At 41.2% G+C, this 45,191-nt stretch carries 36 protein-coding genes; 21 read left to right on the forward strand and 15 right to left on the reverse strand.

Going from position 1 to position 45,191, the window contains the following annotated elements; translation table 11 throughout:
- The 8 genes from BM375_RS17260 to BM375_RS16440 all read left to right on the forward strand — a co-directional run.
- On the forward strand, positions 1-1,563 hold a 1,563-nt coding region (locus tag BM375_RS17260; protein ID WP_212611709.1), incomplete at its 5' end, for a hypothetical protein.
- A gap of 123 nt (positions 1,564-1,686) precedes the next feature.
- Entirely contained in the window at positions 1,687-5,958 is a 4,272-nt protein-coding gene (locus tag BM375_RS16410; protein WP_093367640.1) for a DUF7507 domain-containing protein, read from the forward strand.
- A 108-nt stretch (positions 5,959-6,066) separates the two neighbouring features.
- Positions 6,067-7,611, forward strand: a complete 1,545-nt coding sequence (locus BM375_RS16415) for a T9SS type B sorting domain-containing protein (RefSeq protein WP_093367641.1) — start codon at positions 6,067-6,069, stop codon at positions 7,609-7,611.
- Between the two features lie 81 nt (positions 7,612-7,692).
- Positions 7,693-8,079, forward strand: a complete 387-nt coding sequence (locus BM375_RS16420; RefSeq protein ID WP_093367643.1) for a hypothetical protein — start codon at positions 7,693-7,695, stop codon at positions 8,077-8,079.
- 188 nt (positions 8,080-8,267) lie between these two features.
- Positions 8,268-8,465, forward strand: a complete 198-nt coding sequence (locus BM375_RS16425; RefSeq protein ID WP_093367644.1) for a YwbE family protein — start codon at positions 8,268-8,270, stop codon at positions 8,463-8,465.
- Positions 8,466-8,768: 303 nt separating this feature from the next.
- A complete protein-coding gene (gene carA, locus BM375_RS16430; protein WP_093367646.1) occupies positions 8,769-9,869 on the forward strand; it encodes a glutamine-hydrolyzing carbamoyl-phosphate synthase small subunit in 1,101 nt (366 codons plus the stop codon).
- A gap of 216 nt (positions 9,870-10,085) precedes the next feature.
- Complete coding sequence (eno, locus tag BM375_RS16435) at positions 10,086-11,381, forward strand: phosphopyruvate hydratase (protein WP_093367647.1); 1,296 nt, start codon at positions 10,086-10,088, stop codon at positions 11,379-11,381.
- 368 nt (positions 11,382-11,749) lie between these two features.
- Positions 11,750-12,049, forward strand: a complete 300-nt coding sequence (locus tag BM375_RS16440) for an FtsB family cell division protein (protein ID WP_093367648.1) — start codon at positions 11,750-11,752, stop codon at positions 12,047-12,049.
- A 37-nt stretch (positions 12,050-12,086) separates the two neighbouring features.
- Here BM375_RS16440 and BM375_RS16445 read toward each other — a convergent pair whose 3' ends face one another.
- From BM375_RS16445 to BM375_RS16460, 4 genes are all read right to left on the reverse strand, one after another.
- On the reverse strand, positions 12,087-12,902 hold the full coding sequence (locus BM375_RS16445; RefSeq protein WP_093367650.1) for an AMP nucleosidase: 816 nt from the start codon (positions 12,900-12,902) through the stop codon (positions 12,087-12,089).
- A gap of 144 nt (positions 12,903-13,046) precedes the next feature.
- A complete protein-coding gene (gene clpX, locus BM375_RS16450; protein ID WP_093367651.1) occupies positions 13,047-14,297 on the reverse strand; it encodes an ATP-dependent Clp protease ATP-binding subunit ClpX in 1,251 nt (416 codons plus the stop codon).
- 4 nt (positions 14,298-14,301) lie between these two features.
- Complete coding sequence (locus BM375_RS16455; protein ID WP_093367653.1) at positions 14,302-15,000, reverse strand: ATP-dependent Clp protease proteolytic subunit; 699 nt, start codon at positions 14,998-15,000, stop codon at positions 14,302-14,304.
- 47 nt (positions 15,001-15,047) lie between these two features.
- Positions 15,048-15,509 (reverse strand): type I restriction enzyme HsdR N-terminal domain-containing protein, encoded by a 462-nt coding sequence (locus tag BM375_RS16460; RefSeq protein WP_093367654.1) that lies wholly within the window; start codon positions 15,507-15,509, stop codon positions 15,048-15,050.
- An 80-nt stretch (positions 15,510-15,589) separates the two neighbouring features.
- Between BM375_RS16460 and holA the strand changes: the two genes are divergently transcribed.
- Complete coding sequence (gene holA, locus BM375_RS16465) at positions 15,590-16,600, forward strand: DNA polymerase III subunit delta (RefSeq protein WP_093367655.1); 1,011 nt, start codon at positions 15,590-15,592, stop codon at positions 16,598-16,600.
- 241 nt (positions 16,601-16,841) lie between these two features.
- Here holA and BM375_RS16470 read toward each other — a convergent pair whose 3' ends face one another.
- From BM375_RS16470 to BM375_RS16480, 3 genes are all read right to left on the reverse strand, one after another.
- The gene (locus tag BM375_RS16470) at positions 16,842-18,080 is read right to left on the reverse strand and encodes an AI-2E family transporter (protein ID WP_093367656.1); all 1,239 of its coding nucleotides are present in this window, start codon (positions 18,078-18,080) and stop codon (positions 16,842-16,844) included.
- A 32-nt stretch (positions 18,081-18,112) separates the two neighbouring features.
- Positions 18,113-19,285: an MFS transporter gene (locus BM375_RS16475; RefSeq protein WP_093367657.1), complete on the reverse strand. Its 1,173-nt coding sequence runs from the start codon at positions 19,283-19,285 to the stop codon at positions 18,113-18,115.
- 332 nt (positions 19,286-19,617) lie between these two features.
- Complete coding sequence (locus BM375_RS16480; RefSeq protein WP_093367658.1) at positions 19,618-20,370, reverse strand: TrmH family RNA methyltransferase; 753 nt, start codon at positions 20,368-20,370, stop codon at positions 19,618-19,620.
- 6 nt (positions 20,371-20,376) lie between these two features.
- Here BM375_RS16480 and tamL point away from each other — a divergent pair, with 6 nt between their 5' ends.
- Positions 20,377-22,734: a translocation and assembly module lipoprotein TamL gene (gene tamL, locus BM375_RS16485; RefSeq protein ID WP_093367659.1), complete on the forward strand. Its 2,358-nt coding sequence runs from the start codon at positions 20,377-20,379 to the stop codon at positions 22,732-22,734.
- Positions 22,735-22,813: 79 nt separating this feature from the next.
- On the forward strand, positions 22,814-24,016 hold the full coding sequence (locus tag BM375_RS16490; RefSeq protein WP_093367660.1) for a purple acid phosphatase family protein: 1,203 nt from the start codon (positions 22,814-22,816) through the stop codon (positions 24,014-24,016).
- A 36-nt stretch (positions 24,017-24,052) separates the two neighbouring features.
- Here BM375_RS16490 and BM375_RS16495 read toward each other — a convergent pair whose 3' ends face one another.
- Positions 24,053-24,586, reverse strand: coding sequence for a hypothetical protein (locus BM375_RS16495; protein ID WP_244525938.1), 534 nt, complete (start codon positions 24,584-24,586; stop codon positions 24,053-24,055).
- Positions 24,587-24,687: 101 nt separating this feature from the next.
- On the opposite strand from BM375_RS16495, the gene BM375_RS16500 reads away from it, so the two are divergent.
- Positions 24,688-24,948, forward strand: coding sequence for a hypothetical protein (locus BM375_RS16500; protein ID WP_093367661.1), 261 nt, complete (start codon positions 24,688-24,690; stop codon positions 24,946-24,948).
- Positions 24,949-25,044: 96 nt separating this feature from the next.
- On the opposite strand, the gene BM375_RS16505 is transcribed toward BM375_RS16500, so the two are convergent.
- The 4 genes from BM375_RS16505 to BM375_RS16525 all read right to left on the reverse strand — a co-directional run bounded on the left by BM375_RS16505 (position 25,045) and on the right by BM375_RS16525 (position 29,277).
- Positions 25,045-25,458, reverse strand: coding sequence for a hypothetical protein (locus BM375_RS16505; RefSeq protein ID WP_093367662.1), 414 nt, complete (start codon positions 25,456-25,458; stop codon positions 25,045-25,047).
- Positions 25,459-25,675: 217 nt separating this feature from the next.
- Complete coding sequence (locus BM375_RS17675) at positions 25,676-25,939, reverse strand: four helix bundle protein (protein ID WP_093367664.1); 264 nt, start codon at positions 25,937-25,939, stop codon at positions 25,676-25,678.
- A gap of 125 nt (positions 25,940-26,064) precedes the next feature.
- Entirely contained in the window at positions 26,065-27,708 is a 1,644-nt protein-coding gene (locus tag BM375_RS16515; RefSeq protein WP_093367665.1) for a M28 family metallopeptidase, read from the reverse strand.
- A 960-nt stretch (positions 27,709-28,668) separates the two neighbouring features.
- Positions 28,669-29,277: a SprT-like domain-containing protein gene (locus BM375_RS16525; protein WP_093367668.1), complete on the reverse strand. Its 609-nt coding sequence runs from the start codon at positions 29,275-29,277 to the stop codon at positions 28,669-28,671.
- Positions 29,278-29,471: 194 nt separating this feature from the next.
- On the opposite strand from BM375_RS16525, the gene porD reads away from it, so the two are divergent.
- Together porD and recN are read left to right on the forward strand one after the other, a co-directional pair.
- The gene (porD, locus tag BM375_RS16530; RefSeq protein ID WP_093367670.1) at positions 29,472-30,362 is read left to right on the forward strand and encodes a type IX secretion system protein PorD; all 891 of its coding nucleotides are present in this window, start codon (positions 29,472-29,474) and stop codon (positions 30,360-30,362) included.
- A gap of 116 nt (positions 30,363-30,478) precedes the next feature.
- Positions 30,479-32,146, forward strand: a complete 1,668-nt coding sequence (gene recN / locus BM375_RS16535; protein ID WP_093367671.1) for a DNA repair protein RecN — start codon at positions 30,479-30,481, stop codon at positions 32,144-32,146.
- Between the two features lie 50 nt (positions 32,147-32,196).
- Here recN and BM375_RS16540 read toward each other — a convergent pair whose 3' ends face one another.
- Both BM375_RS16540 and BM375_RS16545 read right to left on the reverse strand, forming a co-directional pair.
- Complete coding sequence (locus tag BM375_RS16540) at positions 32,197-32,616, reverse strand: hypothetical protein (RefSeq protein ID WP_093367672.1); 420 nt, start codon at positions 32,614-32,616, stop codon at positions 32,197-32,199.
- A gap of 146 nt (positions 32,617-32,762) precedes the next feature.
- Entirely contained in the window at positions 32,763-35,282 is a 2,520-nt protein-coding gene (locus tag BM375_RS16545) for an ATP-dependent Clp protease ATP-binding subunit (protein ID WP_093367673.1), read from the reverse strand.
- Positions 35,283-35,866: 584 nt separating this feature from the next.
- Between BM375_RS16545 and ettA the strand changes: the two genes are divergently transcribed.
- The 7 genes from ettA to ccoS all read left to right on the forward strand — a co-directional run bounded on the left by ettA (position 35,867) and on the right by ccoS (position 44,747).
- The gene (ettA, locus tag BM375_RS16550) at positions 35,867-37,549 is read left to right on the forward strand and encodes an energy-dependent translational throttle protein EttA (RefSeq protein ID WP_093367674.1); all 1,683 of its coding nucleotides are present in this window, start codon (positions 35,867-35,869) and stop codon (positions 37,547-37,549) included.
- A 3-nt stretch (positions 37,550-37,552) separates the two neighbouring features.
- Entirely contained in the window at positions 37,553-38,743 is a 1,191-nt protein-coding gene (locus tag BM375_RS16555; protein WP_093367675.1) for a PAS domain-containing sensor histidine kinase, read from the forward strand.
- A 77-nt stretch (positions 38,744-38,820) separates the two neighbouring features.
- Positions 38,821-39,879 carry a response regulator gene (locus BM375_RS16560; RefSeq protein WP_093367676.1) on the forward strand — a complete coding sequence of 353 codons (1,059 nt, stop codon included), beginning with the start codon at positions 38,821-38,823 and terminating at the stop codon, positions 39,877-39,879.
- A 305-nt stretch (positions 39,880-40,184) separates the two neighbouring features.
- A complete protein-coding gene (locus BM375_RS16565) occupies positions 40,185-40,625 on the forward strand; it encodes a Rossmann-fold NAD(P)-binding domain-containing protein (RefSeq protein ID WP_093367678.1) in 441 nt (146 codons plus the stop codon).
- Complete coding sequence (gene hemN / locus BM375_RS16570) at positions 40,618-41,973, forward strand: oxygen-independent coproporphyrinogen III oxidase (protein WP_093367679.1); 1,356 nt, start codon at positions 40,618-40,620, stop codon at positions 41,971-41,973. The genes BM375_RS16565 and hemN overlap by 8 nt, the downstream gene beginning before the upstream one ends.
- A gap of 121 nt (positions 41,974-42,094) precedes the next feature.
- On the forward strand, positions 42,095-44,494 hold the full coding sequence (locus BM375_RS16575) for a heavy metal translocating P-type ATPase (RefSeq protein ID WP_093367681.1): 2,400 nt from the start codon (positions 42,095-42,097) through the stop codon (positions 44,492-44,494).
- 58 nt (positions 44,495-44,552) lie between these two features.
- Positions 44,553-44,747 (forward strand): cbb3-type cytochrome oxidase assembly protein CcoS, encoded by a 195-nt coding sequence (gene ccoS, locus BM375_RS16580; protein ID WP_093367682.1) that lies wholly within the window; start codon positions 44,553-44,555, stop codon positions 44,745-44,747.
- A gap of 209 nt (positions 44,748-44,956) precedes the next feature.
- Here ccoS and BM375_RS17265 read toward each other — a convergent pair.
- A partial coding sequence (locus BM375_RS17265) for a hypothetical protein (protein WP_170852697.1) occupies positions 44,957-45,191 on the reverse strand: 235 nt, incomplete at its 5' end.

The following is a 45,191-nucleotide window of genomic DNA, read 5'->3' on the forward strand; positions in this document are numbered from 1 at the left end:
GGTGCTGATAACTCCATGTTGATCACAGATGAAAATGGTGATGTAGTTTGGGTTTCTATCGAAGACATCGTTAAAGCAAACACTACCAACGAATTGACGTTAGATGACAACCAATTAACAAGTACCGTAAACGGAGTTTCTTCAAGTGTTACTTTGACCGATGCTAATATCACATCTGACAAAGGAATTACAAGTAATACGATTGATTTGACAGGACAAGCAGGAGCGACATTGAAAAATGTTACGATGGAAATCAAACCAGGAACCGATGGTCAGGTGATGATTACGGAAGGTGGTGTAGCTACTTGGGTTGATCAATCTGAAATCGTACCAACGACTATAAATGAATTGACGAAAAAAGAGGGAACAAATGGCAATACCATCGTCTCTAAGGTAAATGGTGTTGAAGCTGAAGAGGTATTGGTAGAAAGTGTAACCAATACACTTACCGGAACTAATTTGGTAACTTCGGTCAATGGTGTGCCATCCACTTCTGTGGACTTGAAAGACGCTATTCAGGCAGGTCAAAAAACTGTAGAAGTGGTCTCTGGGGTGAATACAACGGTAACAACAGGAGGTTCGGGAGACCACACCACATATGCAGTAAATGTTTCAGAAGATGCTATCCAAAACAACCAATTGGTTACTGAAGTAGCAGCAGGTACAGGTGTTATCGTAACAACAAGCAACCCATCTGCTAACACTACGGTGTACACGGTATCAGCCAACCCATCAGAAATTGCCTTAGGAGGAGATGTTACAGGTAATGCTAATGCAACAACGCTTTCTGCTATTCAGGGAACACCTGTGGTAGCCAACGGTACAAAAGAAGAAGGTCAAGCTTTGGTATTCGATGGAACAAGTTGGATTCCGGGTAAACCAAAAGTAGATGCAAGTGATATTACTGATGCGAAAGACTTAACAGCCGCTGATGGTAATGAAGCAACTATTGAAATTGTTGAAGGAGGAGAGAAAGCTGTGTTGGTTGAAACAAGTCTGCGTGTTAAGGATGGGTCTATTAAAACAGTTAAACTTGCAGATAAAGCTGTTACAGCACCAAAGATGAGCTCACAAATAGGAACTGAAGATGGAGGAGCATCTATTAATGCACCTGTAGGAGCAGTGCCGACAGCTGATGGCAATGGAGGGGTGGAATATAAGCAAGTACCACGTTTCTTCTATATGCCAGCAGTCATCTTTAATACCACTGTAACTGGCAATAACTTGGAACGTAACCTTCATCTGGATTATGTGAATCAATTTACAGGAGGTGCAGTAGGTAGTGCAAACCAACCTTATGCTATCTCTCATGGAGCACCAACTGCATCCGTATTGACTTATTCGGGAGGTTTGATTGCTAGTGAAGGTGCACCAACACCAGATATTGTAACATATAAAGCAGATGAACTAGCGTACTACATCACTTATTATGATCAAACTGTATTTGCGGGGCCTGATGGAACAGGTACACCAAGAATTACAAGTGATGGTAAGCTTCAGTACAGTATCATCGGCAATGCAACGCCGGCATCTTATATGAATATTGTATTTGTGATCAAATAAGAAACGAGGGTCATTAGAAAGTCTGAGATAAGTTCGCCACAGGATCCCATAAGGGCGATGTGGCGAACTTCATAGCCTCTACTCGGTAGAGCATTAGCTTCAAACGCTGAACAAAGAATAATCATGACGATAAAGAAATATAAAAACGGGATTTTTGCACAAGGACTACGGCTTGCTCTCCTCTTCGTGTTGCTTGCTTTTGGGCAGCAGGCGTGGGCAGATGGATCTAAGGATCTACATCCAAGTAGTGTAACTACGGGAAACCGGGCACAGTTGATACATTTTAGTTCAGGTAGGGATGAAGCCATTCCGTTTCCCTACAGAGGAGCACACTATGTCTATGCCAAAGCTGGCGAAACCATTACCCTGGCTTCTTCTGTACAATCATATAATAATACCAACAGCAATAAGATTGCCTTATACGATCCGAATGGGAACCAGGTGCCATTGACGATTCGAGAAGGATCACGATGGAACTGGACATATTTTGGAAATATCCCAAATCGTACAGCAGAGTTAGCTGGTCCATTAAGGCCGGGAGAGAATGCAAATAATAACAAATACCGCCCTATTTATTATACTGTACCTGCAGGAGGAGAAGGTATTTATAGAGTAGAGTTTGAATCTAGAGATCCTGAAAGTACAAGTAATGGAAATTGGCAAGGAATTTCAAACTGGTCTCAAGGTAATGACATCACTATACTTGCTTGGGATATTTCGGTTGTTAGTGGTAATAATTTTATCCCGGGACGGGTTTATGCGACGAACTTAAACCTTACGATGGGGAATCCCTCAAGTGGATCTACAGGTTATAATACTGTCGAATTTAGGGGAAGTGTATATACCCGGACCCACGATGGTTATACTTATCGAGTAACGCATAAGGGGAGCAATGGTATTGTATTTGCTTTTTTTGTAAATAACCGAGGATTTTATGAAATTGAAGATGGAGAGATCAAATTACTGTACAAAAGTATAGATGGAGAAGCCAGCACAGCACGAAATCGGGTGCACAATCCAAATACCCGCGATGTGAATGGAAACATTACCCATAAGATGTTCTATACATATCCGGCAACGGATATGCCCGCGGTAGCCAATGCTTCTATCGGTATATCCAATGGTTCCGGAATAGAAGCTCCTACTACAGTAGAAACTTGGTTGAATACCATGCCAATTATTCCGGATGTGCAGAATGTAAAAGTATTTGGAGTAGAGGGAACGGAAGGGAGATTAGGCCACAAAGGAGGCCGGATTGAATTTGATGCACCTGTTGCTGGACAATACCGTATTGTGATGGAAAGTCTACATGCTTCTTTTACTACAAGAGTATTTACCGGTGAAGCACAGGAAGGACATAATGTAGTTTTCTGGGATGGTAAAGACGGTGCAGGGAATGCAACTCCGGGAGGAGAGATTCCGATGTCTGTAAAGGTCATCTTACAAGGTGCAGAGGTTCATTTTCCGTTTTTCGATGTGGAGTACAATATTGGAGGTATCGCTATTGAATTATTAAATATTAATAATTCGAATAATGTGTTGACAGACAGGGTGTTTTGGGATGATACTGATTTAACACACTCCAGCGCACTTGTTGGAAATGCTGTTAACCCTGTTGTTAATAGTCATTTGACTCAAATTAACGGTGTATTTAATGAGGGACAGCCAAGCAGTAGCAATGGGCATAACTACGGTGGTGGAAATCATAATGGAGAAGCTCAAAATACTTGGGGAGATAAAAAATCCATTGATACCTGGACATTTGTGCAGGGACAAGAAGTCAATGTCACTTCAGAAGTAGCCATTGCCGAAGCTGATTTGTATACGGATATTAGTTATTCAATCGGCGGTACGTCAAACAAAGCCGTAGCTGAGCCTGGAGAAACAGTTATCTTTACCGTAACAGCCGGGAATAATGGTCCCTCGGACGTGATTGCAGATCCAAGTAAAAATATAAAAGGAGCTCCTTTTACCTTTTCCGTACCGGGAGGGATTGATATTGATGAGAATAATGTCCAGGTACAGGTAAACTGTGGGGATAATAGGGCTGGACAAACAATACCTATTATTTACGATGAACAAACACGGATGTTCCGCTCGGAGTTAAGTCTTCCAGACGGATGTTCCATTACATATACCTTTACTGGGACACTGAACGGAGGGGCAGGTTCGATGGTGCCGGAGTCGACCATTATGCGTCCTGCCGACGTGACGGATCCAGATGCGACCAATGGTGATCCTGATACACCGCCGACCAATCCTCATTTTGAGTGTTATAATGCAGATGGGACTGTAGGCGGAGCGCCTGGACAGATTGGCTGTAATAATATCACCGAAGTTTCCTTTATGGTGGTGCCGGACTGTCTGGACGAAATGATCTATTTCGAAGATTTCAACAGAGGATTTTGGGCTACCAACAATGGGCGTACCGACTGGGCGGAAAGACCATCGGTCAGCATAACAGCAAATGGAGAGATCTTAACCGATATTAATGGAACAGTGCTTCGTGGTGGGTGTCGAGGTGGAGCGACCAGTACTTATTTGTTCGCGCCGGGTAAAGATGATATACGTCACGCAGCTGCGGCAAATATACAACCCCTTGTATCACGTATATTACCGGGCTATTACGCTGTATTGCCTCCGGGCTATGTAAAAATGGGTATTCCAGATACAGATCCTTGGCATGATCCTCTACAAGAGTGGGATCCGAATGCCGCCAATCTTAACCCTTACGACATCAATGCAAACTACGATTGGCGACCGTCTTGGGATAGACCAGATGCGACTCGGGATATGTCGGGCGCCGTGAATGGAGGAGCTTTTCACGTACGTGGTATCGGTACTGCTGCACAAAGTGTCAAGCCATTTTATCAGATTGATGCGGGAACGATTCAAGCTGACAAGACCTATACTCTATTCCTGTATTCGTATGTGACTTACCACGATAAAGACTATATGTTGATGGATGTAGTGGATAAAGAGTCAGGTTTTGTCTATACTTCAGTACCACTGAAGTATCAACAAGGCGGTACGCCTCCGGGAAGTTCGCCGGGGGGAGGATTTAGTCTTGGCTGGATACCATTGGAAGCAAGTTTCAAGTTTTCTTCAGAGCATTGTGACTATGATATAGCAGATAGAGAAGTGTATATCGCGATTCGTGGACATAGAGATCCAGAGTTAGCTGTAGGGCAAGGATTCGGTCACACCTTTATTGACAATATCACCTTTGCAAGCCGACGTGATGATGCTAATTGTGAAATCGTAACTACAGAAATTGAATGTGTTGACGAATGTTATCTGGAAGTACAAGGTGCAGGATTTGGATGGAGTGCACCGAGTGGAACGCCTTCTCCTGTAACGAGAAGCTTTACGCAACCTGGTACGAACCGTGGGTTTGTTTTGGATATCTACGAATTGGATAACTCTTTCAATATGTTGATCAATGGCGTGCCCTTGTATGACGAGGAATTGGAGTTTCAAGGAAGTAACCAAAACGTACGTTTTGCAGTAGATGAAGCGAGATGGGAGAATAATGGAATTCCTGATATTTGGAAAATTAATCAAGGTATGAGCCTTGATAAGGATGACCGTTTTAACAACCCAATACCAGCAGTACGTGTGGTGATTGATCAAAATGGTAATGTGACATTGTATGGACAACGAGCATCGTACGATGGTAATGGTACAGGTGCTGCGAATGTGGTTCCTGGTCAATTAGAACTGTTGGAGGTATTTGGTACGGTTCCCACGCTCAATACCGTGGCCTGGAACGAAACAAACGATAATAACATCGAAGTAAGCCAAAATGTCATCGGTATAACAGCGATGAAAGGATTTGGCTACGGTTTGAATGCCAAAGATTGTGAAACTTGTAAGATATTAAAAGATGGTGAATTCAACGGCAGCGAATGGGCAGAAGTAGGTCAGACCATTACGTATACCTTCCAGGTTATCAATATGGGAGATATGGATATCCTGGATGTGGAGATAGTTGATCCATTGTTTGGGTTTAATATTACCTTGGACGAGGATACCCATGAGGTAAATCAGCCAGAGGGAGTCACCATCGGTTTCATTGGAGATGAGAACAACAATGGTATACTAAATCGTAATGAAACCTGGACCTTTATGGTCGATTATACAATTACGAGCGAAGATATCTATACCAACCAAGGAGTATACAATCGTGCGACGGTCAATGGGATAGGACGCATCAACGAGACTTCCACATCGACACGCCAGGTACAAGAGCTTTCGACCGACCCAACCCCTTATGACAACACGTGGGAACGTTGGGATCCGGAAAGACCATTCCATACTTTTGTTCCGTTGAAAGGAAATGGCCTATTGATTACCAATCCGATGATTTATCAACGGATTAAGGATATACAATAAAATTGTTTAAAGGAAAGAGTTAAAAGAGGTTATGATTAACATAGTCTGTCGTTTAACACAAAGTTATGCAGTACTGCTTTAACCAGCCTTTAATTTAAAAATTGAATAATGAAAAACTACATCATCATATTGCTGTTATTGCTTGGAACTGGACGTATCTTCGCCCAGACTGGTGCCGGTAGCTTTGAAACGAGCAACGGACTAGAGCAGCTCAGTGCCGATACGTACAAATTTGTCTACTCCGAGAGTTTGTATCTTGGTCCGAATGCCAATTGGCAGATTGAAGGAGAGGTCCATGTGTATAGCCGTAATATCTGGATTTCGCCGACAGCCAAAATAAGTGGTAGCGGTACGTTGTATATCCACAGCCCCTCGACAAATCCTTTTCACGAAGGCTGGGCAACGTCGGCTACGCGTATCGATGGTAATGATGGGCAATTTATCGATGTCAACATCGTGTTGACGAATCCGGATGGTATACAATTGACGGATATGGAGGTTGGGGATTATGCCGGCACCTCCGGACAGGGTGCTCGTTCAGCAGCCTTGAAGATTGGTAAGTCTGTCGATTTGCGTGTAGATGGTGCAAGTATCTATTTGAATGGTTATGATTTGGAACTTTCGGCTTCTGGTCAGTTATTGAACTATAATCGCTTACGTATGGTGGTAACAGGCGATGAACTGACCGGTCATATGATTAAGAACTACGTAGGCGTAGATGCCTTTTTCTTCCCGGTAGGAGTAGAGCAAGGAGATTATACGCCAGCAAAGCTGACTCCGCAAACAGCGTCATCTCGTTTACATGTTTCAGTAAATACGTATACTGCTGTGCCAGATTTGAATATCACGGATGAAACCATCGGCATGGATCGTGTGTGGAATATCTTTGCGGACAGAGCCATGCAGATGGATTATACGCTGACCCATAATATGCAGACAAATGGTATGGCTTATGTCGATGCGGATGCGCGTATTATGCAGAATGCTGATGGCGGTAATTGGATTGGCGATGTGACGACTTTAGAGAGTGAAGGCGTGCATACGCGTGAGGATATCGAAAGCAGAGCGACAAACACGCTTTCAGGTACTTGGTTTACCAAATTTGGACAGAGCGGACCGAGGGCGGTAGATGACCAAAGAACCATGGAATATGGGCATGATATCACGATCAATGTCTTGGAAAATGATGAAAATGGTTCGTCGGCTATCGTCCCGGGATCGGTTCGTATCATCTCTCAACCATTGAATGGTCGGGTAACGGTCAATGTGGATGGAAGTGTAACTTATACTCCAAATGAAGGCTTTTTGGGCGATGATGTTTTTGAATATGAAATTACGGATGAAAACGGCTTGACATCACGGGCGAAGGTAATGGTTACGGTCATGCCTCGGGATTTGTTCATTCCAAATGTCATCACACCGAATGGAGACGGTAAAAATGACCGATTTGTTATCGTGGGACGTGAAGCTTATGACCGTATTGAGGTAACAATCATGAACCGTTGGGGTAACGAAGTGTATCGCAATGATGATTATAAAGACGAATGGGATGGTCGTGGATTAAATGAAGGAACATACTTCCCGATTATTAGAGCTATCAAAGGTAACCAATCTCGTGTATTTAAGTCACACGTATTGATTAAGCGGAATTGATGTTTAAGGTTTGAAGTTCAAGGTTTAAGTATTAAACCTTGAACCTTGAACAAAATAAACTTTAAACAAAAAAATGAGAAAATGAAAAGATTTTCTAAGGAAGCCAAATTAGAAATCGTCAAGCAAGTGGTTTCTGGTGAACTTATGCCTACTGACGCCATTGCTAAATACGAAATTAAGTCCATGCGTACTTTAGTTCATTGGGTAAAAGAATTTCACATTGTTGCCAGGAAATTGGTAAATGAAGAACAGGAACAGCTGACGCAACAAATGGAGATGCAGAGAAAGTCTAAAGAGATCTTAGAATGGGAAGCTACAAATCCCTTGGTCCAGAACAGCCAGTTGATGTGGGAACGCATACAATATCTGGAGAATCAGAATAGGACGTTGGTAGAGGATTATTCTAGTTTAAAAAATCAAATAGCACTTTTGCAGCGACAATTCCAAGGATTGGAGATTGAAGATTAGGAAGGGAGAGAAATCAGTGGTAAGTTGTAAGTGATGAGTGTTTGAGTTGTTTGATGTTTAAAGATTAAAGTTTCGTCATTTAAACAATTAAACACTTAACCAATTAAACTCTCTAAACAATTAACCACTTTGTCTGCACACTTAAAATAAAAAAAAACACTTACTTTGTATCGCAAAAAAACAGTTTTATGGACGGAAAAACAAGAGCAGATATTAAACCCGGTATGTTGGTGAATATCGTTTTGAAGAAAGATCAGCGTACAGGTATTTTGACGGAAGGAATTGTCAAAGATTTATTGACATCAGCAGCCTACCATCATCGAGGTATCAAAGTACGCTTGACAGATGGTCAAATCGGTCGTGTACAGGAAATTATAGAGGAGTGAGGTTAAGAGTTTAAAGTGTTTAAGGTTTAGTCGTTTAAACAATTAACCTTTAACCAATTAATCCCTAATCAATTAAACAATTAATCGGTTAACCAATTAACCTCTAATTATTTTTTATTTTTCACTTTTTTTATCCTAACTTTGTCCCTCGTGGAAAATGAGGTCACATATCTCATCGCAATGTCGAAAGGTGTCAATGGAAACATTGATGAAGTTTATATTTAATTGATGTTTAGCCCGTTTGGGCTTTTTTTGTGTCTCAGAAGTAAGAAAAGAAATCAACATAATAACAGTTATATAAGAATGACCAACTACAGTAAATTACCAGCAATTTTGGTGCTTGAGGACGGAACAGTCTACCACGGTAAAGCAGCGGGGAAAATTGGTACGACCACAGGCGAAATCTGTTTTAATACAGGTACAACCGGTTATCAGGAAATTTTTACCGATCCATCCTATTATGGGCAGATTATGGTAACCACCAATGCGCATATAGGTAATTATGGCATCGATGAAGACGATACAGAATCGGCTCAAATTCAAATTGCAGGTTTAGTTTGCAAGAATTACAACATCAACTATAGCCGCCAGATGGCAGATAAGTCTATTCAGACTTACTTTGAAGAAGAAAACTTGGTTGGTATTTCTGATATTGATACCCGTTCATTAGTTCGTCATATCCGTGACAAAGGAGCGATGAATGCAATTATCTCTTCAGAGATTCTGGATGTAGAGGAACTTAAAGCACGTTTGGCAGAAGTCCCTTCTATGGAAGGTTTAGAACTGTCGTCGTTGGTCTCTACTAAAGAGCCTTATTTCTATGGTGATGAATCTGCTCCAACACGTATTGCTGTATTGGATTTGGGGATTAAGAAAAACATCCTGCGTAATTTCGACTCTCGTCAAGTGTATGCCAAAGTGTTCCCGGCTAAAACCACTTTTCAGGAAATGGAATCTTGGAATCCGGATGGATATTTTATTTCCAATGGCCCTGGCGATCCGTCAGCGATGGATTACGCTATCCAGACGATTAAAGAAATTACCGAAGCGGATAAACCTATGTTCGGAATCTGCTTGGGACACCAGATGTTAGCTTTAGCGAATGGTATCCGCACGCAAAAAATGCATAATGGTCATCGTGGAATCAACCATCCTGTGAAAAATATCATCGCGAACCGTTGTGAGATTACGTCGCAAAACCACGGATTCGGGGTTGTGGCAGAAGATGTGCAAAATTCCGACAAAGTGGAAGTAACGCATATCAACCTCAACGATAATTCTATTGAAGGCATCCGCTTGAAGGGCAAGAAAGCCTTCTCGGTACAATATCATCCGGAGTCTTCACCAGGTCCGCATGATTCACGTTACTTGTTCGACGATTTTGTAGCGATGATAAAGGGATAATTTGACATTCTGTAAAGGAAATGTTATATTCGCTGTAGAGAAGGCTGGAAAACCAAATCTGTCTGTCATCCTGAGCCTGTCGAAGGATAAACAGACAGATACACAATACATTGTCTGTTTCGACAAGCTAAACATGACAATGTATTAAACTTTTCCGACCGTCTCATTAAAATATAAAGCAATCAACATAAACATTTAAACAAGAAATAAAATACAATGAGTTTAATAATTGATGTTCATGCGCGTCAGATCTTGGATTCGCGCGGTAACCCAACGGTTGAGGTAGATGTAACTACACAAAATGGTTTTGTCGGACGTGCAGCAGTTCCTTCTGGAGCTTCTACAGGTGTCCATGAGGCAGTGGAGCTTCGTGATGGCGACAAATCAAAGTACTTGGGTAAAGGAGTGTTAAAAGCAGTTGAAAATGTAAATACCAAAATCGCAGAAGCGTTGAGAGGTGTAGATGTTTTCGAACAAAATACGATTGACCAGATCATGATTGATTTGGACGGTTCAGAAAACAAAGGAAACTTAGGTGCTAATGCTATCTTAGGAGTGTCCTTAGCCGTAGCGAAAGCTGCAGCGCAGGAATCTCATCAACCTTTGTACCGTTATATTGGTGGTGTTAATGCCAATACATTGCCTATTCCGATGATGAATATCATCAACGGTGGTTCACACTCTGATGCGCCTATCGCGTTTCAGGAGTTTATGATTATGCCTGTTGGCGCACCTTCTTTCTCAGAAGCACTTCGTTGGGGAGCAGAAGTATTTCACAACTTGAAAAAATTATTGCACGACCGTAACCTGTCTACAGCTGTAGGTGATGAAGGTGGTTTTGCACCGACTTTTGACGGTACAGAAGATGCTATCGAGACCGTATTGAAAGCTATTGAAGTAGCGGGTTACAAACCAGGAGCTGATATTTGCCTGGCATTGGATTGTGCTTCTTCGGAATTCTATGTGAACGGTAAATACGATTATACAAAATTCGAAGGCGACAAAGGCGCTGTGCGCACGTCGGAAGAACAAGCAGCTTACTTGGCTGAATTGACTGAGAAATATCCGATTATCTCTATCGAAGATGGTATGCAGGAAGATGACTGGGCTGGTTGGAAACTGTTGACCGAGAAAATCGGCGACCGTGTGCAATTGGTAGGTGATGATTTGTTTGTAACCAACACGAAACGTTTACAACAAGGTATTGATACTGACACAGCAAACTCGATCTTGGTAAAAGTAAACCAAATCGGTTCCTTGACAGAAACAATCAATGCCGTTTCTTTGGCACAAAACTCGGGTTATACATCCGTAATGTCGCACCGTTCAGGAGAGACAGAAGATGCTACAATTGCTGACTTGGCGGTAGCTTTGAACTGTGGTCAAATCAAAACTGGTTCGGCTTCACGTTCTGACCGTATGGCGAAATATAATCAATTGTTGCGTATCGAAGAAGAATTGGGGAGCAATGCTCGCTTCATCGGTAAAGATTTTAAATACGCTAAGAAATAAAAATCGTGAATAGTAAAAGAGAAGCTGTCATACTGGACAGCTTTTTTTATTAGTCTCCTTAATGGGCTGTCTAAAAAGCTAAACATTATCGTCATTGCGAGGCAACGAAGTCCCGCCTCAGGCGGGAATGATGTCAAAAACGCAGATTGCTTCGTCGCTGCACTTCTCCATCGCCAGAGGCGAGGCACGGCGCAATGACGCATTTTTGCGGTTTACGAATCTTTTTAGACAACCCCAACCCATTAGTTTCCTTGATGGTTGGACAAATAGCAGACTATATATCTCCTCTCCTTTGGAGAGGGGTGGGGAGAGGATTATAAAGTAGTCATGTTTTGAATATATAATAGAATTTCTGTAAGTTTGCTTATATGGACAGATTTCTTAGCCTTATTCGTAACAAATACCTTATAGCAGGCACGGCATTCGTGATATGGATGTGCTTCTTTGATCGCTATGATTTTGGGACACAGTTTGCTTATCAACAAGAGAAAGCAAAACTGGAAGGTGAGAAAATGTTCTATACACATGAAATCGAGCGTCTTGAAAAGTCTATTAAAGACGCACAATATAATCCGAATGAAATTCAACGTATTGCCCGCGAGCATTACAAGATGAAAAAAGAAAATGAAGATATCTACGTTATTCAGGAAGTAGATACTGAAGAATAAAAAAAAGGAACATTTTAGAATGTTCCTTTTTTTATTTTTAAAATTTCAAGTGCTTCACCGTCAACCCATTATTGCTTAGTTGTTTTAAAGCATCGATACCAATTTTTAAATGCGTTTCCACATACTTGGCCGTTACGCTTAAGTCACTTTCTGCAGTTTTTACCCCCTCTGGCAACATAGGTTGATCAGACACCAATAATAGTGCTCCTGTTGAAATTTTATTGGCAAAGCCTACACTGAAAATAGTGGCCGTCTCCATATCAACTGCGATTGCACGAATGGATTTCAAGTATTTTTTAAAGGACTTATCATGTTCCCAAACGCGACGGTTGGTCGTGTAGATTGTTCCTGTCCAATAGTCGCGCTCATAGTCCCGTATGGTGGTGGATATTGCCTTTTGCAAGGCAAAGGCAGGAAGAGATGGGACTTCAGGCGGGAAGTAATCATTGGATGTTCCTTCCCCACGTATAGCAGCAATAGGGAGGATGAGTTCGCCTACAGGAATCTTCTTTTTTAGTCCCCCGGTTTTTCCTAAGAAAAGCACAGCTTTTGGACTGATGGCGCAGAGTAGATCCATGATAGTTGCAGCCATAGGGCTCCCTATCCCGAAATTGATAATAGTGATGCCTCCTGCTGAACAGGCTTGCATGGCTTTGCCCTCACCATATATTGGTGCATTGTTATGCATTTCGGAAAACATAGTCACATACTTGGAAAAATTGGTCAATAAAATATAGGGTTGAAACTCTTCAAGCGGACAGCCTGTATAGCGGGGCAACCAGTTATTGACAATATCTGATTTTGTTTTTAATCCTGGAGTAATGGGAGACTCTACTGTTTTCTTTTTGTTCATATAAAGTTTGTTTTGTTTAAAGTTTACGGGGTTTGTTTAAGGTGTAAAATTTGCAAAGCGTCCAGCTAATCCTTAAACTTTGACCCTGATATTCTTAATCCCAATATAACAAAAAATCCCTCAAAAAGGTTTGAGGGATTTTTATTAAGCGACTTTCATCTTCTTGAGGTCAGACTTTGCAAACTTCTGTTTGGCATATTCTAACGTGATGCGTAGCTCTTTCTGCCCTGTTTGATCTTTGACCGTGGGGGTTTCAAACATAGCGTCCAGCATAATGGCTTCACAGATGCTACGGAGGCCACGGGCGCCCAGTTTAAATTCCCAAGCTTTGTCCACGATAAATTGGTATACTTCTTCGTCGAACTTCAGTTCGATGTCCTCATATTCGAACAGTTTAATATACTGCTTTATCAAAGCATTCTTCGGCTCTGTCAAGATGTTGAGCAAGGTCTCCTTATCCAATGGATTCAGATAGCTCAACACTGGTAAGCGACCGATCAACTCAGGAATAAGACCGAAGTTTTTCAAATCTTGTGGAGTGATATATTTGTAGAGATTGTTCATGTCTACACCTTCGTCCTCCTCTTTCATCTTATAGCCTACTGTTTGTGTACGTAAGCGGTTGGCGATTCTCTTTTGGATACCATCGAAAGCGCCTCCACAGATGAATAAAATGTTGTTGGTATTAACCACAATCATTTTTTGATCGGGATGTTTACGTCCGCCCTGTGGTGGTACATTTACATTTGTTCCTTCTAGAATTTTCAATAAAGCCTGTTGTACACCTTCACCGGATACATCACGGGTGATGGAAGGATTATCACTTTTGCGGGCAATCTTATCAATCTCATCGATATAGATAATTCCACGCTCCGCTGCAGCAACATCATAATCTGCAGCTTGCAACAGACGGGTGAGAATACTTTCTACGTCTTCACCGACATAACCGGCCTCGGTCAATACCGTAGCATCGACGATGGAAAAAGGTACATTTAGGATTTTTGCTACAGTTTTTGCCAATAGGGTCTTACCTGTACCTGTTTCTCCAACAATGATAAGGTTGGATTTCTCCAGCTCAATCTCGTCCTTTTCGACCTTTTGGTTCAATCGTTTGTAATGGTTATATACCGCTACAGAAATTACTTTTTTAGCTTCGTCCTGACCGATGACGTATTGGTCAAGATGTTGCTTGATTTCCATTGGGCGGATCAACTTCAGCGCAGTTTGCAAAGATTTACTTTTGCGCTGCTTTAACTCTTCAGCAAGGATCTCTCCTGCTTGAGTGACACAACGATCGCAGATGTGAGCACCATCGCCTGCAATAAGCATCTGTGCATCGCTTTTACCGATACCACAGAACGAGCAACGGACGTCTCTGTTGTTTGTTTTACTCATTTTATTATTTTACCTCTTTTTTTGGTAATAGAACTTCATCTATCATACCAAACTCTTTTGCTTCTACAGCCTTCATCCAATAGTCACGATCTGAAGATTTTTCAACCCATTCGTAAGATTGACCAGAGTGCTCAGAAATTATCGTATACAATTCTTCTTTTAGTTTCATCATCTCGCGAAGGTTGATTTCCATGTCCGCAGCAACCCCTTGAGCACCGCCAGACGGTTGGTGAATCATAACACGAGAGTGTCTTAATGCAGCTCTCTTGCCTTTTGCACCAGCAACTAACAATACTGCTCCCATTGAAGCGGCAATTCCTGTACAGATAGTAGCTACATCTGGCGTAATATACTGCATGGTATCGTATATACCTAAACCGGCATATACACTACCGCCTGGAGAGTTGATATAAATCTGGATGTCACGCTGTGCATCGGTTGATTGCAAGAAAAGCAATTGTGCTTGTATAATATTTGCCACCTGATCATTGATACCATCGCCCAAAAAGATGATGCGGTCCATCATCAAACGGGAAAATACATCCATCTGCGCAACGTTCAACTGACGCTCTTCAATGATGTAAGGCGTTAGGTTAGTCGGCATGTTTTGCTGAACACGAGAGATAAAACCATCCACATGTTGGCTGCCGATACGGTGATGCTTAATAGCGTATTTTCTGAATTCTTCTTTATCTATGTTCATGTTATTTAATTTTCTAAGTAACGAATATAAAATTATAATTTTATATATTAAATATCCGATTGGTAAATCGGTAAATCTGCCAAAAAATCAAACGAACCTTTGACAAAGTCAATCTTACAATAATAGTGCTGAATTCCATTACTGACTAAAAGTAACGGAATTTTGTGGATAGAATTGTAATTGGCAATCTGTCGGAACGTATTTTCGGTAATTTTGACAGCCGGTGCTTTGAACTCTGCCAAAAGGACTTTGTTTCCTGCGTTGTCGTAAATCAGTAAATCGCTACGTTTCTGAAGTTCGTTGAGTTTGAGTCCACCTTCAGTCTTCATTAATGATTTTGGATATTTTTTGTGCGTATGTAGATAATGTATCCAATGTTGTCGAACCCATTCTTCCGGTGTGAGAACCAAGTTTTTCTTCCGCAACTCATCAAAGATAAAAAGCTTATCCTGTTTCTGCGTAATCTTGGAAGGGTAGGGTGGTAAATTTAACGGAATTGGGTCAAACATTTACAAAGGTAGGAATTTTTTCTGATTTGGGTGGGGTATAGACCTCACCCAAATCAGAAAAAATCGTAATTTAGCCGTGTATGAATGTCAACGCTATTTTAGCCGATATTAAAAAACGGAAGTTCAGCCCTGTTTACCTCTTACACGGTGAAGAACCGTATTATATAGATCTTGTCAGCGATGCTTTGGAACACAAGGTTTTGGATGATTCGCAGAAAGGTTTCGATCAAACTGTTCTATACGGTAAGGATACTAATATTGTAAATGTGGTGAATGCGGCGAAGCGCTATCCGATGATGAGCGATTATCAGGTCATCCTGATCAAGGAAGCACAGGATCTGAAATGGAAAACAGAAGAAGATGTGCTGCTGAAATATGTAGAAAATTTGACGCCAACTACCATTCTGGTACTGGCGTATAAACATGCAAAGTTTGATAAACGTAAAAAGTTATATAAAGCTATTGAAAAAGTAGGCCATGTAGTGGAGTCGGCTAAGCTTTATGACAATAAGGTCGGCGAGTGGATAATGGATCAATTTCGTGATGCTGGACGGACCATTCATCCACAGGCAGCGGCGATGATGGCCGATTATCTAGGGACAAATCTGTCTAAAGTAGCGAATGAAATCGACAAGCTGTTGTTGAATGTTCCTCAAGAACAGGAAATCTTACCGCAACATATTGAACAGAATATAGGTATTAGCAAAGACTATAATGTGTTCGAATTGCAATCCGCTTTAGCAAAGCGTCATGCCGTGAAAGCAGTGCAGATTGTGGATTATTTTGCTGCTAATCCAAAGTCTAATCCTATGCCGTTGGTGATGGGGAATCTGGCAACCTATTTCACTAAGGTGCTGAAATATCATTATCTACCCGATAAGTCGTCGCAAGTGGCTTCGAAACAACTAGGCGTGCATGCCTTTTTTGTGAAGGAATACGAGCTTGCTGCACGCAATTTTAACCGACGAAAGACCTTCGATATTATTCGGCTTTTGAGCGAGTATGATATGAAAAGCAAAGGGATGGATATAGGACCGTTTACCGACCAAAGTGAAATCTTGCGTGAGCTGGTGTTTAAGATTTTGAATTAACAGGGGGCTGTCTAAAAAGCTAGGCATCATCGTCATTGCGAGGTAACGAAGTCCCGCCTGAGGCGGGAATGATGTCAAAAACGCAGATTGGTTTCCTTCGGAGCTGCTTCGCGGTCGTCGCTGCGCTTCTCGCAATGACGCGTTTTTAAGTTTCGAGAACCTTTTTAGACACTCTCTTGTTGTTTAACTGTTTAATCGATTAACCAATTAATCAGTTAAACAATTTAACCTTCTAACCGTTCTAATCCTCTTTCTCCGGTAATTCCTCCGATTGGTTGATTTCCTTGTATTCTATCTCGGTTGTATTGGGTATACTGTCGGTATCAACATGTACATCTACCTCAATAGAGCTTGTGTTTTTCGGCTTGCGTACGACTCCCCACTTCATGAGCAACTCTTGCGTGGAATTTCTTTTCAAGTGTTCTTTTTCTGGCTCACCGATAAGAAAACCGAAGGCTTCCATGGAAGGGATAGCATCGAATATAACTTTGATGGTAGCAGTGAGGGGTAAAGCCAAAATCAATCCCGCTAATCCAAACAGCATACCACCTAATAGAATGGCAATAATAGCCATCAGTGGATTAATGCTCACTTTGCTTCCAACAATATTCGGTGTAATGATATTACCTTCTAAGAACTGTACAACTTGAAACCAAGCGATTACTCCAATGGCATACCACGCGCTATCTTTGACGGCTAGTGCAAAAAGAGCCGGCAAAATGGAACCAATGGCGATTCCGATATAAGGCAACAGCATCAGGAGAGAAGCCAATGTGCCGAAAAACCAAGCATAGTCTATGCCCATTGCAATCAACCCAATCGTGTTCAACACAGCTACAATCCCCATTACAGTAATCAATCCGACCAAATAGCTTTGAACAACCTCATAAATTTTATTCAAAGTTTGATTTACTTTGCGTTTGGGAGCATCTTTAAAAGCTTTAAAGAAAAATTCCCGAAAAAAATCCCTGTAATACAGTAAGAAGAAGCTGAAAAGTGGAACTAGCACGGCTCCCGCAACAATGTTTCCGATAGAGCCGAATGTAGCACCTATCATGCTTCCGGCATTGGAAAGAAGTTTGTTACCTTCTTCTTTAGCCCGATCGACCATTTCATTGCGCTCTACTCCAAAGGTAGCTTCTGCCCAATCTTGTACTCTGTCGAACACCGAGAGTACCTTCTCGGTAATAGATGTTGCATTCTTTCCGATGATGATACTTTGGTGGACAATAAACCACCCAACTAAGGAAATAATGGCTATAGCCACAATAACAGCCATGATAGCTGCAAAAGCCTTTCCCAAGCGAAGCTTTTCCAGAAGACGTGCTAACGGGAAGAGGGAAATGGAAATCAAAATAGAAAATAGCAAAGGAAGTAACACACTTTGTGATACATACATCAATGCAAGAATAAGCGTTAGGGCAAATAAACTGGATGCCAGGCTTAGCGAATAAGGGTATTTTTTTGGTGTATTTTCCATAATCTCTATGTTGAAATCAAGGTAATAAACAGTTAATAGACTTTATTGTTTTTTCTATCCCAATACAAGATATAAAAAAATGCAAACATCATAATCATGCTGTTGAAAATAAAAATATACGGTATCCGCAGAATGATATCATGATAGATGTATCCTGACAAGAGCGCCCCTCCACCTATTCCTATCTCCAATGCAATATACATCGTTGCCATCGCTTTCCCTCGGTGTTGCGGTAGACTGAGGTCTATTGTCCAAGCATTTACTGCAGGAGAAAGTATGCCACTACCGATACCGTATATTACTGCACCTATAATCAGTCCAAGAATAGATTGACTTAATCCGATCAACAATACCGAAAATGCAAGGATAACGATACCCACATACATGACCTTTATTCGTCCATACTGGTCAGCGACCTTCCCCGAGAAAAAACGGATACCAATCGTGGAAAGCGTATAAGCGGTGAAGAAAAGACCTTTATTCTGGATACCTAGATGTTCGCTCCAGTCGGGAATGAGCGTGAGGATGACCCCATAGCCCGTGTACGATAGTAACGTTACGATAGCCGCAGGCAGAACGCGCCATTCTATAATTTCATCTTTACGTACATAGAGCATTTTGATAGAAAAACGATTCTTTTGTTGTAGGGTCTCCTTCATGTTCATAACGATGAGAATAGAGAGAATGGCAAAAATAGAAGACATGTAAAACATGAAATCTATCCCATATCGTTGCGCAATAAAGCTTCCTAGTGCCGGACCTATTGCTCCTCCGATACTGAAAGCCAGGCCATGCATACCTAAAGCCTCACCCCAGCGGTTTTGAGGAATAATATCTGCAATGTAAGCCGCTGTGGCCGTAGGTTTGAACCCTGTAGAAAAACCATGGATGAGCCTGAGAAGAAAAAATCCTGCTAATGAGCTGGTAATGGGATAGAGAAAACCACAAACAAAACAGACAATTGACCCAATCGCCATAACCGGTACGCGTCCCCATTTGTCCGTCAGTTTGCCGCTAAATGGCCGGGATATTCCTGCAGTTAAGGTAAATAATGCGATGATAAGTCCCTTGTGTTCTCCACCTCCCATCTTGCTGAGGTAATTTGGAAGCTCGGGTATAATCATGTTAAAGCTGGCACAAAATAACAGTGAGCTTAAACATAAGAGATTGAAAGGTAGTGTATATATCGACTTTGTCGAATTCATAAAAAAAATTGTTTAATCCATCCCATTCCTTAAAGAGGAGATTTGGATGTTATCTATTGCTTCCCTGCTGTGCCTCGGCTCAGAAGCTGTTTAAATTTCTGTTTTTGCCCTCCCTCTCTCGCAAGATTGAGCACAGCGGTATCTTGTGAGGGTAAATAGCCTAAGTTTTCAACTTAGAAACGATAAGAGTAGTAAGTTACAAACTTACTTTATTATCCTTCCAAGTTACACTTTGTTAAACTTGAAAGAGGGAGGAGGTAGTATATATATATCGACTTTGTCGAATCCATAAAATAAAAAATGTTTTAGGCAACCTCTGCTATTGTTTCTGCTTATTTTATTAATTTTTGCCGAGCTAACTCTGAACAGAACACCGTGGTTGCAACGGCTACATTGAGCGATTCAGCTTGTCCGATACGGGGTATAGTGACTGGATGTTGTATTTTAGGCAATATCTCAGTCCCAATACCATTGCCTTCATTGCCCATGACGATCAAACCCGCCTGCCCAAATGAGGTTTCATATATGGATGAACCCGATAATAGTGCACCATAAGTCGGCAAATTTACCTTTTCTATAAAAGTGGAGAGATCAGTATAGTGAATTTGAATCCGGGATAGCGAGCCCATTGTCGCTTGCACGACCTTTGGATTATAGGCATCTACCGTGCCTACGGAACAAATGATATGCTCTATGCCGAACCATTCTGCTGTACGAATGATGGTTCCCAAATTGCCCGGATCCTGTACGTCATCCAGTACGAGGCTGTGCTGCTGACGTATCGTGTTCCAAGGGAAACTTTCTTCCTGAGGTATCTCGACCAAAGCTAAGACCCCTTGTGGACTATTCAGACAAGATATTTTCTGTATTTCGGCAGCCGTTACCTCCGTATATTTTATTTTTTGCGACAAATTACCCATTTTTGTGAGTGCGTCCGCAGTTGCATACAGGCTATTAACTGTGTATGAAGAATGTATAAATTCCATGACGGATTTGATACCTTCAACGATAAAAAGGCTGTGCTGTTTGCGATATTTTTTGTGCTGCAAAGACGTTGTTAAACTTATTTGCGCTTTTGATAACATGGCTTAATGATTAAAAAATATAGTTTTTTTGCTTTTGCAAGTATAACGCTTTTATGTCTATTTTTTGCATCCTGTCGTTCTGCAAAATACTTAGAAGAAGGGCAAGCCTTGGTCGTGGATGTAGACATGGAAGGTGTGCCTCCCCGCTTGCAGGAGCAAGCCCATGCCTATGTTTCCAATGAACTAAAACCGAATTCTCGCCTGAACTTGACAATCTACAATATGTTCAATACAAAGAACGGAGCATATAAGAAATTGGGACTTCGTAATGTAGGTGAACCTCCAAATATTCTGGATTCTTCATTTGTGGATTTTTCTGCCCGGCAGATAAATGGCTATCTATTGACGAGAGGTTATTTCCATGCATCAGTTACACCAGAGGTAGAGATTCGAAATAAAAAAGCGAAAATAGTATTTCGGGCAGATACGGGGGCATTCTATACGTTGGGGGATATTTCTTACATCATAACTGATTCGGCCATCGCTAACATATATCAACGGGATGTACGCCCCATATCCAAGGTAAAGTCAGGAAAACAATTTAATAGTGCTGATTTATTAGAAGAGCGGGAAGATGTTTATTTGGCGCTAAAAGAGCATGGTTACTATGATTATCTTCGTCAATATATGCGTGTGGGTGTAGATACGAATGCGTATATGAATCAGGCAGATTTGCATTTTGAAGTACTGAACCCTAACGAATCCTCCAACCACACAGTTTATGAAATTGACAGTGTCCATGTTCTGGTACAGAAGCCAGAACAATATACCGGCAAGCGAAATCCTAAACGATATGTGGATAGTTTGCTGGGAATTTCGTTTGAAGATGAAACTGGACGATTTCGCTTGAAACCCTTAGCAAGATACATGTATGTACGGTCAGGAAATAAATACAATATTCGGGAAGAAAATAACTCCTATGATAGATTGTATGAGATGAATGGCTTTCGAAATGTTAAGATTAACTATGAAAAGGTCGACTCCAATAAGTTGGACGTTTATTATACGCTGATTCCGCGACCTGTTATGGCGAACCAATTGGAAGGTGAGTTTGCTTTTAGCTCTGGGATGAGCGGTTTCAATGTGGGAAATACATTTTCACACCGGAATGTCTTTGGCGGGGCAGAACATTTGGAGGTCAAATTGCGGTATGGCGTCTTATTTGATCCTCGGTTGCCGGGAAACTTACAGAATAAGATATTCAACACTGATTTTCAGTTTGGTGTAAATCTGATCTTCCCCCGACTTATGTTGCCCTTTGGACATCCTGGAAGCAGTGGGAAATATGGTTTGCCCCGGACGACTCTTTCCTCCAACCTGCAACTTTTTCAGCAGGATGGTACTTATGCCAATCGATATTTTACCAATTCTATCAATTACTTATGGTATACGTCGGAAAATACACAACATAGTTTAACACCAATTTCGTTGGAGTACAGAGTGGGGAGGTTAAATGCAGCTTTTGCACAAGAACTGGAAGAAGAAGGCTATTTGCTCTATGTACGAAGTAATAACCGGGAATATTTTGGTTTAGGAGCGCAATATGCTTTTACCTACAATGCCAGAAAGCTACTGCGTTTGGAAGGTTTTAATTATTTCCGTGGCAGTGTGGACATGAGCGGAAATGTACTGGGCTTGGCAAGCGGACTTTTTAACCTTCAGAAAAACACAGATGGGCAGCGTTTGGTGTTTGGAGTACCTTATTTGCAATATGCTAAGGCAGAGTTGGATTACCGTTGGTATAAATATCTTGGCGGAAACCGGCAATTTGTTTTCCGTTTTAATAGTGGTGTGGCTGTTCCTTATGGCAATAATTCCAGCTTGTTGATCTTTGAGAAGAGTTTCTTTAGTGGGGGGATGAATGGCATTCGAGCGTGGCAAGCACGAACGTTGGGCCCAGGAAGTTACAATAGAGAAGTTTTGCCAAATGAAAATTTGCGACGGAACCTGAGAAACCTGGATCAGTTAGGAGAATTCAAATTAGAAACGAATGCAGAATATAGATTCCGTTTGCTGAATCGCTTTCTGGGAGCCAAGCTCAATGGAGCAACTTTTCTGGATGCGGGAAATATCTGGCGCTTGCAAAAAAATGAATTGAACCCAGGAGGAGAGTTTCAAGCCGATAAATTTCTTGCCCAGATTGCGATAGGCACAGGTTTTGGATTGCGGATGGATATGGATTATTTTGTACTCCGCCTAGATGCAGGATTGAAAGTCAAAGACCCGCAGTTTTCGGGTTCCGATCAGTGGGTAATTAAGGAACTCTTTAATTCTCGTGAATTCAAACGTATGTATAACGCAACGCATAGACCGGATCGTTACAGCTTTTTTCAATATAATTTTAGCGTAGGGTTGCCTTTTTAGCAAAGTAATCCTTTCTGTTATGACAGTAACAATCATAAGATTTAATAATTACTTTATCTAACTTTTGCAAATTTAAAACATGAACAAAAGAAGAGATTTTCTAAAACAAGTATCCTTACTATCCTTTGGGATGCTTGCCACGACTACTACCACTTCACTGTGGGCTAAGGAAGTGGAAATAAATGCACGTCAGGAAGGCTTTACTGTACCTCCTTATCTACAAAATCTTATACCGACTTCTGTATCTGTGATGTTTATTACGTCAACAGAAGCCTATAGCTGGATCGAATATCAGGGAGATAGTGGAGAAATTCAAAAGGCATACATGGAAGAGGATGGCTTGTATGATGCATACATCAAACTAAATAAGGTGTCTATTTCTGATTTGAAGCCCGGGCAGACCTATCGCTATAGAGCATGCTCCAAACCGATTACGTTATTCGAACCGTATAAATTAGAATATGGTCCACAAGTAAAGACGGAATGGTTTTCTTTTACCACGCCAAACCCTCAAGCCAAAGAAGTTTCCTGTGTAGTGTTGAATGATATACACGATAGCCCTGAAGCCTATGGTAAGTTATTGGAGTTAGTGAAGGACAGGTCTTACGAATTTGTTGCTTTGAATGGAGATACATTCGATTATCAGACAGATGAGCAACAGATTGTCAATCACTTGTTGTTGCCTTGTACCGATTTGTTTGCCAGCCGGAAACCTTTCTTGATGATTCGTGGGAATCACGAAACGAGAGGTAAATTCCGTAGGGAGTTTAAAAACTATTTTGCCCTGCCTGATAACAAGTTCCATTTTAGCTTTAAGCAAGGCCCGGTATATTGGGTTGTATTAGATACCGGCGAGGACAAACCTGATGATCACCCTGTGTATGCCGGTATTGTTGATTTTGATGCCGTGCGTGAGCGCCAAGCCAAATGGTTGGCTGAAGTCGTGAAAACGAAAGACTACCGAGATGCTAAATATCGCGTGGTGATTATGCATATTCCGCCTTATCATAGCGGAGAGTGGCATGGTCCGATGCATTGTCAAAAACTATTTGCGCCTATTTTTGCTGAAAACAAAGTGGACTTGGTGGTTTCAGGGCATACACACCGTTACGGTGTTCACGTACCTGATAACGACCATAATTATCCGGTTGTTATTGGCGGAGGTTCAAAAGAAGGTAGCCGTACGGTTATCCATATCGCAGCCAACGAACAACAGTTGCACTTGGATATGATACGGGATGATGGGGAGAAAGTAGGAGAGTATACCGTAAAAGCGAAGTAATACAAGAGAGGTTATCCAAAGATAGCCTCTCTCTTATTAAAACACACCCTTTATTCCCAGGAAAACACTCTCCAATAATTGGGAAATATCCAGCCCCTTGCTAAAATGGAAGTATAGAAAGACGATAGCAAGGATAATAAACACACTGATAAAGCGCTTAAAAGCATAGGCTATCAAGAGAATAAGAACAGGGATGATCAATAAAAGCCAAGCCTGTATTTTTATGGGTTTAAGCGCATTGTCGGATTTGTGTATATAATAGAATCGGGCTACTGTTTGTGCCTGGTTTGTATGTTTGAACATGGCAAATGTAGATGATTCGACAGGTTGTTTAAGGACAGCTATACCATCATGAAAAGCCAGCTCTTGTTTAAATCCATTTAGGCTGAACTGAAATGTTCCATTGATATGTTCCAGTGGTTGATCGGCACTATCCACGGCAATGATGGCTAACTTGCCATTTTGCGTAAGGTTTTCCTTCACCACAAAATTTTGGATAAGTTGAGTTTGCCCCACCACATAGATATGGGTGAAAAGTAGGAAAAATAAAATGTTTATTGCTTTTATCACGGTTATATTATCGAATTCGTTTCTACAAAATTAATGTATTTACTTTTGAATTTTTACTTTTCTTCATTACATTTGTTGGCAATAAAAGAATTATAGAAGATATGGAAAATACAGTGTCTCAAAGACCGGCTAAAAAGACGGATAACAATGCAAACCGTACATCATATTATGTAACGCTTACTGTGGCTATCGTGATTGGTTTAGTAGGAGTTTTTATTCGCTTTGTTCCTGATGTATTACCTGCATTGGATCAGATGACTACTCTTTTCTCTGCAGTAGCAAATATTCTTATAATCGTTGCCTCGGTAATTGCTTTTAAAGTTGTATTTGATATTTTAGGTTTTGGAAAAAACCGAGATTAAACAGATTTGCTTTTCATTTTTTTTTTAAGTTTAAATAAATAATTAGTTACTCCAAAAAGAAGCCTCAAGATTTTTTCTTGAGGCTTTTTTGTTGTTTTAGTTTATCAATGACCAAGTTGACCAAGGAAGTCTGGATAAGACCAAAATCAGACCGATCGTGTACATAATGAACACTGTCCTGTTGGCAGCATAACTCTCGGTTGCTCTTTTTGCTTTCGAATATCCGATGGTAATCAGTACAATCCCAATAAGCATCGTAAGCGGGTGCTCAATTAATTTCAACCGCATATCTGGATTTTTCATTACGCCTGAAGAAAACATCGTATGGTATTTTAATGAGAAATAATAAATAATCCCGATGACCATTTGAAGATGGGCAGCGATTAGACCTAATAAAGCAATTTTGCGGTTGTACGGATTTGCCTTGAAGTAATTGACCGCTGTGATCACAATTGAAATAACTAAAGCTACTAATAAGATAACTGCTAAAGTAGAGTGTAAATGTTTCATTCCTGTTAACATATTTATTTGTTTTTATTTTTATTTTGTTTGTTCGAGTAACTGATGAATTGAGTAATTGTTTTATTGACTCTTATTCATTCTTGAGTTTGTTTTTCAAATTGTTTCCATGCTTAAGCTGATACTTATAAAGTGCGTTGAGCTTGTTGATAATGCTATCCATTTTTGTACGAAAACTGTCATATACATTTTCTTGAATATAGCCTAATTATTTGGCAAGGTTCAGGTGACTAATACTTTCTAAGGCACTTGAATAAGCGATATTTGTATAATGTGCTCGATCATTATTGCTTGCCCTTCCTGAGCCCTCAGCAATATTGGCTGCAATACTGCTAATAGAACGTTTTATTTGTGTCGTTAATTCATAACGTTCCTCGAAGGGCCAGGATTTCACTATTTCGCGAATAGTCACATTAAGAAACAGAGACTCCTTATAGACCTCTAACTTCTCAAATGAATAAATATAATACATAATTTACTATTTAATGAGATAGTCAGTTCTCCACTTCGTCAATTCCCTCTTAATTTCTACCTACAATTAACCAACTCACCACTTCAACAATTAACCACTTAATCAATTAAACGTATATTACCCAATCAATTCGTACGTTTAAATTCCGATTTTGCCTTAAAATTAGGAAATGTTTTTTCCATACTCATCGTGTAGCCAATATCAAAGAACAGCTGTACATCTGCAATAATACCATCAAAATTCCAGTTTTCATCGACTTCATCACTTGGAGCATGGTAGCGACCGCTCAAAGCTTCACGACGTTTGTTGATAACCGTTGTATCCGTTTCCAGAAGCTCGTTGCCACTTCCCATGAACAACCCCGGTACACCGACTTTAACAAAGTTAAAATGATCCGAACGATAGAAACCTCCCGATGAAGGGTTGCCTTCTCCCTTGATGACACGGCCGAACTTAGCTGCCGAACGTTCCACATAATCTTCGATTTCGGTTTGTCCTATACCAACTATGGAAACATCCCGCGTTGGTCCCAGTGCACTAAAAGCATCCATGTTCAGATTAGCCACCGTTTTCTTGAGTGGAAATATCGGGTGCCGCGCATAATAATCGGAGCCAAGCAAACCTTCTTCTTCCGAAGTAACAGCTAAAAATACAATAGAGCGTTCAGGCTTCGCTTTTGCCGCTTGAAATGCCTTTGCAATTTCGAAAAGAGCCGCTACACCAGTTGCATTATCAATCGCTCCGTTATAAATTGAATCACCATTGACAGGCTCTCCTATACCTAGATGATCCCAATGAGCTGTGTAGATAATAACCTCATCCGGACGTTTGCTTCCTTCCAGTTTAGCAATCACGTTGTTGGAAGTTGATTTTCTGAATGTATTTTTTAAAGCGAGTGATGTTGTTATATTTAATGGTGTTGCTTTAAAGCCTGTTTTTTTGGCTTGTTCCATGATATCGGAAGGAGTACCTGCCAATTGGAATAGTTTCGTCGCTGTTTCATGGTTTATCCAGCCTTGGAATGCCGTGGAAGAAGCACCGTTATCCTCCGTAACAAGATCCAGCTGAGGACCAGACCAGCCCGAACGAACAACATTCCAGCCATAGCTTGCTGCTGCAGTTTCGTGAATAAGTAATACACCGGTAGCCCCTTGTCGTGCCGCTTCTTCATATTTGTACGTCCAGCGACCGTAATACGTCATCGTATCTGCCTTGAACAAGGTTTTGTCATAGTGTCCCGGATCGCTGACCATGGCCACGACAGTCTTTCCTTTGACATCTACCCCTTTATAATCGTTCCAATCATATTCCGGGGCAACAATGCCGAATCCTACGAATACCAATTCGGAATCGTCGACTTGAATATCTTCCTGTAACCTTTTACTACCGATCACAAAATCATCCAGATGCTTTGCCATTACAGTTCCGTTTTTGCCAGTAAATGTTAATGTGGAGCTGACCGGTTGGGAGCTGATCTCTACTAAAGGGACTTCCTGAAAATAAGAGTTTCCATTTCCGGGCTTTAGGTTTAAGGCTTTGAATTGTTCGGCTATATAGTTGACCGTAAGGGTGTCACCTTTGGTAAACGGCTTTCTGCCCATAAATTCATCAGCGGATAGTTGTTCTACATAAGTCCTGTACGAATCAACGGAAATAGTAGCCAAGGCCGTGGAATCCAACCCATTAGCGTCAAAGTCAGTTGCCTCGTTATGCTGACAAGCCACCAAGGCCACGGCCAAAAGCCCTGTTAAAAATAAACTCTTCTTCATATAATCGTGGTTACGGGTATAAAAGTACCAAATATATTACCATTATTGTGTCAAAATGAATATTTGCTCTCCCGTAACACCTTTGTTGATTTCTTCCCATCGCACATCCTTTCCGTCCCTCGCCGGGACACCGCTGGCGCGAGCGTGCCGCTCGTGCCTTAATCAAGTACAAATGAGGACACACGCCACAGGCGTGAGCCAGCATGAGGACTAAAAATACGCATTCTTCATGTAAGAGACTTCCGAAGTTTTCGAACGGCGAAGCCCTCAACGAAGTTAAACTTCGGAAGTCTAAAGCTTAGGAAGTATCTACCTTCTCTCTCACAAGATTGAGCCCTCGTCTGAGTCGAGACGCAGCGGGGCACGGCCAGCGGTATCTTGTGAGGATAAATAGCTTAAGTTTTCAACTTAGAAACGATGGGAGTAGCAAGTTACAAACTTGCTTTATTATCCTTCCAATTGACTGGTACAGAGCACGGGATATAGACAGATTCTTGGAAGAAAGCCGGAGGAAAGGGAGGCCATAATCCATCAAACAACGTGGTTTTGACGACATACATGTAAAGAACGCGTGTATGCAATGTAAGCATGAGCCTGCGCAAAACCTTTTTGCGCAGGCTCGGTTACATCTTGCGTATATGCAAAATGCCATTGAGCGATGTCGGTATAACTTTGCGTGTACGCAAGCTGCAATAGCGCCCTCTCCACTAATTACCGAGTGTATGCAATACGAAGTGGCATACGTGCGGTATCGTACAGCGTGTGCTCAAGATGTATATGTACAGTGGAATATTGGCCTTGCATATGCTCATTGTCTCTTTGTGTGTGCTCAATGAGCAAATGTATACACGCAATGTCTCAATGTATGTTGCCGTTTCTTACATGCATACCCTCAAAATGAAGGAGAGAGACGGAAAGATAGCTTAAACAAAATCTCCATTTTAATCTCCTAAAAAATATTTATGCAGGAAACACCTCGGCTATAGGGTGGAAAAGATAGACTCTCTGTGTGCTTAATTCCAAACATTTATAGCGTTTTCGTAGCTTTTCTCCTTTTCGGAACACTCGACCACCTTTGATAGCGAAGATACTATTCTCGGGAATGCTTTCTACTGTAGCTATGGGAGTTGGTCTTTCATCATATTTTCGAAGGGTACGATAGAGGTTAAGATCCGTGCAACTTGAAGCCGCTGGATTATCCATATATTGAACGATCGCCGTGAGAATATCGGCAGGAAATATGTTTAACTTTAAAAAAGGGGACATCAATTGTTTATAGTTTGCTTTCCATTCCGTTCCGTGAGGCTTAACCTTATTCTTATATTGCTGCCACGTTTTTAAATGTGCAAATTCGTGTATTGTGGTAATAAGAAAAGCGTATGGATTGAGGTCGTGGTTGACAGATATTTTATGGGGTTCTCCGCGGTGGGGTGCCGCATAGTCTCCCAGTTTAGTTCGACGACTTTTGGATATACGAAACTGGCAATGTGTGTCATTGATCCATGCCGATATAATAGGAGCAGCAGGCTCGGGCATATATTTGCTCAGTTGCTTCGAGAAATCTATCATCACCTGCAAACATATTGTTTTTTTGCTAAATCATAAAACGGGGAAGTCGTAGAATCGTAGAACGGCGGAATCGATGATGCGTTATCCAATTCCGCGATTACCGAATCCATCAGTTCATCAATTAAACGATTACCCAATTAAACATTTAATCATTTAATCAATTTACATTATCTTTGGTAGCTTAATCACGAGTTATGAGGAATATAGGTTTGTTATTGGTTTTTCTGTTTTTGGGCTTGACGCTACAGGCTCAGGAATTGAATGCGCGAGTGGAAATATTATCTCCACAAGTACAGAATACGAATAAAAGAGCATTGGATATCTTACAAAAAGTTATCTATGACTTCTTGAATAATAGACCATGGACCGATATGCGTATCAATGCACAGGAACGCATAGATTGTTCGTTCGTTATTACCATTCATGAGTGGGATGGATCTCGGAATTACAAAGCATCGGCACAGGTTTTTTCTTACCGTCCGGTATATGGAACAAACTATTCTACGCCTATTCTGGCTTATCATGACCGTAGTTTCAACTTTTCGTATGTGGAAGGTGAGCAGTTGGAATTCAATGAAAATGCGAACTTAAATAGCCTTTCTTCTTTATTGGCGTTCTATGCCAATGTGATTATCGGGATGGATGCCGATACGTTTAAACTCAATGGCGGGAATAAATACTTGACTTCTGCGAGAACGATTCTTAATGCCGCTCAAAGTAGCCCAGAAGAGGGATGGCGTTCGATGGAGTCCTTAGAAAACAGATACTGGCTTATCAATAATTTATTGGACAGAAGGTATCAACCGTATCGGGAATTTGCTTACCAGTATCATCTCAACGGTTTAGATAAAATGGCACAAGACGAAATTAAAGCACGTGCTACTATGCTTGGCTTGTTGGATAAACTGAAAGAAGTAGACCGTAACAGTACAGGAAACGTGTGGACGCCAATTTTGTTTTCTGCCAAATCCAGTGAATTTGTGGGTGTATTTGCAAAATTACCAGGTAATGAGAGTGTGAAAGTATTCAATACCTTGGTGGAGATCGATCCGAGCAATACAGCTAAATACGAAACATTACGGTAGATTCTTAGGTTAATCGTTTAATTGGTTAGAGTTTAATAGTTTAGAATGTCTAAACGCTAAACATCTAAGCCCTAAACTTTAAATCTCAAACTTTAAACAAAAAAACAAAATATTGCATGCTTTCGAGACTATACATAAAGAACTACGCACTTATTGAAAACCTTGATATACAATTCGATCGTGGATTAAATATCATCACAGGGGAAACAGGAGCTGGGAAGTCTATTATCATGGGTGCACTGGGATTGATTTTAGGAAATAGGGTAGAAGGAAAGCATTTTTTCAATGAGCAGCAAAAGTGTGTTATTGAGGGGTATTTTGCTATTGAAGCCTATGGTCTGCAGGATTTCTTTGCGGAGCAGGACCTGGATTATGAGGAAGAAACAATCATCCGAAGAGAAATAACACCAGACGGTAAATCACGCGCATTCGTGAATGATTCTCCCGTCACCTTGAATGTATTAAAAGCCCTCGGAGAACAGCTTATCAATATTCACTCCCAACATGCCACATTGCAAATCAACACCGAGAAATTCCAGTTTTTGGTGTTGGATAGTGTTGCGAAAAACCAAAATCTGTCGTCAGATTATAAAAATGCCTTCCGTCAATATAAAGAAATCAAAGAACAACTGACTGCGTTGCAGGAGTTGATTGTTTCCAATAATGCAGAGTTAGATTTTAATCAATTTCAGTTTGAAGAGTTGAACAAAGCTAATTTGCAAGCGGGCGAGCAGCAGCAGTTAGAAGATGAACAACAACAGCTAACGCACGCAGAAGAAATAAAACGAAACCTTTTGGGAGCTGCCTATCTGTTAGAGGAACAGGAAACAGCAGTAATTATATCGTTAAAGGGTGCGGTACAACATCTGCTGGCGGTTCAGGAATATTTACCAGCCGGAAAGGAATGGACGGAGCGATTAGAAAGCACATTCATTGAGATAAAGGATATTGCGCAAGAAATTAACCATGGTGAGCAACAAGTCTACATGGATGAAAACCGATTGCAAGAGGTAGAGGATCGCCTAAGCTTACTTTATAGCCTACAGAAGAAACACCGCGTAGATACCGTAGAGGAACTAATTGCTGTCCGCGAACAGTTGGAGCAGAAGATTTTGGCTGTAACGAATCAGGAGGAATATTTAGCAACTTTGAAGTCCGCTGTAGAGACAAGTCATAAAGTACTGGAAGATGCAGCCTCGGCACTAAGCCAGTCCCGGAAAGGTGTGGTCGATAAAGTTGGAAACTATGTGCAAGAAGTCTTAGCAAAAGTAGGGATGCCCAATGCACAACTGCAGATAAATCTGACCCAATTGCCTATAGAAGGCTTTAAGCAGAGTGGAGGCGACGAAGTGCAGTTTCTGTTTTCTGCAAATAAAGGACAAGCTTTGCAACCTATACATAAGGTGGCATCCGGCGGTGAATTGTCTCGGGTGATGCTGGCTGTAAAATCTTTGGTAGCACAGAGCTCGGCTTTACCAACGATTATTTTTGATGAGATTGATACCGGTATTTCAGGAGAAGTAGCACTTAAAGTAGGTGATATCATGCAGCAATTGGCTGGAAATATGCAGGTGTTGGCGATTACGCACTTACCTCAGATTGCCGCTAAAGGCCAAGCCCATTTTAAAGTCTATAAACAGGATGAAGGTGAAAAAACCAAAACGAATATTGGTCTATTAAGTAAAGAAGAGAAAATACAGGAGGTGGCACAGATGCTCAGCGGTGCTAATCCGGGTGAATCTGCATTGCAGCATGCCAAAGAGTTGATTGAAGAAGCGAATTAATGAATTGTTTAATCGGTTAAGCGATTAACCGATTAAACAATATTATAATACTATTGAACGAAATCAGATTCAGTTAATGAAATCTTAATAACAACTTTGCTCGGTACTGTAATGGAAATACCATCCTCATAAATCGGATCTTGTGCATATATCCTAACCGAACCTGTCGTATAATCATAAGAATAAGCTACGCCGTCAAATGTGGCAGGAATGGCCAAGTAAGTTTTTTCGTTGTCAAAACTAATGGCTATATTGACAATCCCTTGATCCACAAAATAACTTTTTAGTTCAGGTACATTTAAATCCAAGTATTTGTCTTGGGATGCATGAGTTTGCCATTGATTAGCAGTTCTTTCGTATACCATCGTGATGCTTGGTACCATGTCGTAATTGTTATATTCCTTCGTACAGCTATTCAACGTTAGCAGTGATGAAGTGCCGATTAAGCAGGCTAATAGAATTTTTTTCATGTGTATGGTTTTTAAAGTTTTTAATGTTCGTTTTTATATAAGACGTTAAAAAACGTTAATAGTTTAAAAAAACTTAACAAAAAATAAGCCAAAAAAAGGCGCTGTACGAAGAAGTACAACGCCTTTCAATGATATATGTGTTATTTTTATTCGTTTGTGATCGTTGCATCATGTTCTGCATCAACCACAATCTCTTGTTTTTCTTCATCGTAATCGATTTTCAAAACAGAGCCGTTTTTCACTTCTCCTTTTAAGATTTCTTCGGCAATCGGATCTTCGAGGTATTTCTGGATAGCGCGTTTCAACGGTCGTGCACCAAAATTACTGTCATAACCTTTTTCAGCGATAAAATCTTTTGCTTTGTCCGTCAACGCGATTTGATAACCTAATCCTTCGATACGCGAGAACAAGGCTTTCAATTCAATATCAATGATTTTGAAAATATGTTCTTTCGTCAGTGAGTTGAAGACAATTACATCATCAATACGGTTCAAGAATTCCGGTGCAAAGGCACGCTTCAAGGCTGTTTCGATAACACCACGTGAATGCGCATCAGCTTGATTTGCTTTTGCGGCAGTAGTGAATCCGACACCTTGACCAAACTCTTTAAGTTGACGAGCACCAATGTTGGATGTCATGATAATAATGGTGTTACGGAAATCTACTTTTCGTCCCAAACTATCTGTTAACTGTCCTTCATCTAGCACTTGCAACAACAAGTTGAATACATCCGGGTGTGCTTTTTCGATTTCGTCCAGAAGTACAACCGCATAAGGCTTGCGTCTGACTTTCTCGGTTAATTGACCACCTTCTTCGTAACCAACGTATCCCGGAGGCGCTCCCACAAGACGTGAGACCGCAAATTTCTCCATGTATTCACTCATGTCGATCTGAATCAACGCATCCTCAGAGTCGAACATAAAACGCGCTAACTCCTTCGCTAACTCAGTTTTACCAACACCTGTAGGGCCTAAGAATACGAAAGAACCAATTGGCTTTTTAGGATCTTTCAAGCCTGCACGAGTCCGTTGGATAGCCTTAACTAATTTTTGTACGGCATCGTCCTGTCCAATGATACGACCTTTCATTGCCTCGCCCATGTTCAACAGCTTTTGGCTGTCAGATTGGCTTACGCGTTGTACAGGAATCCCTGTCATCATGGCAACTACCTCAGCGACATTATCCTCAGATACAGTGTAGCGTTTAGATTTTGTTTCCGCTTCCCAAGCTGATTTTTCTTTCTCCAGCTCTTCAAGTAATTTTTTCTCCGTATCGCGTAGTTTAGCAGCTTCTTCATATTTCTGACTACGTACTACTTTGTTTTTCTCTACTTTGACTTCCTCAATTTTTTCTTCGATTTCGATAATCGATTGGGGAACGTGAATGTTATTCAAATGCACACGTGAACCCGCTTCATCCAATGCGTCAATCGCCTTGTCCGGAAGGAAACGATCAGTAATGTATCGTGTCGTCAGAGACACACAGGCTTCAATAGCATCTTCCGTATAGGTCACATTGTGGTGCTCCTCATATTTGTCTTTGATGCGGTTGAGGATTTCTATCGTTTCATCATGAGAGGCAGGTTCTACCACCACTTTTTGGAAGCGACGATCCAATGCGCCATCTTTTTCAATGTACTGACGGTATTCGTCCAAGGTTGTTGCACCGATACATTGGATTTCTCCACGAGCTAATGCAGGTTTGAACATATTGGAGGCGTCTAATGAACCTGAAGCGCCACCAGCACCTACGATGGTGTGTATCTCATCTATAAAGAGGATAACATCCGGTGATTTCTCTAATTCGTTCATTACAGCCTTCATACGTTCCTCGAACTGTCCACGGTATTTTGTGCCTGCTACTAATGAAGCTAAATCCAAGGTAACGACACGCTTGTTGAACAATACACGTGAAACCTTACGTTGCACGATGCGTAATGCCAGACCCTCCGCAATCGCGGATTTACCAACCCCGGGCTCTCCAATCAGAATAGGATTGTTTTTCTTACGACGGGATAAAATCTGCGAAACGCGTTCAATTTCTTTTTCGCGCCCAACGATAGGATCCAGTTTCCCTTCTTCAGCTGCTTTTGTCAAATCGCGACCAAAGTTGTCCAATACCGGTGTTTTGGACTTGATGTCTGACACTTTTTTAGGTGCTGAAAATTGTTGATCGTCCTCAGCAAAATCATCATCGCCCGTAGATGAGCCTGAAGCTTCGTCCGTAATCGTTGTTTTGTTCTGTTCGACTTCGCTCTTGAAGAAATCGTAGGTTATGCTGTATTGTTGCAGAATCTGTGAGGCGATATTCTCCTCATCGCGGAGAATGGCCAACAATAGATGTTCTGTGCCAATAATGTCGCTTTTAAAAATCTTAGCTTCCAAATATGTTATTTTCAATACCTTTTCAGCTTGTTTTGTCAGTGGCATATTGCCGATTGGCGCGCGAGACATTGATGAGCCTTTGACAGCTTCTTCCACTGATTGACGAATGGAACCCGTGTCTATGCCAACGTTTTTCAAAATCTTTATCGCCACCCCATCACCTTCACGAATCAACCCGAGTAAGAGATGTTCCGTGCCGATATAGTCATGTCGAAGGCGTAATGCTTCTTCTCGGCTGTAGGAGATAACATCCTTTACGCGTGGTGAAAATTTTGCTTCCATGTGTTTTACCTTTCCTTTTTATATTGCTTAGGATGCATAAATGTAAAAAATAATTTATAAATCCTGCTTTTGCTTGTGTAATAAATTATCAACAATTGCGCCACAGCCCTAAAACTATCAAAATGTCAGTCACAGGGAAGTAAAAGTGTTTCTGCCCTTCATGTCATTAGTGTGGATACTTCCTAAGCTTTGGGCTTCCGATTTAGACTTCCGAAGTTTCGAAAACTTCGGAAGTCTCGAACCTCATGAAGAATGCCTCCTATCCTTAGAGTTAGCGAAGCGCTGTGCCTCGCTGTGTCTCGGCTTCTGACGAGGGCTTAGACGATGGCTCTAAGGATGAAGAATTAGGGTAGTCTGAGACTACCTGATATAAAAGTCCTTAGTCCTCGACGCAATATCCCACCCCGACAGACCAAGGACAGTATGGGCATTCTCGTTGCAGCTACGCTTAAACGAGGACGAGATAAGAGCTTTTATCAAAACCCACTTATTTAGGACAAGCATCAATAACGATTAGGTTATATTTTGCATATAAAAGCGAATTTATATAAGTTTGTGGGAAAAGTAATTCTGTAAATTAGCTTATGTCCGACGAGAAAATAATTTTTTCGATGGCTGGTGTGAATAAAATTTACCCGCCTCAAAAACAAGTACTTAAAAATATATACCTTTCTTTCTTCTATGGTGCAAAAATCGGTGTCATTGGTTTAAATGGGTCAGGTAAATCCTCTTTGCTGAAAATCATTGCCGGTTTGGATAAATCTTATCAGGGCGAAGTGGTGTTCTCTCCGGGTTATTCTGTAGGTTATTTAGCACAGGAACCTGAGCTTGATCCAGAAAAAACCGTGCGTGAAATCGTGGAAGAAGGGGTAGCAGAGACAACAGCTATCTTAAAAGAATACGAGGAAATCAATGAGAAGTTTGGCCTGCCCGAGGTTTATGAAAATCCGGATGAAATGGACAAACTATTGACAAGACAAGGTGAATTGCAGGATAAAATCGATGCAACCAATGCTTGGGAATTGGACACCAAATTAGAACGCGCAATGGACGCTCTGCGTTGTCCGGAGCCTGAAGCGAAAATTGCCAACTTGTCAGGTGGAGAGCGTCGTAGGGTGGCACTTTGTCGTTTGTTGCTCCAAGAACCGGATGTTTTATTACTGGATGAACCGACCAACCACTTGGATGCAGAGTCTATCGATTGGTTAGAACAACACTTGCAACAATATAAAGGTACTGTTATTGCGGTGACCCATGACCGTTATTTCTTAGATAATGTGGCCGGTTGGATTTTGGAATTGGACAGGGGAGAAGGTATTCCTTGGAAAGGAAACTACTCATCGTGGTTAGACCAGAAAGCGAAACGCCTTTCGCAGGAGGAGAGACAGGAAACGAAAAGACAAAAAACATTGGAGCGTGAGCTGGAATGGGTTCGTATGGCACCGAAAGCCCGCCATGCCAAGTCGAAAGCCCGTTTGCATAATTATGAAAAATTGGCGTCTGAAGAAACACGTGAGCGAGAAGAGAAATTGGAACTTTTCATTCCGCCAGGACCACGTTTGGGGAACGTTGTTATTGAAGCGCACAATATTTCAAAAGCCTATGGCGATAGAATCCTTTTTGAAAATTTAAGCTTTTCTTTACCTCCTGCAGGTATCGTAGGGATTATTGGTCCCAATGGAGCAGGAAAGACTACGCTTTTCCGCTTAATTACAGGACAAGAACAACCTGATTCTGGTACATTCACTGTAGGGGAAACTGTGGTTTTGGGATATGTGGATCAAAATCATGATGATTTAGATCCCGAAAAATCCGTTTGGGAAAACATAACGGATGGACAGGATAATATCCTTTTGGGTAACCGACCTGTTAACTCTAGGGCATACGTATCTAAATTTAACTTCAACGGTGCCGACCAGCAGAAAAAAGTAGGTGTGCTTTCCGGAGGAGAAAGAAACCGTGTGCATCTGGCGATTACCTTAAAGAAATCCTCTAACGTATTGTTGTTGGATGAGCCGACGAACGATATCGACGTGAATACGTTGAGAGCTTTGGAAGAAGGTTTGGAAAACTTTGGTGGCTGTGCAGTAGTTATTTCGCACGACCGTTGGTTCTTAGACCGTATCTGTACGCATATATTGGCTTTTGAGGGCGATTCACAGGTCTATTTCTTTGAAGGAAACTATACGGAATACGAGGAGAACAGGAAAAAAAGACTGGGTGATATAGGACCTAAGCGTATCAAATACAAAAAACTAGTAAAGTAACGCATGAGTTTAGAATCGGCGAGGCTTCTGGAAGCTATTATTGATAATGCCATTGATGGTATTATCACGATTGATAATCGTGGGATTGTGGAATCTATCAATCCGGCAGCTTCCACTTTGTTTGGCTATCAGCCTGATGAAGTGATCGGGAACAATGTTTCTATGTTAATGCCTGAACCCGATAAAAGCCGACATGATGGTTATATACACAACTATAAAACAACAGGCGAGAAGAAGATTATCGGTATAGGACGAGAAGTGCTGGGGAAGAAGAAAGATGGCAGTACTTTCCCGTTCCGTTTGGCGGTGAGTGAGGTTTTCTATAAAAACAAGAATATCTTTACTGGTTTTATTCATGATCTGACGAAAGAAAAAGCTGCGGAAGACAAATTGAGGCAACACGCTTTGGAACTGGAGGATATGGTCAGCGAACGCACAAAAGACCTTATCAAATTAGTATCGGAGTTGGAGCGTGCAAAGTCAGATGTAAGTTTGTCGTTGGAGAAGGAAAAGGAGCTGAACCAAATGAAGTCGAGATTTGTGTCCATGGCTTCGCATGAATTCCGCACGCCACTTAGTTCAGTGCAATTGTCTGCGTCCTTGATTGAACGCTATGCTGAGAAACCTGATTTACAAAATGTGCTAAAACATACCAACAGGATTCGAGGTTCCGTGCAGTTGCTCAATAATATTTTGAATGATTTCCTTTCTTTGGAAAAACTGGAGGCAGGAAGAGTCGTGGTGAACAAACAAGATATCAATCTCGTGCAGCTGTCAGAGGAAATCACGGAAGAGATGCAGCTTATTTGCAAGAAAAACCAGCATATTGTCTATCAACATACAGGTGCGATAGGTACTTTCTGGTTGGATAGCCACTTAACAAAAAGCAGCATTATTAATTTAGTTTCCAATGCGATAAAGTATTCTGGAGAAGATACTTTTATCGAGTTTACAACGGAAATAAAAGATGACCAATGTATTATCTGTGTGAAAGATAACGGTATCGGTATTCCTAAAGAAGACCAGCGTAACCTGTTCGAGCCATTTTTTCGTGCGCATAACACAGGGAATATCCCAGGAACAGGGTTAGGGCTTAACATCGTGAAGCGCTATATCGAATTGATGGATGGCACGCTCGACTATCATTCTGCAATCAACGAAGGAGCAATGTTTAAAATGACGTTTCAGCAATAGTGAAGGTGATGGAAGTGATAGAGGTTATATAAAGGGATGGAGGCTATGGTGATGATAAAGGTTAATGTAAAAAGCAAATGGTAAAACGGATATTAATTATTGAAGACAATTTCGAAATTCGGGAAGGAACTGCAGAGATATTAGAGCTGACTGGGGATTATGAGGTGCTTACTGCCCCTGACGGTCGTGTTGGTGTAGAACTTGCCACGAAACACCGCCCTGATATCATCCTTTGTGACATCATGATGCCGGAACTGGACGGCTATTGCGTACTGTATATGCTTAGCAAAAATGAGCATACAGCAGATATTCCATTTATTTTCCTGACGGCGAAATCAGAACGTGCAGATATTCGGAAAGCTATGGAAATGGGTGCAGATGATTATCTAACCAAACCTTTCGATGATATCGAGCTTTTGAATGCTATCGAAAGCCGATTGCGGAAACGTGAGAAACTATCGAATCTTTTTGTGCCGAAAAGTGGTTTGCATTTGAGTGAAGAAGAACAGAATTACCTATTGCAGGATCTGGTTAAAGATGCTCGTGTTAAGGTGTTCAAGAAAAAGCAGCTGATCTATGAATCTGGTGATTCACCTATTTTTGTGTATTACATGTTGAAAGGTAAAGTGAGAAGTTTCCTGTATTATCAGGACGGAAGAGAACTGTCTACGGGCATTCATGTTAACGATCAATTCTTCGGCTACGAATCTATATTGCTGAATGAAGGATATAATGATAATGCAGCAGCTCTTGAAGATTGCGAAATTGCTTTGATTCCAAAAGAAAAATTCTTCGAATTGCTTTACAACAAACCTATTGTAGCTGGCAAATTTATTAAATTACTCTCTGGAAATGTTCGGGAAAAAGAGGAGCAAATGTTAGGATTTGCATACGACACGGTACGTAAACGCGTGGCAAATGCTTTGGTGAATGTGGCGGAGAAAAGCACCGGTACTGAAAACGCCGAAGATGTAGTTATCCGTATTTCACGAGACGATTTAGCTGCACTCGCCGGTACAGCTAATGAAACTATTAGCCGCATGCTTGCCGATTTCAAAGATGAAAAACTAATCACGAAAGAGGGGAATGCTATCCGTATATTCTCCGTGGAAAAGCTCAAAAACATCAGGTTTTAGTTTTTGCGGTTTAGCGCTTAAAGATTAAAATGAAGATGTCCGAAAAGTCAGCCATCATCGTCATTGCGAAGAACGAAGCAATCTGATGACGGTAAAAACGCAGATTGCTTCGTCATTTTTCCTCGCAATGACGCGTTTTTTTTATGATTAACAACCTTTTCGGACACCCTCATTAACTTGCGAACCAATTAACCTCTTTCTGTGACCAATATCATTTTATTATTTGATGCAATGCATCCAGCTCTCTGAGGAAGGCAATTATCTTTGTCTATTAAGGTAATAAACGTAGATAGATAATTTCCTACATGAAAGTTGTGGCGTATAATATCAAGGATTTTGAGAAGGAACTGTTGGCTGTCGCCAATGGTAAAGTGCATGATTTGACCTTGATTTCGAATCCTTTAAATCTCAATACGATTCATTACGCAGACGGAAAAGAAGCTGTCATTATCTCGGAGGATGACACGTTGGATTCCAAGACACTACGTGCACTGAAAGAACACGGGGTATCTAAAATTATTACCCGCTCACTCACTACTGACCATATAGACCTTTATGAAGCGCAATATTTATCTATGCAGATTGCTAATACACCCTATCCGGATCGTACGCCCAAAGGCATTGCAGAACAGACCGTTCGTAACCTCAACCTATGGAGTGCAGGAAAGTGTGTCGGTACGGCATGCTGTTGTTTAGATGGTTGTAGCAAAGTAGAGCAAGAAAAAGTCGGAGGAGAAAATGTCTAAAACAGAATTGGTCGCGAAATACAATGTCGCGGCACCACGTTATACAAGTTATCCCACTGTTCCTTTTTGGGAAAATGAAGCATTTGGAACGGAAGAGTGGAAAAAACGAATATACGAAACCTTTATGCAGTCAGCCGAAGAGGGGATAAGCATCTATGTGCATCTGCCCTTTTGTGAAAGCCTGTGCACTTATTGCGGTTGTAATACCCGAATTACCAAGAACCATGCTGTAGAAACGCCTTATATTGAGCGTTTGTTAAAGGAGTGGGAAATGTATAGCGTTATTCTTGGCCAGCATGATATCCGTATCCGTGAAATACATTTTGGTGGTGGAACGCCTACTTTCTTTGATCCGAGCAATCTGCAACGTTTGGTGATGGGGTTATTGGAAGGGGCTACAATAGTCGATGATGCGTCTTTTTCTTTTGAAGCACATCCGGCGAATACGCAGAAAGAGCATTTACAGGTTTTATATGATTTGGGTTTTAAGCGCCTGAGTTTAGGGATACAGGATTTTGACGAGCATGTGCAATATTTGATTAATCGCCACCAGACTGTAGAAGATGTGGAAAGGGTGATGAATGAAGCACGTGAGATCGGTTATACATCCATCAATTTTGATTTGATTTATGGGCTGCCTTTACAGACGCAGCATACAGTACGGGATACGATTGAAAAATCTTTAGCCATGTCGCCGGATCGGATTTCGTTCTACAGTTATGCGCATGTGCCTTGGATCAAACCTGGGCAGCGACGTTTTACCGAACACGACTTACCTGTAGGCGAAGAAAAACTTGCGCTATATGTATTAGGCAAGCAGATGATAGAAGCGGAAGGATATAAGGATGTGGGCATGGATCATTTTGCCAAGGAAGACGATGAGCTTTTTGTAGCATCGAAGGAAGGACGATTGCACCGGAATTTTATGGGGTATGCCGACCGTTATACGCCGCTGCTGATTGGTTTGGGGGTGTCGTCTATCAGTGACGCCTGGACTGCATTTGCCCAAAATGTAAAAACTGTAGAAAAATACTATGAATTAATTGATGCAGGAGAGCTTCCAGTTGTGAAAGGTCATCTGCTGACGGCAGAAGATGTTGTCCTCCGGCGTTATATCTTGGATATGATGTGTAAAGGAAAAGTAACCTTGCTTCGTGATTTTCAGTGGAATAATGTAATTTTAGAGCGATTGCAGGCACTGGAAAGTGACGGATTGGTGGAAATCAAAGATGAAAACATTTTGGTAACCACTATAGGGAAATCTTTTCTGCGGAATATATGTATGGCTTTTGATCAGCGTCTACAGCTATCCAAAGAACAGGAGCAGTTGTTCAGTCAGGCGATATAAAGTGTATGTTTAATCGTTGAATTGTTGAGTCGTTGAATTGTTGAATCGTTTATTCGTTTAGGTGTTTAACCAGTTCATCAATTACCCAGTTCATCAACTAATAAACAGTAAAAAAAACAAAATGTCGGAAGTTCGTGATTTGGTTAAGGGTAAAGTCTGCTACCATTGTGGGGATAAGGTAGAAGACACGCCTTATTTGTTAGATAATCGCACGTTTTGTTGTTTGGGATGTCAAACGGTGTATCAGGTGCTGAATGAAAACAACCTGCAGAGCTATTACAAGTATAATCAGCACCCCGGTAAATCTCAAAAAGAAAATACGGCAGATCTGTCCTATCTTGACGAGTCGAATATAGCCGCCAAACTAGTCGACTATAAGGATGATAAGGTATCTATCATTACCTTTTATATACCAGTCATTCATTGCAGCTCCTGTATATGGCTGCTTGAACATCTTTATAAATTGAATCCGGCTGTTGCTGTCTCTACCGTGGATTTTATGAAGAGGCAGGTCAGCATCACCTTTAAGCACAATGAACTTTCTTTGCGTGAGTTGGTCACACTTTTGGTCAATATCGGCTACGAACCAAAAATTACCATGCAGGATGTGGTGAAAGAAGGAAAAAAAATCAACCAGAAAGACCTTATCGGAAAAATTACTGTTGCAGGGTTTTGTTTCGGAAACTCCATGATGATTAGTTTCCCGGAATATTTTGGTATGGCAGAATTTGAGCGTCAATATGCACAATTTTTTGGCTATATGAACCTTGCGTTTGGTATTCCTGTGCTTTTGTATAGTGCTTCTGATTATTTTAAATCTGCTTGGCGTAGCTTAAAACAGAAACGGTTAAATCTGGATGTGCCGCTTGCTTTGGGGATTTTCGTGTTGTTCTTCCGTTCTGCTCTGGAGATTCTGACGAATAGCGGAGCAGGTTTTATGGATACACTCTGTAGTCTGGTATTCTTTATCTTGATTGGAAAATGGGTACAGCAGCGTACATATTACCATATTTCTTTTGAACGTGATTATAGGTCTTATTTTCCTGTGGCGGTTACAGTTTTGGAAGAGGGCGGTGAAAGACCGATACAGATTGCCGATCTGCAGGTCGGTCAACGCATTTTGGTGCGCAACAATGAAATCATACCCGCTGACGCTATTTTGCTTAAAGGTGATGCATCGGTAGACTTTAGCTTTGTGACTGGTGAGTCGGTGGCTATCGAAAAGACACTTGGCGAAATTATCTATGCCGGAGGCCGACAGATTGGAGGAGCGATAGAATTGGAAGTCGTGAAGCCGGTTTCACAAAGCTATTTGACCAAGTTATGGAATAACGAGAGCTTTAAGACTCAGGAGAAAAAATTCGATACATTTATCGATTTTATAAGTAAATATTTCACATTGGGGTTGATTGCCATTGCTGGGGTTGCTTGTGTTTTTTGGTTGGTTGGAGGAGATGCTAACAAAGCTTGGGGAGCATTTACCGCGGTATTGATTATCGCTTGTCCTTGTGCCTTGGCTTTGAGTTCACCATTTACACTATCAGCTGCGCTTAGTATCTTTGACCGAAACAAGTTCTATATTAAAAATACAGGAGCGATTGAACAGCTTTCTGCTATAGATTGTGTGGTATTTGATAAGACGGGTACGATCTCGTCCCCGAAATCTTCGACTATGTTTTTTGAAGGAGAGCTGACAGAAACAGAATGGTCTTTGCTCTCTTCCGTATGTCGAAACTCTAATCATCCACTGAGTAGGGAAATTGTAAAATGGTTAGGGCCTTGCACCGTTGTGCCACTTGACGCTTTTAGTGAGATTACAGGGAAAGGTATGGAGGCCATTTCCGGGCGAGTGGAGATAAAAGTTGGGTCTGCGTCCTTTTTGGGGGTAAAATCTGTGAATGAAGAAGGTTCGATGGTCTACGTCATGGTCGATGGTGAAGTGAAAGGTTACTTCACCTTGGAACAAGCTTGGCGTAAAGATCTTTCACTGGTAGTAGATCGGTTGAAAGCGAATGATTATGAATTACACCTTATTTCAGGCGATAATGCACGCAGATCGGATGCGTTGAAGCTTATTTTTCCAGCGAGTGCTCAGCTGCTCTTTAACCAGAGCCCTTCGGATAAATTACAACAGATTGACGCATGGCAAGATCAAGGAAAGCAAGTTTGTATGCTTGGCGACGGTCTGAACGATGCCGGGGCATTGCGAAAAGCTGACTTAGGGATTGCCGTGTCTGATGATATTAACAACTTTTCGCCGGGGTGTGATGCCATTTTGGATGGAGACTCCTTTGCGAAGTTGCCTTCCTTTTTCGCATTTGCCAAAGATGCTGTGAAAGTGATACACATGAGTTTTGCAATTTCGTTAACCTATAATGTTGTCGGATTGACCTTTGCGGTACAAGGCACGATGTCGCCATTGTTTGCAGCTATTCTGATGCCGCTTAGTACGGTGACGATTATCTCTTTCACCAGTCTGACGACCCGGTGGTTTGCAAGGCGTCGGAAATTAATAGGATAATTGTTCGTATATTTACCTGTATTTTTGAAAGCAATACTTTATACGTAATACGCAAAAAATGAGTATCATATTTTTCTTAATAGGTTGTAGTGTTTTTATCGCGTTGATATTCCTTGGCGCATTTTTCTGGGCGAATAGGACTGGGCAGAATGAAGACATGTATACCCCTTCGGTACGTATTCTGTTTGAAGATGAGGTTGTAGAGGATGAAAAAGTTTTGGAAGAAGGGGTGAGGAAAACGGACAAAAAATAAATGCTTTATTTCTAGTAAAGCATCTCTTTTTTGTTTCGTTCATTTATTTAAAGAAGGTGTTAGCTTCTTCTTGATTTTTTGGACTGGTTGTCCATTTTGTCTGCATTTTGTTCTACAAAGCCCCAATTGGTCATGTAGTACATGTAAGGGTTCTTTTCTAATGTAATTGTTTTCATTTTCTCTTTTTTTATCATATAATTCCTTTCTTTTTACGCAGTAATACAATCAAATAGCGTGCCGAAAATAGTGGATGTCAGTTCCTTTTGGTATTCTTCGATATTTCTTCGACTGATGTTCGAGATTTGTTCGGCATTTCTTCGAGAGCTGTTCGGGACATCTTCGGGACATGTTCGGGACATCTTCGGGAGTTGTTCGGGAACTGTTCGGCTGTTCTTCGACTGCGAGTCGAAGAACAGTCGAAGGATAGCCGAAGCGCAGCCGAAG

Origin of the sequence: Sphingobacterium wenxiniae (assembly GCF_900116225.1) — a bacterium.
Classification (GTDB): domain Bacteria; phylum Bacteroidota; class Bacteroidia; order Sphingobacteriales; family Sphingobacteriaceae; genus Sphingobacterium; species Sphingobacterium wenxiniae.

What these genes read in the sequence shown, in the direction of transcription:
- BM375_RS16410 (WP_093367640.1), top strand. Translation starts at nt 1,687, where the DNA reads ATGACGATAAAGAAATATAAAAACGGGATTTTTGCACAAGGACTACGG.
- BM375_RS16415 (WP_093367641.1), top strand. Translation starts at nt 6,067, where the DNA reads ATGAAAAACTACATCATCATATTGCTGTTATTGCTTGGAACTGGACGT.
- BM375_RS16420 (WP_093367643.1), top strand. Translation starts at nt 7,693, where the DNA reads ATGAAAAGATTTTCTAAGGAAGCCAAATTAGAAATCGTCAAGCAAGTG.
- BM375_RS16425 (WP_093367644.1), top strand. Translation starts at nt 8,268, where the DNA reads ATGGACGGAAAAACAAGAGCAGATATTAAACCCGGTATGTTGGTGAAT.
- carA (WP_093367646.1), top strand. Translation starts at nt 8,769, where the DNA reads ATGACCAACTACAGTAAATTACCAGCAATTTTGGTGCTTGAGGACGGA.
- eno (WP_093367647.1), top strand. Translation starts at nt 10,086, where the DNA reads ATGAGTTTAATAATTGATGTTCATGCGCGTCAGATCTTGGATTCGCGC.
- BM375_RS16440 (WP_093367648.1), top strand. Translation starts at nt 11,750, where the DNA reads ATGGACAGATTTCTTAGCCTTATTCGTAACAAATACCTTATAGCAGGC.
- BM375_RS16445 (WP_093367650.1), bottom strand. Translation starts at nt 12,902, where the DNA reads ATGAACAAAAAGAAAACAGTAGAGTCTCCCATTACTCCAGGATTAAAA.
- clpX (WP_093367651.1), bottom strand. Translation starts at nt 14,297, where the DNA reads ATGAGTAAAACAAACAACAGAGACGTCCGTTGCTCGTTCTGTGGTATC.
- BM375_RS16455 (WP_093367653.1), bottom strand. Translation starts at nt 15,000, where the DNA reads ATGAACATAGATAAAGAAGAATTCAGAAAATACGCTATTAAGCATCAC.
- BM375_RS16460 (WP_093367654.1), bottom strand. Translation starts at nt 15,509, where the DNA reads ATGTTTGACCCAATTCCGTTAAATTTACCACCCTACCCTTCCAAGATT.
- holA (WP_093367655.1), top strand. Translation starts at nt 15,590, where the DNA reads ATGAATGTCAACGCTATTTTAGCCGATATTAAAAAACGGAAGTTCAGC.
- BM375_RS16470 (WP_093367656.1), bottom strand. Translation starts at nt 18,080, where the DNA reads ATGGAAAATACACCAAAAAAATACCCTTATTCGCTAAGCCTGGCATCC.
- BM375_RS16475 (WP_093367657.1), bottom strand. Translation starts at nt 19,285, where the DNA reads ATGAATTCGACAAAGTCGATATATACACTACCTTTCAATCTCTTATGT.
- BM375_RS16480 (WP_093367658.1), bottom strand. Translation starts at nt 20,370, where the DNA reads ATGTTATCAAAAGCGCAAATAAGTTTAACAACGTCTTTGCAGCACAAA.
- tamL (WP_093367659.1), top strand. Translation starts at nt 20,377, where the DNA reads ATGATTAAAAAATATAGTTTTTTTGCTTTTGCAAGTATAACGCTTTTA.
- BM375_RS16490 (WP_093367660.1), top strand. Translation starts at nt 22,814, where the DNA reads ATGAACAAAAGAAGAGATTTTCTAAAACAAGTATCCTTACTATCCTTT.
- BM375_RS16500 (WP_093367661.1), top strand. Translation starts at nt 24,688, where the DNA reads ATGGAAAATACAGTGTCTCAAAGACCGGCTAAAAAGACGGATAACAAT.
- BM375_RS16505 (WP_093367662.1), bottom strand. Translation starts at nt 25,458, where the DNA reads ATGAAACATTTACACTCTACTTTAGCAGTTATCTTATTAGTAGCTTTA.
- BM375_RS17675 (WP_093367664.1), bottom strand. Translation starts at nt 25,939, where the DNA reads ATGTATTATATTTATTCATTTGAGAAGTTAGAGGTCTATAAGGAGTCT.
- BM375_RS16515 (WP_093367665.1), bottom strand. Translation starts at nt 27,708, where the DNA reads ATGAAGAAGAGTTTATTTTTAACAGGGCTTTTGGCCGTGGCCTTGGTG.
- BM375_RS16525 (WP_093367668.1), bottom strand. Translation starts at nt 29,277, where the DNA reads ATGATAGATTTCTCGAAGCAACTGAGCAAATATATGCCCGAGCCTGCT.
- porD (WP_093367670.1), top strand. Translation starts at nt 29,472, where the DNA reads ATGAGGAATATAGGTTTGTTATTGGTTTTTCTGTTTTTGGGCTTGACG.
- recN (WP_093367671.1), top strand. Translation starts at nt 30,479, where the DNA reads ATGCTTTCGAGACTATACATAAAGAACTACGCACTTATTGAAAACCTT.
- BM375_RS16540 (WP_093367672.1), bottom strand. Translation starts at nt 32,616, where the DNA reads ATGAAAAAAATTCTATTAGCCTGCTTAATCGGCACTTCATCACTGCTA.
- BM375_RS16545 (WP_093367673.1), bottom strand. Translation starts at nt 35,282, where the DNA reads ATGGAAGCAAAATTTTCACCACGCGTAAAGGATGTTATCTCCTACAGC.
- ettA (WP_093367674.1), top strand. Translation starts at nt 35,867, where the DNA reads ATGTCCGACGAGAAAATAATTTTTTCGATGGCTGGTGTGAATAAAATT.
- BM375_RS16555 (WP_093367675.1), top strand. Translation starts at nt 37,553, where the DNA reads ATGAGTTTAGAATCGGCGAGGCTTCTGGAAGCTATTATTGATAATGCC.
- BM375_RS16560 (WP_093367676.1), top strand. Translation starts at nt 38,821, where the DNA reads ATGGTAAAACGGATATTAATTATTGAAGACAATTTCGAAATTCGGGAA.
- BM375_RS16565 (WP_093367678.1), top strand. Translation starts at nt 40,185, where the DNA reads ATGAAAGTTGTGGCGTATAATATCAAGGATTTTGAGAAGGAACTGTTG.
- hemN (WP_093367679.1), top strand. Translation starts at nt 40,618, where the DNA reads ATGTCTAAAACAGAATTGGTCGCGAAATACAATGTCGCGGCACCACGT.
- BM375_RS16575 (WP_093367681.1), top strand. Translation starts at nt 42,095, where the DNA reads ATGTCGGAAGTTCGTGATTTGGTTAAGGGTAAAGTCTGCTACCATTGT.
- ccoS (WP_093367682.1), top strand. Translation starts at nt 44,553, where the DNA reads ATGAGTATCATATTTTTCTTAATAGGTTGTAGTGTTTTTATCGCGTTG.